This window comes from Mesorhizobium sp. P2_E6 (assembly GCF_056403835.1).
Genome location: NZ_JBFUEQ010000002.1, coordinates 511455 through 569125 on the forward strand (window position 1 = coordinate 511455; position 57671 = coordinate 569125).

A 57671-nucleotide genomic window follows, 5' to 3' on the forward strand; every position below is an offset into this window, starting at 1 on the left:
CCGGCTCGGTCGGCCAGCTGACATCGAGGTCGAAGCGGGTCGGATGACCGGAGAGGTTGAGGACGACCGCACGTGGCCCGAGTTCGGCCAGAGCCTCGCCAAGATTGGCGGCGACTTTCGCCTCGGCCTCGGTCTGCGCGATGGCGATCACCAGGCTTTTGTCCGTCGTGCCATAGACATGCCCATGCAACGCCTCCTCCGTGTCGAAGGCGGCTGTCGGCACGCCGCTGATCTCGGCAATCTTGAGCGATGCCTCCAACGCGGTGCCGAGATGCGTTGCCTGTCCAGCGACCAGTATGTAATCGGGGACGCCGAAGCGGGTGACCAGATCCTTCGCTGCGGCGAGACCGGTTTCCGCTGTCTGCTCCAGTTGTCCGAGAAGCTTCGACAGATCGACCGTCTTGTTGGCTAGCTTGGCGGCAACCGCCAGCACCGAGATGACGGTGGCGGTATAGCCCATGGTCTTCGGGCCGACCGTCTCCGGGCCGATCGGCATGACGATCACCTCGGCGCCGGCCTCCGTAATCAGGCTGCCCTCCTCACCGGTAATGACAAGGGTGGGAAACCCGCGCGCCACCGCCAGACGCACCGCTTCGATCGTGGTAATGCTCATGCCGGACTGCGAGGCCGCCAGAACCAGCGTGCGCTGGTCCGATGCCTTGGGCGGCAAGCGCAGGAAAGCCTCCGGCTCCTTGGCGATCACCGAGGCGCCCGTCCCCTCCTCCAGCGCTTCGGCGCCGGCCAGCAGTGCATTCATCGAGGAGCCGGTGCCAAGCAGCACGATGCGCTGCGGCTTCTGGCGCAGGCTGGCGAACCGATCCAAATCCGCGCCGATGGCGGCGGGCAGCCCGGTCAGGGTCGAAGGCTGCCGGCGGATGTATTTGCCTATCTGCATCTTGATGTTCCATCAGTTCGAAATTGTAGAAGTCTTGCGAAAATCTGTCGGCCATGACGTCCGGCTATTTGCTGTAGCCCTTGCTCAGGCCGCTGATGAATTGCCGCGAGAACAGGGTGAACAGCAGGACGAGTGGCACCGCGCCAAGCGTCAGCGCGGCGAGAAGTGCGGGATAGTCGTTCATGAACTGGCCGACGAATTGCTGCACGCCGAGCGTCACCGTCTGGTTCTGCCGGCTTGGAGCCAGGATCAGCGGGAACCAGAGGTCGTTCCAGACCGGCAGCATGGTCAGCGCAGCCACCGCGGCGAGGCCGGGCCTGACCAAAGGCAGCACGATCCAGAAGGTGCGCAACTCGCTTGCACCATCCATGCGCGCTGCTTCCTTGAGATCTGTCGGAACGGTGCGGAAATAGGTGACCATCAGCGTCACCGCGATCGGGATGCTCATGGCGGTGTAGACGAGGATCAAGGCGGCCAGCGTATCCATCAGCTTCCAGGCGAGCATCATCTGGATGAGCGGGATCGTGCCGAGCCGGATCGGCAACATGATGCCGAGCACGAACAGGCCAGCGAGCAGCGAGGCGACCCGCACGCGGTATTCGACCAGGGCGAAGGCGGCGAGCGTCGACAGGACCACCGTCAGCACGATCGTCGTCACCGTGACGATCAAGCTGTTGCGGTAGTTGACGATGAAATTGCCGCGGGTGAAGACCCGCTTGTAGCCTTCGAGGCTGAAGGTCTTGGCCGTCGGCAGGTCAAACGGGCCACCGAAGATCGCCGGCGTCGTCTTCAGGGAATTGATGATGACGATCAGCACCGGTCCTATGGCGAGCACGACAAAGAAGATCAGCAGTGCGTGGACGATGATGCGCTCCAGCGTCCAGGGCTCGCGGTCCTGGCGGCGGCGGGCAACTGGCATGGTGAGGTCAGGGGCGCTCATATCCGCTCCTAGACCGAATAGGATTTCAGGCGGCGCTGGATCAGCCAGAAATAGACCGATGTCACCAACAGAACCGTGAGGAAGATGATCGTCGCGACCGCGGCACCCAGGTCGAGATCGGCAAGCTGCCCGCTCGAACCGAAGAAGGTCCGGTAGAAATAGGTGCCGAGGATGTCGGTGCTGTAGTTGGGTCCGGGCGCCGATCCGTTGAGCGCGAACACCAGGTCGAAGCCGTTGAACGTCCAGATGTAGGTGAGGATCGCGATCAGGCCGAATTGCGGCGCGATCAGCGGAAACTTGATCTTCCAGAACGTCGTCCAGCCGCCGGCGCCATCGATGTTGGCGGCTTCGACGAGCTCGTTGGGCACCGCCAGCAAGGCGCTGTAAAGGAAGACCATCGGGATGCCGAAATACTGCCAGACCGACATCAGCGAAATCGTGGTGAGTGCGGTCGATTCCGTGCCCAGCAGCGGAAAACCGACCAGGCCCCAGAGCGGGTTGATGATCAGGCGCCAGACGAAGCCGACGATGACCACCGACAGCGTCGCCGGTATGAACAGCAAGGTGCGGTAGATACCTTCCGACCGTGCCAGTTTTCCCGACGTCAGCAACGCCGCTAGCAGCAGGCCCATCGGCACTTCGACAATGAGATGGATGGCGAAATACTGCATGTTGTTCAAAAGCGCGTTCCAGAAGCGGGCGCTGATCGTCGGATGCGTGAACAGGCGCTCGTAGTTGGCAAGGCCGACAAAAGTGTCGCCAGAGACGCCATTGGTCTGGAAGAAGCTCATCACGATCGAGGTCGCCAGCGGCAGCACGGCAAAGACCAGGTAGACGGCCAGGGCCGGCAGCACGAACAGCAACAGGTTTCTGTAGGCGGCAGCGGGAGATATCAATTGATGACCTCTTGTTCACGCCGGCATGGATGTGCCGGCGTGCCCGAAGGCTTCGCGCATGCCTCGCCGGCTGGCAAGACATGCGCAAGGCGTTCCCGGATTACTTCTTTTGCGGTCCGTACCAGGAGGCGAGCCCGGTCTGAAGCTCGGTGGCAACCTGCTGAGGCGTGACGTCCGACTTGGTGAACATCACCTGCAGCAGACGCCAGGTCTCGTCGTCGAGCGGAGGCGTGCCGGCGCTCAGGCGATCCAGCGCCAGCCGCGGTGTCAGCTCAGCGCCTTTCTTGAGGTCGGCGAAATCCTGCGCTAGCTTGTTCTTGTAGGTGACCGGCTTGCTGCTCATGGCAAAGAAGCCGGGCGCGGCGTTGACATAGAGCTCCTGGAATTCGGGTCCGGCGACCCAGTCGAGGAAGGTCTTGGCCGCTTCCTTGTGCGTGCTCTTGGCATTGATGCCGATGCCCATGTCCGGCATCTCCTGCAGGTAGCGCTGGTCGCCCGCCTTCGGCACCGGCGGACCGAACACGCCGATATTGAGGCCGGTCGAGGTCGCCTGGTTGATGTCCCATGAGCCGTCCGGGAGGATGGCCGCCTTGCCGAGCGTGAACAGCTGCGTCATGTCGGCATAGTTCAGGCTTTCCTGCCCGGCCGGCAGGAACGGCTTCCAGGCTTCGAAGGCGGCGATGGCATCGACGAATTCGGGGTCGGTCAGTTTCTTCTTGCCGTCGATCAGGCCGAGCCGGCCCTGCTCGCCCTTCCAGTAGGCCGGACCGATGCTGTAGAGGCCGTTATAGGCGAGTTGCCAGGATTCGGCCGAGCCGTAAGCCAGCGGCGTATAGCGGCCGTCCTTCTTGATCGCCTGCAGCACATCGATGAACTCGGCGCTGGTGGTCGGCACCTTCAAACCCAGTTCCTTGAAGATGTCGGCGTTGTAGTAGAAGCCGGCGAGCACGGCGGCGACCGGCAGACAGTAGGCCTTGTCGTCGGCGCCCGACCAAGCGGCGCGGGACGTCTTGTCGAAGTTTTCCAGGCCCGGCAGCCCTTCCAGGGATTCGAAATAGCCGCGCTTGATCCATTCGCGATTCACGTCGAAGGGGCGGCAGGTGATCAGGTCGCCGCCGGCGCCGCCTTCGATCTGCGACTGGATGGCGGCATTGTATTCATTGGTGTTGATCGGCGCGAACTCGACCTTGATGTCGGGATGCTTGGCTTCGAAGGCGGGCAGGATGGTGTCCTGCCAGACCGCGATGTCCTCGGTCCGCCAGCTGTTCAAGGTGATGGTGACCGGGTCGGCAAAAGCGGCGCCTACGCCGCCTGAAAACATCACGCCAAGCGTCGCCGCCAGCGGGATCGATACACGCATGGAACGCATTTTCCTGCTCTCCCTCAAGATGGTGCCCCGTGTGGATTCACGATTTTGCACTGTTGCCTGGGACCATACCTACTGATACATGTTGTGACAAGTGGTATTGTGTTGTCTTTTCCTGTTGTATGGTCGTTGTCCGGACTGGGCGCCACCAAACAGACGGCAAGAAATTTGGGAGGACTTGATGATTGGAGTTGGAATTCTGGGGTCGGGTTTCATCGCTGAGACCTATGCGGACTCGCTGCTCGACGTACGCAATGCCGAACTCGTGGCCTGCTCCTCGCGCAGCTTCGAGCGCGCCGAAGCCTTCGCGAAAAAGTGGGGTTCAAAGGTCACCGCCCACAGGGATATCGACGCCTTGTGCGCCGATCCGGCGGTCGAGCTCGTGGTGATCGCGCTGCCCAACGAGATCCATCTCGAAGCCGTCAGGATCGCTGCCAGGTACGGCAAGGCCGTCATCTGCACCAAGCCATTGGCACGCACGGGCAAGGAAGCGCAGGAAATCCTCGATATCGTCCAGCGTGCCGGCATCTGGCACGGCTATGCCGAATGCGCCGTGTTTTCCCCCAACATTGCCAAGGCCCACCAGATGATACAGGCGGGCGGCATCGGCAATCTCCTCACCATGCGCGCCCGGGAAGCACATTCGGGGCCGCACGCGCCGCATTTCTGGAACGCCGAGCTCGCCGGTGGCGGCGCCCTGCTCGACATGGGCTGCCACACCGTCGAAAGCGCCCGCCACTTCTTCGGCAAGGACAACGAGATTACCGAGGTGATGGCGTGGGGCGCGACGCTGGTCCACGGTGATAAGACAACCGGGGAAGACACGGCGATCGCGCTGCTGAAATTCGCCGGCGGCCAGCTCGCGACGATCGAATCGTCGTGGATCGAAAAAGGCGGCATGCAGCTTCGCCATGAACTGGTTGGCTCGGCCGGCCGTATCGTCACCGACACATCCGTCGGCCCGGTCTGGGGTTTTATCGAAAAGCCGGTGGGCTACCTCGTCGAGAAGGCGGATTCCGAGACCGGCTGGGTCTATCCGGTGCCCGAGGAGACCCGGGCCTACGGTTTTTCACAACAGATGCGGCATTTTGTGGAACACTTCGCGGCTGGGACGACGCCACTGGAAACCTTCGAGGATGGGGTCATCGTTAACCAGGTAATTGACGCCTGCTACCGTTCGATGCGAACGGGCGTCTGGGAAAAGATCAGGGCAGATGGTAACTGAAATGGAGGGCTCGCCACTGCAGTCGGACGGACCCGAACCGCTCTGGCGACAAGCGGCCGATGCGATCCTGCAGGAGATCGCCGCCGGCAAGCTTGCTTCGGGCGCGCGGCTGCCGCCCGAGCGCGATCTGTTCACGCGCATGTCGATCAGCAGGGTGACCTTGCGCCGGGCCCTGCAAAGCCTTGTCGAGGAAGGTGTGCTGACCCCTTCGCATGGGCGCGGCTGGTATGTTTCGGCCAAGGTGCCGAAGGAGTTTCCCAACACGCTGGAATCCTTCAGCGAGACCGCCAGGCGTCTCGGTCTGGCGCCCTCCTCCGACGTGTTGCGCGCCGAGGAAGCACCCGCCTCGCTGGACGAGGCCGAGGAGCTGTCGATCGCACCCGGCGCGACGCTGTTCCACCTGGAAAGGATCCGCCGCCTCGACCAGGTTCCGGTCGCCGTCGACACCTCGTTCTTCGCCCTCGCCCTCGTCCCCGATCTCAGCCGTGTCGACTTCCGCACCGCTTCGCTGTTCGGCCTGCTGATCGATGCCGGCGTTGATCTGGCACGCGCCGAAACCACGATCGAGGCGCGCGGCGCCGATCCTACCCTCGCGCGCCACCTCGACATCGACGTCGGCAAATCCACCCTGGTGATGCGTCAGCTCATCGTCGATGCGACCGGCCGGCCGCTGCTGTCGTCGACGATCCGATATGCCGGCGACCGCTATCGCCTTCGCACGTCGTTTTCGCGGACAGGCAGGTCGGCGGGGCGCGCCGCTGGCTAGCCGCCGGATCGCAACCGTCCAGGCATGCTTGTCAACAACGGCGGCGCGCGAACACCGCAACGCGTGAAATGCTTTTGCCGGGTGGAAATCCCGATAACACCCGGTACTATCTGCAAAAATATCGAAATCGGGAGGCTACGGGTGCAGACCAAGAAGATCATCAATGACGGCAACCGCGCCGTCGACGAGATGCTGGAAGGCATCCTGGCCGCGCATCCCCGCCATCTCAAGAGCGTCGACGGCAGTTCACGCTCGATCATCGCCCGCGACGGACCGCGCCAAGGCAAGGTGGGCCTCGTCATCGGCGGCGGCTCGGGGCACGAGCCGAGCTTTCTCGGCTTCGTCGGCAAGGGGCTGGCCGATGCGGCGGCCATCGGCAACGTCTTCGCCTCGCCGCCGCCAGACCCGATCCTCGAATGCGCCAGGGCGGTCAGTGGGGGCGCCGGCGTCCTGTTCATGTACGGCAACTATGCCGGCGACGTGATGAATTTCGACATGGCGGCCGAGATGGCTGATATGGACGACATCGAGGTGCGCACGGTGCTGAGCACCGACGACGTCGCCTCGGCACCGCGCGACCAGCGGCACAAGAGGCGTGGCGTCGCCGGCAATTTCTTCATCTTCAAAGCGGCCGGTGCCGCCTGCGACCGGATGCTGTCCTTCGACGAATGCGAGCGCATCGCCGGGAAGGCCAACGACCACACCTTCACCATGGGCGTCGCGCTGTCGCCCTGTTCGCTGCCGCAGACCCGCCGGCCGAATTTCGAGATCGGGCCTGACGAGATGGAGATCGGGATGGGCATCCACGGCGAGCCCGGCATCGCCCGCGGAAAACTGAAAACGGCCGACGAGATCACCGACGAGATGCTGGACAAGATCCTCGACGAGATGGCGCCGGCACGCGGCGACAAGGTCGCCGTGCTCGTCAATTCGCTCGGTTCGACGCCGCTGATGGAACTCTACATCATGAACCGGCGGTTGAAGCGCCGGCTTGATGACATCGGTGTATCTATTCACGCAACCTGGGTCGGCAATTACTGCACCTCACTCGAAATGGCCGGGGCCTCGATCACGCTACATCGGCTGGACGGCGAGTTGCAGACGATGCTGGACCACCCCTGCGACTGCGCCATGTTTCGCGCCGGCTAGACCATGATCCCGAAAAGTGGAGTTCCGGTTTTCGGAAAAGTTCATGGTCAAACAATAGACCTTCAGCGGCAAGGGCCAAAGACATGACGACAATCGACACCGCCCGCCTTGCCGGCATGTTCGCGGCCATCGCGGACGCGATGTCAGCCGACAGGGACCGGCTGTGCGCGCTTGACGGCATTATCGGCGACGCCGACCACGGCATTGCGATGGAGCTCGGATTTTCCGCGGCACGCGATGCGGTAGCGGCATTGGACACCGGAGCCACCGATCCGACCACCTTGCTGAACACCGCGGCAAAGTCGTTTCTGAATGCCGTCGGCGCCTCCTCGGGTCCGCTCTATGCCACTGCGTTCATGCGCGGCGCGGCAGCCGTGAAGGGCAAGACGTCGCTCGACGATGCCGACGCGGTCGCAATGTTCCAGGCCATGGCCAAGGGCATTCAGGATCGCGGCAAGGCCGAGCCGGGCGAAAAGACCATGGTGGATGCATGGGGTCCGGCAGCGCAGGCGGCGGGCGAGGCGCTGGCCTCCGGCAAGGGTCTGGCGGGCAGTCTCGAGGCTGCTGCCCAGGCGGCGAAGGCAGGCGCGGAAGCGACCAAGGCGATGATCGCCGCCAAGGGCCGGGCGTCACGCCTCGGCGAACGCTCGCTTGGCCATATGGATCCAGGCGCCGCGTCCGCCGTAACCGTGATCGAGGCGATGCGGGTCACCCTGACCGGCTGATCAGGAGCGAGTCCCGCCTTCAGCGCTTGCTGTCGAGCTTGTCGATGGCATGCACGTTTGCGGCGGAGGGGCCGTTCGGATCGAACTCCGAGGCCAGCCATGCGTCGGCGATCGATTTCGCCAGTTCGGGACCGATGACGCGGGCGCCCATGGTGATGATCTGTGCGTTGTTGGACTTGGCGGCGCGCTCGGCGGAATAGGTATCATGGGTCAATGCGGCGCGAATTCCCGGGACTTTGTTGGCGGATATGCTGACGCCAATGCCGGTACCGCAGAACAGGATGGCCCGGTCGTAGTTGCCGTCCAGAATTTCGTGACCGACCTTGGCGGCGATATCGGCGTAGAATCCGGCCTGGCTAAGATCGATCACCTGCAGCTCCGGCTTCGTGGCGAGATGCTTGGCGATGACGTCGAGCAGCGGTTTGCCGGCGCTGTCGGCTCCGAGTGCTATTTTCATGGCATGAACTCCTTTGCTTCTTACTGTAATGGTCAGCGCTCGATGGCGGCCGACGCCTTTTTCAGGATGTCGATGTAGCCTTCCGCTTGCCACGCCGAACGGCCAATGAACAGGCCATCGACATGCGGCTGGCCGATCAGTTCGGCCGCGTTGCCGGGATTGACGCTGCCGCCGTAAAGCACGGGCGGCGCGTTCGCCATCCGGCTTGCGGCGACCTCTTTGATCAGCGCCTGTTGCTTGTCGGCATAGTCGGCGCTGGCCGGGATACCCTTCTCGCCGATCGCCCAGACAGGCTCGTAGGCAAAGAGGATTTCCGCCGACAGTTCAGCGTCCTTCAGACCTTGCAGCGCACCGAGAACCTGCGCGGTCAAAACGTCATCGGCGCGCCCGCCTTCGCGTTCGGTCAACGTCTCGCCGACGCAGATCAGCGGCACCAAACCGTGCCTGACCGCCGCCGCCGTCTTCAATCCGACAGTCGCATCCGTTTCGCCGAAATGCTCGCGACGCTCGCTATGGCCGAGTTCGATCAGATCGAGCCCACAATCCTTCAGCATCACCGGCGAAACCTCTCCCGTCCAGGCGCCGGCGTCTGCCCAATGCATGTTCTGGGCGCCGACCTTCACGCGGGTCGCAGCCAACGCCGCCTTGACCTCGCGCACGGCTGTGAACGGCGGAATGACGAACGGTTGTATCGCCTGATCGAAACCGGGCACGAACGCCGCCAGTGCATCGGCGAACTCCAGTGCCTCCGCCAGCGTCTTGTTCATCTTCCAACTCGTGCCGACCCAATATGGGGCCATTCCTTTTCTCCTTCGATCCTTCTGCGGCCGCCATCGGCGCCGGCTTTCAGGCGACGTATTCGTTCAGGCCCGAGGCTTGAGACTATCGCGGCCGCTGTCGATGTAAGGCGCCCAGAAATCCACCGACTCGCGGATCATCTCGATAACCTGATGATCGACCGGTTCCCTCTCCCTGAAGGAAAGTTCAAGGCAAATTTCGTTGTCGGTTCCGCCGCCCTGCCGCACGGTGTCGAGCAGCTTCTGCGGAACTATGCGGCCGTCCTTGTTGTAGGCAGCCGTGAACGGCCAGTGTCCACCCTTGTTCATCGAAGACTGCTTGATGTGGATGATCGGCGACTGCAGCGGAAACGCCTTCGCCCAGGCATAAGGATCGGTGTCGTCAGGATTTGGCGAGGTGACGTCGCCATGGTCGATATCCACCATCATCTTCATCGGGATCGGCAGGTTGGCCGCATCGATGGCACTCTGCAGCGTGATGCAGCTTTCGATCGTGTGGCCAAATTCCCGGCCCACCGACATCGGCTCCCAGAACAGATATGTCAGGCCCGCCGCCTTGGCGTGTTCGGCCACCTCGCGCCAGCATTCAAGCGCGATGTCGAGAAGTGCAGCGCGCCGCTCCGGATCGTCATAATCCTTGTAGGTGAATATGGCGAACTGCGTGCCCATGCCCGGAGCACCGAGTTCGGCGGAAATGTCGGCAAAGGTCTTGAACCAGTCGATATAGTAGCGCCGGACATCCGGGTCCGGATGGCCGAAATGATTGAGCCGGCCATAGGGTCCGGTCATGCCGGAGGTGATCTTGACACCGGTCCGCGAAAGCGCCCGGTTGAACAAGCGCAGGAATTTGGCAATCGTCGCCGCCGGCCAGCCCGGATTGACGAATTCGTGCGTCAGTTGCACGTCGCGGATACCGATGCCGTAGGCAATGGCGTCGATCAGGTCGTCGGGATCGGCGAAGCGATTGACCAGCGGATTGGTGTTGAGGGAAAGCGTGAAGGCCATCAGTCTGCCGCCGCCATGATGTTGCCGAACCAGTCTTCGAACGTCTTCCGCTCGGCTGCATTGATATGCAGGCCATGTTTGGTGCGGCGCTCCAGTATGTCGGCTGATGTGCCGGCCCATTCGGTGTCGACCAGGAACTTTGCTTCCCGTTCATAAAAATCAGGTCCGAAACGGCGGCCGAGATCCGCCTCGCTTTGGGTGCCGGCGAGCAATTGCCTGGCACGGCTGCCATAGCTTCGAGCGTAGTGCTTCACCAGCGACGGGCCGAGCCACGGAAACTCGGTGTGCAACTCGCCCAGGAACTTTTCGAAGTCTGCGTTCGGCAGGTCGCCCCCCGGCAAGGGAATTTTGGCAGTCCAGGCTTTCTTCATCGCCGGAAAGAACGGCTGGATTTTTTCCAGCGCATGTTCGGACAGCTTGCGGAAGGTGGTGATTTTGCCGCCAAACACCGACAGAAGCGGTGCGCCGCCGCTCGGGGCGTCGAGTTCGAAGATATAGTCGCGTGTCACCGCGCTCGGATTGTCGGCATTGTCGTCATAGAGCGGGCGCACGCCGGAGAAGCTGTAGACCACGTCCCGTGGTGTCAGCTGTCGCTTGAAATAGCGATTGACCACCTTGATCAGATAATCGACTTCGCTTGGCTCGGCGGCCACTTCCTCCGGCCTGCCTTCGTAGGGAATGTCGGTCGTGCCGATCAGCGCCAGATCGTTCTCGTAGGGGTTGACGAAGATCACCCGCTTGTCGCTGTTCTGGATGAGATAGGCCTGCCGTCCCTCCCAGAATTTGGGCACGACGATATGGCTGCCCTTAACAAGCCGAACATTGCGGGTGGAATTCTGCCCGGCGACGCGGCTGACAATGTCGTTGACCCACGGCCCTGCCGCATTGACCAGCGCCCGCGCGCGGATTTTCGTCACCGCACCCGTGCGGCCATCCTGCATGTCGATCGACCACAGTCCGTCTTCGCGGCGGGCGGCGACACAAGCGGTCCGCGTCAGCACGCTGGCGCCGCGCTGGCTGGCGTCCAGGGCGTTGAGCAGCACAAGGCGCGCATCGTCGACCCAGCAGTCGGAATATTCGAAACCGCGCTTGAATTCGTCCTTGATCGGCGCCCCTTCCGGCGCTGTTCTGAGATCGAGCGTCCTGGTTCCCGGCAGCCGCTTGCGGCCGCCAAGGTGATCGTAAAGAAACAGTCCGAGCCGGACCAACCACGCCGGCCTGTCTTCGGGACTGTGCGGAAGAACGAAGCGCATGGGCCAGATGATGTGCGGCGCCGCCTCGAGCAGCACTTCGCGTTCGATGAGTGCCTCGCGAACCAGCCGGAATTCATAATATTCCAGATAGCGCAGGCCGCCATGCACCAGTTTGCCGGAGCGAGAGCTGGTACCTTGCGCCAGATCGTCCTTTTCGCACAGGATGACGGACAGCCCGCGACCTGCCGCATCACGCGCGATGCCGGCCCCGTTGACGCCGCCGCCAATCACAAAGAGATCAACTATATCACTCAAGACCTTACTCCTGTGCACCCGGGAGGCGGGTGAGCGGCCGGTGCGCCATGGTTTTCCACACCGGCCGAAGCGCCTGGCGCGCCGCAACGAAGGAAGGGAAGAGCGCATCGTAGCTTTGCGAAAGCGCCTCGTCATAGGCATCGCAGTCGCCGAGAAGCGGCGTCACCCACTCGGCGGCGCAGTCGTCCATCGATCGATAGACGCCAAGGCCGACCGCGGCCATCATCGCCGCACCTGCAGCACCTGCTTCCTGGCGGCTGCTCGTTCGCACTTGCGCCCGGGTCGCCGCCGCGATGATGCGACGCAGGGACGGGCTGCGCGCGGCGCCGCCCGATAGCCGGATCTCGCCCGGCATCGTGCCCATCGCCTGGTAGCAATCGCGGGCTGCGAAGGCCAACCCCTCGAGGACGGCGCGTGCCAGATCGCCAAAGCCGTGCTTGACTGAAAGGCCGATGAAGCCTGCGCGCGCATCAGGGTCGACGAACGGTCCGCGTTCCCCGGCGAGCGAAATATAGGGCTGGTAGACCAGCGATCCCGGCTCCGATCCCTCCACCCAGACGTCGAGCGCTTTCAGCAAATCGTCGCGCGAGAGCTCGGCGCCGCCGGCGGTGAGCACGTCGCGTGCAAGGCCAAGCAGCCAGTCTATGTTGAGCGTCGCCGCCATGTTGGACTGCAGCTGTGCAAAGGCACCCGGAATAGGCATGGCGATCGTGTAGCCAGATCCATCGCCGTTGAGCACGACATCGCCAGGTGTGCGGGCGAAGCGCGTATGTATGCCGGTCGAGCCGATGACCGTGCAGCCGACATTGCCGCTCCGATCATAGAGGCCGGCTCCCAGCGCTGTCATGACCATATCCACATAACCCAGCACAACCGGCGTACCTTCGAGCAGGCCGGTCTCTCCTGCCGCCGATCGCGACAGCGGGTGATGGTCGGTGGTGCCCTCAAGCATGGGAGGCAACAGGCGGCGATGCGTCGCCAGATCCAGAATGTCGAAGACTTCGTCGGAATAGCTGCGCGAGCGAAAATCGCCGAAGGTGAAGGTTCCTTCGGACGGATCGGTGGCGCGTTCACCCGTCATCTTGAAGTAGAGCCAATCCTTGCAATGCAGTGCGGTCGCCGCCTGCTGCAGCATGTCCGGATCGTTCTTTTTCATAAAGGCAAGCTGAGCGCCCTGCTGGCAGGAGTTGAGCCCCGTGCCGGTCAGTTCAAACCGCGTGCGATCGCGGGGATCGGCGCGCATCTCGTCCACCAGGTGTCCGGCGCGGGCGTCGAGCCACAGCCACGCGCGCCCGACCGGCAAGCCGTCGCCATCGATCAGCCAGGTTCCGTCGCCCTGCCCGGTGATGGCAACCGCCGCGGTTCGTTGCGCGAGGTCGGAAATTTTGGTCGCCAGGTCACGAACGGTCCGCGCCATGTCGCGCCAGGTCTGATCGAGGTCCTGCTCGGCGCCGCCACCTTCCAGCGTGACGAAACTGTTGTTCACCGACGTCATGGCGAGCTGCCGACCGGACAGATCGAACGCGACCGATTTGATCACCGACGTTCCCGCGTCGATCCCGATCAGCAGATCTTTCATGCCGCAAATTCCGGTTGGTTGCGAAGGCGGTTCACAGGGACGTTGTCTGAAGCCGTAGAAGAGGCAGGGAGTGTCCGCAAGGACACCCCCTGTGCAGGTTTTACTCCGACAGCACGAAGGGTGCGGTGTACTTGTCGACATTGTCCTTGGTGATGAGAAGGCAATCGAACAGCTGCTTCTCGGTCGCCGCACCGGTGGCGCCAGACTTGATGAACGAGTCCGCCTGCTGCACGGCCTTGGCCGAGAAGATGGCGACTGGCTGCAGCACAGTGTACTGCAGTTCGCCGGACTTGATTGCCGCAACCGCGTCCGGAGAGCCGTCGAAGCCGCCGACCTTGATGCCGGAGAGCTTGCCGGCTTCCTTCAGCGCGGCAACCGCGCCGAGCGCCATTTCGTCATTGCCGCTGATCACGGCGATGATGTCGGGATTGGCCTGCAGCATGCTCTGCATCTTGTCGTGGCCCTTGGTACGATCCCAGTCGGCGACCTGCGAGGCAGCCTTTTCGAGGTCCGGATATTGGCTCAGCACGGTCGCGTAACCGTTCGAGCGCGTGGCGGCGTTGTTGTCCGACGGGGCGCCGAGGAGTTCGACATATTTGCCCTTTTCGCCGACTGCCTGCACCCATTGCTGAGCGCCCAGAGCAGCACCCTGGGCATTGTTGGAAACGAGCTGCCCCTTCGCCAGACCTTCCTGATTGATCTCGGCGTTGACGAGGAAAACCGGGATGTTGGCGGCAATCGCCTTCTTCACCGCGCCGACGGAGCCGTCGGCATTGGCCGGATCAAGGATGATCGCCACGGACTTGTTGGTAATGGCGGTGTCGATCAGGTTGCTTTCGGTGTTGGTGTCACCCTTGTGGGCGGCGACGTTGGCCGTATAGCCGAGCTTCTCGGCTTCGGCCTTGGCGACATTGCCCTCCGTCAGCCAGTAGGGGTTGGCCGGATCATTGACGATGATCGAGATCAGGCCCGCGGCCGACGCGGCGGCCGTGAACCCGACAACCATCGCAGCGGCAAGCAGACTTTTCAGCATGGTTTTCATATACATTCCTCCAAATGATTTACGCGGTGTTGCTGCCAGTCACCTGGCAGTCTTCCCTTGGGCAGGATTGGCCGGCTCGGCCTTCCCCCGTTGCTGAGAAGTCGGTTGGCCGCCCGTCGAAGCCGGGAGCTTGCTACGGCGGCGATACTGAACGGCATTGAGAAGCACGGCGAGCACGATGACGGCGCCGGTGAACACTGTCTGCCAGTAGGACGAGATACCGATGATCACCAGACCGTCGGAAAGGAAGCCGATGACGAAGGCGCCGAGCAGGGTTCCGCGGATGTTACCGCGCCCTCCGGTCAGCGCCGCGCCGCCGATGACGACGGCCGCAATGGCCGTCAATTCGTAGGTGGTGCCGGCGGTCGGACCCGCCGACGTCAGCTGCGAGGACAGGATCAGGCCGGCAATGGCGGCACAGATGCCTGACAGCACATAGACGGAAACCTGCACCGTCTTGACCGGAACACCGGACAGTTCAGCCGCTCGCTCGTTGCCGCCTGATGCGTAAAGCCAACGCCCGAAGGCGGTGCGGTTCAAGACGATGCTGCCGATCAGCGCGATGACCACCAGAACCACCACGCCGGTCGGCACGCCGAACAGGCGGTTGAAGCCGAGCGCGTCGAAGCCGGTGTTTCCCAGCTCCGGCTTGCCGCCGAGGTTGTTGTAGGTCAGGCCGCTGGTCATCAGCAGCGCCAGGCCGCGGGCCATGTACATGACGCCCAGCGTGGCGACGAAGGCCGGAACCTTGAAGCGCGCGATGAGCACGCCGTTGATCAGCCCGACACCAGCGCCCAGCATGCAGGCAATCACCGCGACCACCCAGACCGGCGGGTAGAGAACGACACCCAGCCAGGTCAGCGTCACGCCTTGCATCAGGAATCCGGCAACGACGCCGGCCAAGCCCAGCGTCGACCCCACCGACAGATCGATGCCGCCGTTGAGGATGACGAGCAGCATGCCGACCGCGAGAATTCCGAAGATGGCGACATGCGAGGCCATGGTCAGGAAATTCGCCACCGAGAGGTAGTAGGGCGACAGGATCGAGAAGACGACGATGATGACGATCAGGGCAAAGAAGGCCCGGCCCTCGAGCAACAGCTTGGCGAGATCGAAGCCTTCGCCGCGCGCGCTTGCACTGGACTGTTTTCTGGCCTGGCTGACGTCGGTCATGATCGGGGCTCCGATATTCATGGTGATCAGGCGACCACGGCTTCGCCGGAGGCGGCCATGATCTGCTCTTTGGTGGCGCTGGCGCCGAATTCCGCTGAAATCCTGCCCCGGCGCATCACCACGATCCGGTGCGCGATGCTGAGGCACTCGTTGACCTCGGAGGTCGAGAAGACGACCGCCAGGCCCTGCGCGGCGCGTTCGCTCAGCAAGCGGAAGACCTCCGCCTTGGCGCCGACATCGATGCCACGGCTCGGCTCGTCGAGGAGGATGACCTTGGGGTTGGTCGTCAGCATCTTGCCGATGACGACCTTCTGCTGATTGCCGCCCGACAGCGATCCGATCATGGCATTGCCGCCCGCGGTCTTGACGGTGACCTTGCGGATCGAGTCTTCGACCAGCTCTCGCTCTCTGGAGCGAGACAGAAACAGCCCTTTTGCGAACGCCTCGATGCTGGCAAGCGAGAGATTGCGGCCGACGGTCATCGTCTGCACCAGCCCGTCACGCTGGCGGTCCTCGGGGACGAGCACAAGACCTTTGGCGATGCGCTGGGCTATGCTCATTCTCGAGACATCCTCGCCTTCCAGCAGCGCCCGGCCGCCCGCCATCGGCATCCGCCCGGCGACGGCTTCCAGCAACTCCGTGCGTCCGGCGCCCATCAGCCCATAGATGCAGACGATCTCGCCCGCCCTGACATCGAGCGACAGGTGATCGACGACGGAATAGCCCGAGCCCGAAGCGTCTATGACGCTGACATCCTCGATCGACAGGGCGACCTCGCCGAACGCATGGCCGGTCGGCGGCGAGCCGAGATCGAAGTTCTCGCCCACCATGTTGCGGACGATCCACTCGAGATCGATGTCCCTGGCTTCGGCCGTTGCCGTTATCGCGCCGTCGCGCAGGACAACGGCGTAGTCGGTGATCTGCAGCGCCTCTTCGAGGTGATGTGAAATGTAGACGATGGAAACGCCGCGGCTGGTCAGGTCGCGGATCACCTTGAACAGCACCTCCACCTCTGTCGCGCTGAGCGCCGAGGTCGGTTCGTCCATGATGAGGATGCGCGAGTCGACCGACAGTGCCCGCGCGATCTCGACGATCTGCTGCTGGCCGAGACGCAAATCCTCGACCAGGGTCATCGGATCTATGTCTTCTTCGAGATCGGCCATCAGCGCGCGCGCCTGGCGCGATTCCTCGGCGAAGTCGAGGCCGGTCCTGGTGCGCAGTTCGCGGCCCATGAAGATGTTGTCGCGAACGCTGAGGTTCGGCGCCAGGCTGAGTTCCTGGTGGATGATCGAGATGCCGCGATCGCGCGCGTCCGAGGACGAGGAAAAACTGACGAGATTGCCGTCAAGCACGATGTCGCCCGATGTCGGCGTGACGACGCCGGACAGGATCTTCATCAGCGTCGACTTGCCGGCGCCATTCTCGCCGAACAGTGTGGTGACCTTGCCGCGATGGATGTCGAAATTGACGCCCTTGAGCGCGTGAACGCCACCATACGACATGACGATGTTGCGCGCCGAAAGCACGGCGTCGCCATTCGCGGGCGCGGTGTCGGCAGCCGGTTTCATTGCACCTCCAGCCTCACCGGAGTGACCAGCCAGCTCTTCGGATTGACTAGCTTGAACGCGCCGACCACCGATATGGTCTTGCCGGTCAGGGCGCTCGTATCGACCTTTGCCAGGACTTCCTTCTTCATCTCGTTGTTCAGCGCCGAGCCGGCGTCCTGGTATTCGATCTGGTTGGTGAACTGACCGAATGTGATCTTGCCGGTGGCGTCACGCAGCTCGGTGCCGTTGATCGCCGGCCCCGTCTGTACGCGAACCTGCAGCGTGTCCGGCACGCCCTCGACGGCGACCTTGTAGATGCCCGATTTTCCCTCGCCGACGACGCCGGTGAACTTGACCGAGATGACCGGTCCGACGCCCGCCGGCACGCCGTATTCCTTCTCGGCCGTCGCCCTGTCCTTGGCGATCGCGGTTGCCACCGTCACCGCGTCGGCCGCTCGCGCTTCGACATCTGCCTGCACCTTGGGAAATTCCGACTTGCCATAGTCGGCCGCCGAAAAGACGGCGCTGCGAACGTCGCCCGCGGACCCGATCCTGACCACCTTGGTGTCGAGCGCCATGGCGCCGAGCAGGACGACAGCCGCGGCGCCGGCAAGGATGCGGCGCAGGCCGGGCGAGACCTGCCGGGTCGGTGCGGTGGTGGCCTTCGCGCTCATGATGCAAACACCGGCGATGCGGGTTTTCCGTTGTCACGCATTCGACGATCCTCCGTTCACATGGCGCTTCGCCGCGCTGGCCGCTCCATTGGACTGGTTCAGTTCGACAAGGGCACGGGCGGTGCATTCATCGGTGATCAGGCCGCTCAGGTAACGGCTTTCGAGCACTGCTTTGATCGCCCGGACTTTCACCTTGCCGCCGGCGACGGCGACAATCCTGCGGCCTTTCAATTGGTCCCGCGGCAGCGCCAGGATTCTTTCCGACAGCGCCGTTTCCACAGGACGCCCCTTGTCGTCGAAGAAGTGGGCGAGCAGCTCGCCGACGCCGCCATCGCGCTTGACCTCATCGATTTCGGAATGCTCGATCATGCCGGTTGCGACCAGCGAAGCTTCCCGCTCGGCGGTCCCTATGCCGACGAACATCAGGTCGGACCGGCCTGCCAGAGCGAAGACATCGCTGATGCCGCGTTGGCCGAGCAGCACCTCGCGGTCCTCGGCGGTGTTGGCGACGAAGGGCACCGGCATCACATAGGCCTGCGCGCCGGTCCGTTCGGCCAGCCGATGCATGACGTCGTGCGGATTGGCGGCAAATTTGCGCGTCACGCCGCCAAGCAGCGAGACGAAACGGATATGGGCGGCAGGAGTGCGCGTCAGATATTCGACGCTGGCCGCGAGGGTGCGGCCATGGCCGACGCCGATCAGCATGTCTTCGCCACGATCGATCTCGCGCTTCAGGAACTGCGCACCGGCGATGCCCAGTCCCCTGAGCGGCAGGTCTTCCTGATCCAGATCCGGAACAACCTCGCAATAATCGAGCCCGTATGCGGCGGTGAGGCGCTGCTCCAACTCCACACACTCGGCGACGTCGCCGTCGATAAAGACCCTGACCAGACCTTCCTGGTTGGCCTTGGTGATGAGCCGATGCGCCTTGAGGCTGGTCAGGCCAAGCCGCTTGGCGACCTGGGCCTGCGTGAGACCCCCGGCAAAGTGAAGCCACGCCGCGCGTGTGGCGAGGCTGGACTCGTGGTCGCGGTTAGCGGTTCCGCCAGATTTCAAGCCATCTCCTCCCGAGATGATATTATTATCTTTATGTGCAAAAATTTTCATACCTTTGCGTCGCTGTCAACCCCTCCGCCTGACTCCCAGGCCATTGCGGGGATCCACAGGCCTCGCCCCTCGCCGATACGTCGCCCTCTCGGTCGGCGTCGGTCCATTAGGAGGTCGGCATGTTGGGTTGATCATATGACGATGTTAAATTAACGTCAATTGATGTTATCAAATGTCTTCGTTGGCGGCATCATGGAGGCGAATTCCGCCAACATGCCAATTAAGTGACTGTTTTCAATGAGATATCTTCGTCGGTATAAAAATCCCAATCCATCTGTGAGTTGGGACATTTCGGGTGCGCGGCGCAACCAGGAGCAAACCGATCGGATTGCCCAGAAAAAGCGGGATCGGCATTGTCGATGACGCGCTCAGTCCAGCCGCATCAGGTTCCTGCCTTCGAGCTCCACGACAGCGGCCTCGACCTCCCGCGCAACGCGCTTGGCGTTCCAGCCCAGCGCCCGCCCGGCGATCATGGCAATCTCCTGCAGATCGCGGCTTGTCAGTGAACCGCCTATGGCGAGCGTGCTGCGACGCATGACAATGTCGGCCAGATGTTCGACGAACTCGTGGCGGACGATGTAGTCGATCTCCGATCTGCCGTAGCTGTCGGAGTCCGGCAAATCGCCCTGACCATTTGGCCCATGAGTCGCAATCTCCAGGGCTTTGGTCCCGTAGCGCGACAGCAATTGGTCGAGACGTCGTTCCTCGACGTCCGTCTCCGCCCGGGCCTGGGCTAGCCAGCTTGCGCGTGCCTCAGCATTGGCGGGGAAATCCTTTCCGCCGCCGATCGGCATGGATTGCGTCGTTACCTTACGGCTGCGCCGCAGACGGTCGAGTATCGCGTCGGCGACTTCCTCGGCAAAGCCCCGGAATGTCGTCCATTTGCCGCCGACCAGCGAAATGACCGCGAAGGGCCTGTCCCGGTCCGGCTCGGCGACCGGAGCGGAATGATCGCGACTGATCAGGCCCGGTAGCGATGCATCAGAGGCCGGGAGCGGCCTGATGCCGCTATAGGCGTATACGATCTGGGCGTGTTCGAAAATCATGCCCGGCAACAGCGTCCGCACGCTCTCGAGCAGATAGTCGACTTCGTCGGGTTCGCAGCGGACCTCGTCGGGGTTGTCGGCTTTGATGTCGGTCGAGCCGACCAGCGCCAGGCCGAGATAATCGTAGACAAGGCAGATGCGGCCGTCATCGGCCTCGAAATAAAGCATCCGCCCGGCCAGGCTTTTTACCAGTTCGTCATGCTTCAGCAGGATGTGCGAGCCCTTGGTGCCGCCGATCATCTTCGACGGTGCACCGAGCAAGGCGTTGACATCGTCGATCCAGGGACCGGCGGCATTGACCACCAGCTTTGGCTGCACCGAAAATGCACCACCGTTTTCCGGCTGGAAGGTCAGTACGCCATTGGCTGAGCTCACCAGTGCTGTGTAGTTCGTGCTGGCGGAGGCTGCATTGGACCGCAAGCCGTCGAGGATCAACTCGAGCACCAGCCTTTCGGGATGGCTTATCTTGGCATCGTAATAGGTGCCGGTGGCGACGATCGAAGGGTTGAGCGCCGGCATCTCGCCCAGCGCTTGCCGCCGTCCGACCATGCGGTGGCGCGGCATGACCTGGTTTCGCGAGCCGTAGAAATCGTAGATCATCAGGCCGATCTTGATCAGGAGGGCGCCGCGGCTGCGCGGCGCGCTGGTCGAGCCGAACAGCGTTCGCAGCGCCGCCAGCATGCCCTTGCTCCAGGAAAAGATCGGAATGACGGTCGGCAGCGGGCTGACATAGTGCGGTGCATTCTGCAAAAGCAGGTTGCGTTCGAGCGTCGACTGCGCCACCAGTCCGAACTCGCCGGTTTCGAGATATTTCAACCCGCCATGGATGAGCCGCGATGGCGCGGCACTGGTGCCGGAGCCGAAATCCGCCTTGTCGACGATCAGACAGCTGACGCCTTGCGCGCAAAGGTCGCGAAACAGCCCCGCCCCGTTGATGCCGGCGCCAAGAATGACGACGTCGACCTCGCCGGCCGCGGCCATGGCGGCGAGACGCCCGGCGGCACCTTCCGCACCTGCTGCGTCGGCTGAGCTCATTGTGCCGTCGTCTTGACGATGCGCAGCTTCACGCCAGCCCGTTCGAGGTGCTGCGCCTGTGCATCGCCCAGCCCCTCGGTCGTCAGCACGGCATCGAAACTGGTCAGATCGTCAAAGACATGCAGTGCGATCCGGTCGAACTTCGCATGGTCGACCAGCAGGATGCGCTTCACCGATGCGGCCATCATCGCCTGCTTGACCCTCACGACATTGGGATCCTGGATGAAGGCCGTGGTTCCGGTGATGGCCGAAGCCGAACAGATCAGGACATTGGCGCGAAGCTGCGCCACGGCGTTCTCGCAGACGATGCCGATATAGGCATTGTAGGTGCCGTGGTACTTGCCACCGAGACAGATGAAGTCGATGTCGTCGACGTTGGTCAGCAGCGAAGCCGTCGCCACGCTGTTGGTGATGACGGTCAGCGGCTTTACGTCGAGCAGCAGCGTGGCGACGGCGTTTGCCGTCGATGAATCGTCCAGCATGACCACCTGTCCGGCTTCGACATAATCCAGTGCCGCGCGCGCCAGCGTATCTTTCTCTACTCTGTTGACAGTCACCCGGTAACGAAAGGCACTTTCGTAGAGGCCGGAAGGCTGAACCGTCACCGCGCCGTGCAGTTTGCGAAGCACGCCCTGCTGCGCCAGCCGGTCGATGTGCCGGTGGATGGTCATGCGCGATACGCCAAAATGCTCGACCAGATCGTCGATGCGCACCTGGCCGAGCTTGATCACATACTCGGCGATCTCTTCGCGTCGTTCGTCGGCCTTGATCATGCAGTCCCCCAGGTGTCTGGCCGCGCCAGCCTTTCGATCTCAGGCCATAGCGACTTCAGTTGCTCGGCGATGCGGCAATAGAGGGAAAACCGCTCGCTGAACACAGCACTGGAGGCAGGCACGGGCTGATACTGGCGCGCCGTCATGCCGACCTGCCTGGCACCCTGTTGCGGCGTCGCGAAGATACCGACTGCGGCGCCGGCGCAAAGGGCGGCACCCAAGGCGGCGGCCTCGTCGGTCGAGGTGATGGTGACCGGGGCGTTCAGCACGTCGGCAAACATCTGCACGAAAGCCGGATTGCGCGAACCGCCGCCGGTCAGGCGTATCTCGCGGACCGCGAAGCCCTCGCGCAAGGCTTCGACATGGGTGCGGTGATTGAAGACAATGCCTTCCAGAACCGCCTTCAGCATGTCGCCGCGATCGTGCCAGCCATGCAGGCCGACAAAACTTCCGCTGGCAACGTCGCCATAGGGGGAGCCGAACAGATAGGGATGAAACAGGATGGTCGAAGGCTTCTTCAGCGCCGCGTCGATCTCTGCTGCCAGCAGTTCGTGGATGGAGCCGCCATCGGCGTTTGTCCTGTCCTGCTCCGAGCGGCAGAAGGTGTCGAGAAACCAGTCGTAGTTTGCAGTCGAGGCCGGCGAGATCGCCATGTTGTTCCAACGGCCTGCATCGATGGCGTTGCGACAGAACCAGCGCCGGTCGACGCGCGGTTTCGAAGAGACGACTTCGTTGATGGAATAGGTGCCGGCGACGATGCTGAGCACGTCCTCCTCATGGCCGCCCATGCCAAGCGCCGAAGCGGTCACGTCGTGCAGGCCGCATGCGACCGGCGTTCCCTTGCGAAGGCCAGTCATTTCGGCGGCATCGGCGGTGACCTGGCCGACGATGTCGGCGGAATGCGCCACTGGCGGCAGCGCGTCGAAAAGCTCGCCCAATCCAAAGACCTGCATCGCTTCCGGCGCGTAGGCCTGCGTACGGAAATCCGTGAACGACGTGCTGGCCTCCGTTCGGTCGGTACCGATCGTGCCGGTCAGGCAAAAGCGAAGCCAGTCCTTGCAGGCCAGTATGTGACCGATGCGAGCATAGCGATCCGGATCGTTCTGCTTGAGCCATGCAAGCAGCGCCGAAGGCGCCGAAACATGCGGCGCCTGGCCGGTGCGCGCAAGCGCTTCGTCGAAGACCAGGTCCGCCGACCATCTTTCGATAATCTCGCCGGCGCGGCTGTCGAGCGACAGGATCCCGGCCCCTAGCGGCCGACGATCCTTGTCGAGCAGATAGAGACCGTCGCCATGCGCGGTCGCTGCCACCGCCCTGATATCGTCCGCCGGCCGGCCACAGAGCGCGATCGCTTCCTTGATGGCGTCGGCGGTCGCTTGCCAGAGGCCTACCATGTCGCGCTCCACCCAGCGCGCATGGGGCATCGACTGCGGCACCCGCCGGCGCGCCACCGACAACTGCGTGCCATCGGCGTCGAAGATCACCGCCTTGGTGACCGTGAGACCGTTATCGATTCCGAGCAAACTGGGCATGATCACCGCCTCTTTCGGCAACTGGCGATGTGCACTGCGCGACAGTCCTGCAGGCTGGAGCAAGGGCTACAGATATGGCGACAATCAATGGACAACGGCTATACAATGCACTGACACCTTGCGGATTGAATGGACCATATAGCGATGTGAATTTAACGTCAATATGTGAGACAATGCCACTGGCATCGCCGAAAATGAGCGTTGTCGAAAATCATAAACTTACTAACTTTATGATTTTGTTAAAATTTTTCTCTACAAAAACATCCCACCGAGATCGTTCATTCGGTCGGAACGGCCATGCCCTTCGAACTCGAAATCTCCGCGGCCGCCGTGGAATCAGGCCGACGGATTCAGGACCTCATGGATTGCTTCGACAATGAAGTCCTGCGTGGCTTCGTCCAGGTAGGGATGCAGGCTGAAGACTTCATGTGCCAGCCTTTCGGTGACGGGAAGCCCAGCCTCCGCTACTCGAAGGAATAGGTGAAGCCCTCCTTGGAGGCGCCGACTGTCACCTTCGTCATCTTTTCGCCCCCGAGCGACCGGTTCAGCACGCCGCGGCTCAATTCCGGTAGAAGCGTGTTGGTCAGGATGGCATCGATCATCCGCCCGCCGGATTCGATCTCGGTGCAGCGGGCCTTGACCAGGTCCATGACACCTTCGCCGATCACCAATTCCGCGTCGTTGGTTGCGCGTAGCCGGCGGGCGATCTTGGCGAACTGGTGGCGGGTGATCGCTTCGATCATGGAATCCGAGAGCGGATAGTAAGGAATGGTCACCACCCGGCCGAGAAAGGCCGCTGGGAAGACCTTCAGCAACGGGCTGCGCAAGGCGGTGTCAAGATCGTCGAGCCCGGCCCGTAGCGTGCCGTTCCTGGTCCGATCCATGATGACCTCCGAGCCGACATTCGAGGTGAGCAGGATCAGCGTGTTCTTGAAATCGATGCGCCGGCCCTCGCTGTCGTCCATCATGCCCTTGTCGAAAACCTGGAAGAAGATTTCGTGCACGTCCGGATGCGCCTTCTCGACCTCGTCGAGCAGGATCACCGAATAGGGTTTGCGGCGGACGGCCTCGGTCAGGATTCCACCCTTGCCATAGCCGACATATCCGGGCGGAGCGCCCTTCAAGGTAGAGACCGTATGTGCCTCCTGGAACTCGGACATGTTGATCGAGATCAGGTTCTGTTCGCCCCCGTAGAGCGTTTCGGCCAGCGCCAATGCAGTTTCGGTCTTGCCGACGCCTGAGGGACCGCAGAGCAGGAACACGCCCACCGGTTTTTCCGGCGCGCCGAGCCCGGCGCGGCTGGTCTGCACACGCTTGGCGATCATCTCCATGGCGTGATCCTGGCCGACCACGCGTTCGGACAGGGTCGCGGCGAGCCGCAGCGCCTTTTCGGTCTGGCTCGACAGCATCCGCCCGGTCGGGATTCCCGTCCAGTCCTGAACGACCGCCGCTATGGCGTTGCGGTCGACCGACGGCAGGATCAGCGGCGTTTCGCCTTGCGCCTCGGCGAGTTCGGCCATCAGTTCGCGCAGCCGGGCGAGATCGGCGCCCGGTTCGGGTGGAGGAGCGTTTGCCGCCGGTGTCTCCACGTCGGCCTTGGCCGTTTTGGTCTTTGCCGTTTTGGTTTTGGGCGTCTCGGTCTTTTGCGTTTCGGTTTGGGGTGTTGCGGTATTGGGCGGCGCAGTCTCCGCGGCGTCCGCGCCTGCCGTCCCGGCATTCGCCTCAGGCGTCTCCACAGCATCGAGCGGCACACCCTCGCCGCGCAGCCGGGCGCGCAATTCGAGTATCTCGGCAACCAGGGCCTTTTCCCGATCCCAACGTTGTTGCGCTGCGGCCAGCGTGACCTCGGTTTCGGCAAGGCCGGTGTCGACCCGTGCCTGGCGCTCGGCCACTTCGATGCCGATCGCGGCCTCGCGGCCGATGATGCCGTGCTCGACCTCCAGCGCCTGGCGGCGACGCATGATGTCTTCGACCTCGGCCGGCGTGGCATGCTGCGATATGGCGACACGGGCGCATGCGGTGTCGAGAAGGCTCACCGCCTTGTCGGGCAGTTGCCGCGCCGGGATGTAGCGATGCGACAGGCCGACCGCCGCCTCGATCGCCTCATCCAGTATCTGCACTTTGTGGTGCTGCTCCAAGACGCCGGCCACACCGCGCAACATCAGAACCGCCACCGCCTCCGACGGCTCGTCGATTTTCACCACCTGGAAACGGCGGGTCAGCGCCGGGTCTTTCTCGATGTGCTGCTTGTATTCTGCCCAGGTCGTTGCCGCGATGGTGCGAAGTTCGCCACGCGCCAGCGCCGGTTTCAGGAGATTGGCGGCATCGCCCGTTCCTGCCGCGCCGCCGGCGCCGATCAAGGTGTGGGCTTCGTCGATGAACAGGATGACCGGCGTTTCGGACGATTGAACCTCGTCGATGACAGCCTTCAGCCGTTTTTCGAATTCACCCTTCACGCTTGCACCCGCCTGCATCAATCCGACATCGAGCATGCGGACACTGACATCCTGCAGCGTGGGCGGCACGTCGCCCTGGGCGATGCGCAAGGCAAAGCCCTCGACGACCGCCGTCTTGCCGACGCCGGCCTCACCGGTCAGGATCGGGTTGTTTTGCCGGCGTCGCATCAGGATATCGACAATCTGCCTGATCTCCGGATCGCGACCGACGACCGGATCGATCTTGCCGTCGCGGGCGCGCTGGGTCAGGTCGGTGGCGTATTTCGCCAGTGCAGAATCCCCGCCCGGAGCCCGCTTCGGCGTTTCGGCCGTGGGAACCGCGATGGCCGCGCCGGCTTCGAGCGAACCTTCCATGACATCGGCGAACCGCGCGATGACCGCGTCGGCGTCGATCTTGTCGAACTCGGAACTGATTTTCGACAGCAGGCCTTCCAGCACCGGCGTCTTCAGGCAGGCAAGGAGAATATGTGCGCTGCGGACTTCCTCGACGCCGAATTCCAGCGTCGCCAGGTTCCAGGCTTCCTGGATAGCGTGGAAGATATGGTCGGAAAATTCCTCTATCGACGTAGCGCCGTAAGGCAGCTTGTCGACGGCGCGGGTCATATCGCCGGTGAGCCGGCTCGCATCCAGTCCCGCATCGGCGACTATCATTTGCACATCCGAGCGGTCGGAAAGCACCAGTTGCTCGATGAAGTGGACGAGTTCGACGTAAGGATTGCCGCGCAGCTTGGCCGTATCGGCCGCGGCCTTGAAGGCGCGCACCCCCACAGGATTGAGCTTGCCGACCAGTTCCTTGCGCTTGAAGCTCTGCGACGACCGGCGCTGTTCCATCGAACGTGCTCCTGCAATCTGCCAGTCGATAACCTGCCACAGAAGCCGCCGATTGACAAAGTGCGTGATGGACGAGGCTAGATGCGCAGTCAGCCGGTACTCAAGAAGGTCGCATTTAGCTTCTGTTAATTTTTGAGCAGTCGTTGAATTGTGGTAAAGTACAACCGTGTGATAACGTCGCGTCACGTACGGTTTGACGGCCGGTCGCTGGGGGTTGGTGTGATTGATCTCGCACTCTGGCTTGCTCCGCTCGACGGTGAAAATCCGTCCGGGGAGGATTTGCGCAACGACCCGGCTTTTCATGAGCTGGAGCGCCTGACGGAAGCCCAGACCAAGGTCGTCCACGACGGCAACAACAAGGCCACCTCGCAAAGCACAATTCCAGTTGACTGGTCGGCGGTACTCGCCAAGGCGGAGGAATTGCGCGCGCATGGCCGGGACCTGCGACTGCTCGTCATCGTCACGCGCGCGCTGGCCAATGAAGAGGGGCTGGCCGGCCTCGCGCAGGGCCTGACCCTCATTGCGCAGACTTTCGATCAGTATTGGGAAACCATGCATCCGGCACTGCGGCCAGGCACTTCGCCACGCGATGCCGCCTTGCGCCGGATCAACGCGCTGCTCGACCTGCAGAATGGTCAGGACGGGCTGTTGGCGAACCTGCGGCAAATGACGTTCTTTGCGCCGCGCGCTATCGGCCCGATTCAGGGCATAGACCTGGAAAAGGGTGCGCTCGACGACCGCGTCATGCTCCAGGAAGCCGCCTCGGGGTTGAATGCCGCAGAAAAGGCGGCACTGGTCGGCGCGCACGGGCAACTCTTGAACCGGGTGCGTGCCGGATGCGCGGCACAGATGGATCAAGCCAACGCAGAGATGGTCTTGCTCATCGCCGACACCCGGGCAGCGATGGCGGCCCTCGACGCGGTCGAGACCGCCCTCAACGCTCGTCTCGATGGCGGCGGCGCTCCGGTTCCGGAATTAAAGCGGTTTCTGCAGCGTTTGCTGACGACCCTCGAACGGAACTCGGCTGCCGGCGCCGTTGCCAATGGCGCGGCCAAGCCACCCCCGCCGGCAGAACCGGCAACGCCTGCCCGAAACGGTCATGGAGCCGATGCGATGGCAAGTATGGCAAGCTACGCGGACTCGAGCACGGGGCTTCCCGACCGGATTTCCTCGCGTGACGACGTGGTGAAATGCCTCGACCTCGTCGTCGCCTTCTACGACCGCACCGAGCCGTCGAGCCCGATCCCGCACCTGGCTCGGCGTGTGCGCCGGATGGTGCACATGGATTTCGTTGAACTTATGGAAGATCTCGCCCCGTCGGGGCTGAAGGAATTCCGGCTCCTTGCCGGCGTTCCCGATGCCAAGAAGGCGGCTCAGAAGGATGAAAGGTAACAACACATGCCAGCCGAAAGCAAAGCGAAGGTCATCGAACGAAATCGCGCGCCGCGGGTGCAGATCGCCTACGATGTAGAAACCTATGGCAGCCCGACGACGATCGAACTGCCGTTCGTCATGGGCGTGATGGCCGATCTTTCCGGAGCTTCGCAAACCAAGGAAGCGTCAAAGTCGGTGCTGGACCGCTCCTTTGTCGAGACCGACGCGAACCGCTTCCCCAAGTTCATGGAGGCGCTCGGTCCCCGCGTCAAAGCCCGGGTGAAGAACACGCTGCCGCAGGCCGAAGGCCAGGAGCGTGACGAGGAACTGGCGCTCGACCTCACCTTCACCAAAATGGGCGATTTCGCCCCGGACAAGATCGCCGCGCAAGTTCCGCAACTGGCCGAGATCCTCAAGATGCGTCGTCAGCTCGAGGAATTGCTGGGCTTCATGGATGGCCGCGTCGACGCCGAAAAGCGCATCGCGCAGCTTCTGAACAACGAGCCGCTTCTTGGCAAGATCGCCAGTCAGGCGCTGACCGACGACGACAAGGCAGGGGAGTAGATCATGGCCGAACAGCAAAAGACCGCCGCCGTCGCCGCCGAGGCCGAAGCCATAGACCTTGGAGAATTCAGCGGGCTCCTCGAGAAGGATTTCAAGGTCAAGAAGGACGACAGCGAGAAGCTGCAGCAGCTCGTGCGCAATCTGGCGCTGGCGGCGCAGTCCCGTTCCGACACCACGACCATCTCGTCCAATGCGATCAAGTCGATCAAGTCGCTGATCGCGGGCATCGACAAGATGCTGACCACGCAGGTCAACGAGATCCTGCATGCGCCGGAAGTGCGCGAAATGGAAGGCACATGGCGCGGCCTCTGGTATCTCGTCAACAACACCGAGACGGATCAGAAGCTGAAGATCCGGGTGATGAACATTTCCAAGGAGCAGCTGGCCGACACGCTCGAAGACTTTGAAGGCCAGATGTGGGACCAGAGCCCGATCTTCAAGAAAGTCTATACAGACGAGTATTCGATGCTCGGCGGCGAGCCGATCGGCTGCGTGGTCGGCGCCTACGAATTCTCCAACCACCCGCGCGACGTCGGTCTGCTGCGCAACATCTCCGGCATCTGCGCATCGGCGCATACGCCGTTCATCGCAGCCGCCTCGCCGCGCCTGTTCCGCATGGACAGCTGGCAGGAATTGCCGAACCCGCAAGACCTGCAGCAGATCGTCTCCAACCCGGCCTATGCGTCGTGGCAGTCGCTGCGCGAGAGCGAGGACGCTCGCTACATCGGCCTGACCATGCCCCGGGTCCTGGCCCGGCTGCCCTACGGCACCGATACCGTTCCGGTGAAGGGCTTCACCTTCGAGGAAGAGGTGCAGGGCGACCACAACAAATATGTCTGGATGAATGCCGCCTTCCCGATGGGCGTCAACATCAACCGCAGCCACAAGCTGTTTGGCTGGGGCACGCAGATCCGTGGCGTCGAGAACGGCGGCACGGTGCTGAACCTGCCGGTGCATAGCTTCCCGACCGATGACGGGTCGATCGCGATGAAATGCCCGACCGAAGTCGCCATCGACGACCGACGCGAGGCCGAACTGGCCAAGCTCGGCCTGATGCCGATCCTGCACCGGAAGAACACCGATCTCGCGGCCTTCATCGGCGCGCACTCGCTGCAGGACGACGAGACGCGAGCGGGACGACTGGTCGACCCGGACGCACAGTCGAACGAGCGGCTGAGCGCCAACCTGCCCTATCTCTTCCCGGTCTCGCGCTTTGCGCACTACCTCAAGGCCATTGCGCGCGACAAGGTCGGCTCGTTCAAGGAGCGCTCCGACATGCAGATCTGGTTGACCGAGTGGATCAACCGGTACGTGCTGGCCAACCCGGCCTTTGCCGACGACAAGGCGCGCGCCAAGCGCCCGCTTGCCGCCGCCGAGGTTCAGGTGGACAGTGTGGAGGGGCGTCCTGGCTATTACGCTGCCCGCTTCTATCTGCGCCCACATTACCAGCTGGAGGGCATCAATGCCTCGCTCCGACTGGTGTCGGAACTACCGTCCGTGAAGACTTGATTTGCAGCAACCAGACCTTGTTTTTGTTTGAAAGCGGTGGAGAAAGACAATGCCAGTGAAGATTGATGGTTTTCTGAAGGTTCCGGATATCAAAGGCCCGAGCACCCGCGACGGCCACGATGACGAGATCGAAATCCATGGCGTCGACTACAAGATGGTCGCACCTTATGATCCGAATTCGCTCTCACGCCGTGGCCGCGTGTCCATGGGCATGATCAAATTCATCAAGCATTACGACAAATCCTCGCCCTACCTGAAGAAGGCTTTGTTCGAGAACAAGGCCCTGGACGAGGTGGTGTTCTCGGCACGGCGGACCATCGATGGCGAGACCAAGGATTACCTGGTGGTCACCCTCACCGACGCCTCGATCATGGAATACGACATGTCGCAGGCGCCGGACGAGGAAGACCTGATCCAGGAAGAGGTCAGCTTCGCCTACAAGAAGATCAAGTTCGTCTATGACGGCAATGATGAAGCCGAAATGGATGTCTATGTCGGCAAGTGAGGTTCGGCGACCCGGCGCGGGCAAGCAGCAGACTACCGGCAGCTTGCGGGCAAAAAGCGAGGCCGTCCAGCCTTCACTTTGGGATCGCCTCGTCAATGACCTGCCGGGCCTGACTTCGGAGATAGACGGGCTGCGCCATGTCTTGCTCGACGAGCTTGGCGCGGACCGTCTCGACACACTCGTCACCGGCAGTGCGCGGACCATAGACGCCGATGCAGAGCTGACACCCGATCAAAAACGGCGTCTGCATCGACTGGCCTTTCAGACCCAGCACCGCGTCGAGATCGAAAGCCGCGGCGTGGTGGTTTCGGCTCGCGTGCTCAGGGAAGCGGTACGGCGTGACATCGAGGCGCTCTTCAACACCGAGCGCTTCGAGGCCACACCGCTGCTTTCCGATCTGGAAAACGAACAGGTGTCGGACAATCCACCTTCGCTCGCCGATTTTCCGGAGGTGCGTCGAAGCGTGGTCAATTACGGCGTGCCTTCCTTCTCGGGCCGGTCGTCCCGCGACTTTGATCGCGACGTGCTGGCGCGTGAGATCCGCGCGGTGCTCGCTACCTTCGAGCCTCGCCTCAAGGAGAGCGCGACAACGGTTACGGTCACCCTTGGCGACAAGACCGTTGGCCTCAAGATCGAGATAGACGCCGTGCTGATCATGACGCCGACGCCGGAACGCATGCGCCTGCGCACCACGATCAATCTCGACAACGGCTTGGCGCGGACCGAAATTAGGGACGCCTGAGATGGATCGGGTCTTCGTCGAATATTACGAGGAGGAACTGACCCATATCCGTGGCCTCGCGGCAGAATTTGCCGACATGCATCCGGCAGTGGCGCGCAACCTGTCGCTCGACACGGTCCCGTGTCCGGACCCGTATGTCGAGCGGCTGCTGGACGGCGTCGCCTTCCTCGCCGCGCGCACCCGGCTGAAGGTCGATGCCGAGCGCTCGCGATTTTCACGCAGTGTGCTCGAGGTTCTCTATCCCGATCTGGTCACGCCGGCGCCGGCAACGGCGATGGCGGTGCTGAAGCCCGGCCAGCAGGTCCAGACCATGCTCGCCGGCCACGTCGTCAAGCGCAACACGCGGCTGGTTTCCAGCCTGCAGCCAGGCCTGTCGACGCGCTGCACGTTCTCCACCGCGCAAGAAATGACTCTATGGCCGATAGCGGTCACATCGGTGAGCTATTTCCAGGATCGCAGTGCGCTGGCGATAGCCGGCATAGGGCCGATCGGCGGCGTTGGCGGCGCGGCGGCGCTCCGCATCGTGCTGGCCCGAACCGGAAAAGGCAGGCTCGACGAACTGGCGCTCGACCGGCTCGACCTCTATTTTGCTGGACGCACCAAGGCGCCGCTCCTGTTCGATGCGATTTTCGGCGCCTGCTCGGCCGTTGGCGCACGCCCGGAAGGCAAGACCAACCCGTTGTCGCCCCTGCCGGCACCCGAAATGGTCGGCATCAGCGACGACGAGGCCCTGATGCCTCGTACCCGTCCGACATTCGAGGGGTACCGTCTGCTGCGCGAATATTTCATGATGCCCGAGCGCTTTCACTATGCGCGGGTTTCCGGGCTTCAGCCAGTCGTGCGCCGGTGCGCCGCCGGGCTCGAGATCATCTTCTTGTTCAGACGTGCGGTGCCCGAACTTGCCGACCTGACACCGGCGGACTTCGAACTTTTCGCAACGCCGATCATCAATCTGTTCGAGCGTGAGTGCAACGTCATCGAGGTCGATGCGCGCAAGACGCGTCAGGTGCTGCATGCAGACCGAACGCGGGCGCGCGACTTCGAAATCTACCGGGTCATCCGCGTCGAGGATGCCGACACAGAAGGCAACGACGCCGAAATCCCCGAACTCTTCAGCCTGGGGCAGAACCGCGGCAGTGGCTGGGTCTATTCGACCGAGCGGCGCCCACGTCGGGCGACGGAGGAGGAGCGGCGCGACGGCCTGACCCGAACGTCATACACCGGGGACGACGTTTTCCTGGCCATATCCCGGCCGCTCGCAAGCCCGGCGAACCGGCCGCTCAAGCGTCTCGACGTCATGGCGCTTTGCACCAATCGTGATCTGCCGATCCTCGATGACAATCCGACATTGACGCTGGAGGCCGGCGACCCGGTCGAAACCGTCAGGCTGCTTGGCGCGCTGCGTCCGCCACAGCCGGCCATCCCCGCGGCACTGCCGGCTGGGGCCGACGGTGAATCGCGGGCCGACGATCTTGCCTGGCGGCTGGTGGCGCAGCTCGCGCTCAACTTCCTCAGCCTTGCCAAGGAAGGCCGCGGCATCGACCCTCTGCATGCTCTGCTCGACCTCTATGCCGATCGCGGCGATCCGAGCCTTGCGCGCAATGTGCATTCGATCGTGCGTATCGACTCGCAGCCGGTCATCGAACGGCTGCAGATCGATGGGCCGATGTGCTTCGGACGCGGCACCGAAGTGACGTTGCACGTTGATCAATCGGTCCTGGCCGGCCAAAGCACCTTGCTGCTTTCGGCCTTGCTGGCGCGGCTGTTTGCCCGCCACGCCGGAATAAACGGCTTCGTGCGAACCCGCACGCGGCTGCTGCAGAAGCAGGAGGATGTGCCATGGCCGATGACGCCCGGCAATCGCTACCTGATCTAGACCAGCCCAGCCCGAACCGGGCCGAAGGTCTGTCCGAGACGTTCGACTTCTTCGAACTGCTGCGCCGTCTCGAACAGCGGAGCGGTCTGTTCGGCCATTCCGGCCGCCCCGACCGTGAGCCGGCTCGACTCGGCCAGCATGTGCGCCTCGCCTTTTCGGCGCGGGACCTGGTTCAGTTCCGCGAAGCCGATGGCGAGACGCCGGCCCGGGTCACGGTTGCAAATCTCGGCCTGCTGGGGCCCGAGGGACCCATGCCGCTGCATCTGACGCGCTGGGTGCTCGACCGCCTGTCGCAGCGCTGGTTCGCCGGCACCGACGCACAGCTGACCAGCGACACCACGTTCGTGGACTTCGTCAACATTCTGCAGCACCGCATGATTGCCCTCTACTACCGGGCGTGGGCGGACGCGCATCCGGCCGTACAGGTCGAACGCGCGGTCGGCGGACGTGTTCGCGCTATGCTGGAAGCGATGGCTGGGATTGGACTTCCCGGCACCCAGGACGCCGATCTCGATACGGTAAAGCTTCGCCAGGCGGCTTCGCTCGCCAGCCAGGTCGACGGCCCGGAACGGCTGACGCTGTTCCTGGCGGAAGCATTCAAGGTGCCGGTGCAGATCAGGGAGTTCATCGCTGCCTGGATAACCGTGCCGACCGGCCTCCAGACCCGCCTTGCAAAGGCCTATGCGGGGCTCGGCCGGGGGGCGACGATCGGCCCGCGGGTTTTCAACCGCCAGAGCAGGATCGAACTGCGCGTCGGCCCGCTGGGGTACGAGGACTTCAAGGCCTTCCTGCCTGGCGGCCAGCGGCTCAAACTGTTCAAACAGGCCGTTCGCGACATGATCGGGGAATCGCTCGACGTCGACCTGCGCATCGTGCTTGCGCGCGAAGCCGTGCCGCCGCCGCGTATCGGATCGGCACAGCTCGGCCGAACCACCTGGCTTGCGCGGCCCGCCGAAAGGGGCGATGCTGACGACATGCGGCTGCGGACAATCGTCGGATGGCGGCCGGAAATCGCGGGGGTCGCGGCATGAGTCTGCTGCTGACGCTGGAGCAAGGGCCACGCACCCAGGCGGTACGGCAGACCCGGCTGGACGAGGGTGAGCTGGTGATCGGCCGCAGCGCCGACGCGGGCTGGCAGATCGACGATCCAGACATGTTCGTTTCGAGGGCTCACTGCAAGATTTCCGGCGGGCGAGACGGGTATTTCGTCACCGACACGTCGAGCAGTGGATTGTTCATAAACGGCTCTGACAGCCCGCTCGGCGCCGGCAAGTCGACGCGCCTGCAAAGCGGCATGCGGCTGAGGCTGGGCGACTACATCGTCTATGTCGACCTGCAAACGCCAGTCGCTCAAGCACCGGCGACCAGTCAGCCGGTTCCCGAACGCCTACCGCAGCCATCTCGGGCGCCGGTGAGCATCGGCCGCGATGACTTCTTTTCAGCCAAGGTCGAAGAAGAGCCGCGACGGCCACGTCCGGCCGATCTTCCGAACCCGTTCGAGCAGCCGGTTCCGGGCGCGTTCGAGCGTGCCGCATCCCAGCGCAACTCGCCTGCTTTCGATGACCCGTTCAGCCTTGATCCGGTTGCAACGCCTGTGTCGAGAAACGCCGCCCCTTTTCTCGAGCCGAGCGGTGCCGCGAACCGGGCGGACCCATTCAGCCTCGACCCGGTGCCGTCCCCCAGCCGCGGAGCCGAACCGGCTGCCGGAAAGCCATCCGATTTCAACGATGATTTTGGTTTCGGACCGGCGGCAGTGCCCAATTCGGCAAACGGCGCCGGCTCGACCGGACAGCGCGAGCGCGCCGCCCAACAACCCCAATCCACCAATCCCTGGGATTTGCCCGTGCAAGCGGCGGATACCCCTCCCCCGCCACGTGCGGTCGCTCCTGCCAAACCCGCCCGCCCGCCCGCCGCGCCACAGCCGGGGGAGTCGGCGCTTCGCTCGGCATTCCTGCACGGCATGGGCGTTGAGGAAGCCGATTTCCCCGGACGCGACAGCATCGCGGAAATGGAGAAGTTTGGCCGCGAGTATCGGCTGATGATGGAAGGCCTGATGCAGCTTCTGCGCAAGCGGGCCGAGGAAAAGGGAAACGCCCGCGTCGCCCAGACCATGGTCGGAGCCTCCGAGGTCAATCCGCTCAAGTTTCTGCCAACTGTCGATGATGCCATCGTCACGCTTATCGCCGAGCGCAGCCCCGGATTTCTTGCCGGCGAAGCGGCAATCGCCGACGCGGTTCGCGATCTTGCGCAACATCACGTGCGCGCCTGGCGCGGCATACAGGCCGCCTTGCGGCGGATGATCGACCGTTTTGACCCGGCCGAGATCGAGGAAGAGCTGAAATCGAATTCGGCGATCGGCACCCTGCTTTCAGGCGGGCGCGGCGCCAAGCTGTGGGAGCTTTACCAGAAACGCCATCGTGAAATCGCCGAGAGCGCGGAAAAAAGCTTCCTTGGCGAAATCGGCGCTGATTTTCGGGATGCTTACGAGGAGGAGTGAGAGATGATCGATCGACGTGAACTTGTCGTTGCCCTGGGTGCGACGGGGCTGCTTGCGGCCTGCCAGAGTGGTCCGCCGAAGCCATCGGTGATCACCGTCAACGTGACCGGCGGGGCCGGCATGAACCCAGGACCAGGTGGCGGCGATCGGCCGGTGACGGTTCTCGTGATGCGGCTGAAAAGCGCCGGCAAATTCAATTCCGCCGACTATTTTGCGTTGCAGGGGGATGCCGGCACGGCGCTGGCAGGCGATCTTATCGGGTCCGACCAGATCGCTGTCGGGCCGGGGAAATCCGCATCCAAAACCATCACCGTCGAGCCGGACGCGACGGCGCTGGGCTTCGTTGCATTGATCCGCGAGCCTGGCGGCAGGAACTGGCGGACAACCAAGTCAGTATCGCCGGGATCGAAATTCACGATCAACGTCACGCTTGGCAGCGGCGGCATTTCCGCCTAGCGGCCAGGGCAAGGGGAGCTCAATGCAGAGAGCAGCGGCATGAGCGATGCAAACAGGGTGCTATGGTCCGAAGGGCTTTTCCTGCGGACCCAGCATTTCCAGCAGCAGGATCGCTTCTTCGAAGCGACGGTGCGCGGCGCGTTGCAGGCCGGGCAACTGCATACGTTCGGCTTTCAACAGCTGACGCTGGACCAGGCATTGCTGGATGCCGGCCAGATTTCGATCCTGTCCGCACGGGGCATCTTCCCGGACGGAACGCCTTTTTCCATTCCAGACATGATGGACGCGCCGCGACCGCTGCCGGTGACCCCGGACACTGGCGCCGGACCGGTGCTGGTCGCCTTGCCGCTGGAGCCTGCCGGCGGCGTCGGCTTCGATCCGGCACACGCCGCCGCCTCGGGGGCACGATATCACGGGCGGATCGTATCGGTGCGTGACGCCGTCCAGGGCGGTTCAGACCCTGAAGAAATCGAAATCGCCCGCCCGCAGGCGCTGCTGCTTGCACCCGGCAAGTCGGTCGGTGGCTACACGGCCTTGCCGATAGCCGACCTCAAGGGCGTTCGAGCCGATGGCGGCGTCTCCCTGGACGAGACCTTCCTGCCACCGACACTGATTACCGGCGCGGTGGCCTGGTATCGGCAATTGTTGCTGGAAGTTGTCACCGGTCTCGACCAGATCGCCGAGGCGCATGGCAAGATGGTCATGGGTGGGCCTGGGCGCAGCGTTGAAGATCTGTTGATGCTCAATCTCGCCAATGCGGCGCGCCCGCGGCTGGCCCATATACTGGCCCAGGATGTCTTCCATCCGGCCGAGCTTTACCTGGAGCTAGCCGGGCTTGCCGGTTCGATGGCTACCTACGGATCGAGCGCACGGCGGCTGGGCGAGTTGCCGGCCTACGATCACATGGCCCCCGGCCCCGCCTATTCGGCGCTGGCGGATGCGCTGCGCTCGCTCATCCTCAGCCTGCGTTACATCGAGCCGAAATCGCGAGCGCTGCCTGTCATGCGGCATTCGACCAATGTCTGGAAAATCCGCATCGACAACCCGAAGCTGCTGGTGGCCAGTCGGATCGTCATCCGTGTCGGTTCGGAGCTGTCGGAGGACGCGCTGCGCAAGATCTTCGTCAACCAGGCGACCGTCGGCTCGGCCGACCAGTTCGAGGGCCTGTGGAAATCGCGCTTGCCCGGCATTCCGCTGAAACCGCTTCATTCGCAGCCGCGCGAAATCCCTTACGATGGCGATCGGCTATGCCTCGAGCTGGACCAGAAAAGCGAGTACTGGGCGTCGTTGCTCGACGCTCCCGGCTTCGTCATCGGCGTTTCGGGCGTGTTGCCAAGCGAGCCGCAGGTGGACTGCTATTCGGTGAACAGGTGAGATGATGAGCCGCGATGATCCTTTCGGACTGTCGGAGGATCGCGAACGCACTCGCATTCGATTGACCGGCGCGCCGATGCCGCGGCCCATGGCGCCACTCTTGCCGGGCGCGGTTGTCAAGCGAGCCCGCACCCACCCGAACGCGCTCGTCAACGCATTCGCGCCCTTGCTCGAGTTCGCTCCCGAGCTTGAAAGCGCGCTGGCGCCGGACAATCCGGAAGCACTGCGGACCCGGTTGCTCGAAGAACTGGTGCGGGCCCGCGACACGGCAATGACGGCGGGATCCTCAATGGAGCGGGCCGACCAGGCAGCATGGGTCGTGGCGGCGCTGCTCGACGATCTGGCCTTGAACACGCCATGGGGCGGGGCCAGCGCCTGGCCGCGGCAGCCGCTCGTTGTCATGCTGCGCGGCGATGTCGATGCCGGAACGCAGTTCTTCACACGTCTCGACGAACTCGAGCGCCATCCGAACCGGGATCGCGAATTGCTGGAGCTGCAGTATCACTGCCTGGCGCTTGGCTTCCGTGGCAAATATCGTGTGGCAAACCGGTCAGGCGACCGCTCGATCAATGCCGTTCGCGTGGCGGCGGCACGCTTCTTGCGCGACGTCGACGCCGAAGGCGCGCCCTTGTCGCCAAACTGGAAGGGCGTGATCGCATCCGACGAGCCGCAGCGCTTCATCGTTCCGATCTGGGTCATGGCGCTCGGTGCGGCGGTGATCGCCACGGCAGTCCATGTCGGGCTCTCGACGGGACTGAGCAGCCAGGCGGTCGAGCTTTCCGCGCTTGTTCGCGCGTTGCCGCCGCCCGCACGCGGCGACATCACCCGGGCATCGCCCAAGGTCGATGCACCGCCGCCGGAGAAACTGGATTTTGCGCTGTTGCCGGAATTTCAGGCCGGCGCGCCAGCCGAGCTAAAATCCGCCCTCAGCGGCACCGAAAGCGTTTCGGTGGCCAAGCTGATCATCCAGGCCTCCAATCCTGAACTGTTCCAGTCGTCGCGGCCACAACTGACCGAGGGGTTCGAGCCCCTGATCGGGTCAATCGCCAAGGTGATCCTCGCCAATCAGGAGCTCATCGGAAAGATCACGGTGATCGGTCATACGGACAGCGTTCCCCTACAGAAGACCAATCCGCTGTCGACCAACCAGCGACTGTCCGAGGCTCGCGCCCAGACGATTGCCGACATGCTGGTCCAGAACGGAGTGCCGCAGGATCGCGTCCGTTCCGAGGGCCGCGCAGCCACCGATCCAGTGGCCACCGACAGCACGCGCGAGGGGCGGGCCTTGAACCGCCGTGTCGAGGTGCTCGTCGAAAAGAGGCTGTGAGATGTTCATCCTGCGCTTCCTGTGGGCAGTTCTGACATCGCGCTGGCTGTGGACGCTGATCGGCATCACGCTGCTTTCCCTGGTCATCTGGGTGTTCGGTCCGATCGTCAGGGTCGGTCCCTACGAACCGTTCGCCTCTGAAAATGTGCGCATCGTCATCATCGCGCTGCTGGTCATCTTCTGGCTGATCTGGCTGATCGTCGCCCAGCGCCGGACGATCCGCGCCAACCGCATGTTCGTCGCCGAGATTGCCGCACCAGCAGTGGAAAAGCCGCTCAGCCCCGGCGAAGAGAATGTCGCAGCCGTGGGCGCCAAGTTCGCCGAGGTGATGGCCGAACTGAAGCGCCGCAAGCTGGGCGGACGCAAGTTTCTGCGCGAGATGCCGTGGTATGTGATCGTCGGGCCGCCGGCCACCGGCAAGACCACCGCCTTGCGGCAGTCCGGACTTAATTTTCCGATCGACCTCACAGACGACCTGCAGGGGGTCGGCGGCACGCGCAACTGCGACTGGTTCTTTTCCGAAAACGCGGTCCTGATCGACACCGCCGGCCGCTATGTCCAGCAGGAGAGCCAGCCCGATGTGGACGCGGCGGAATGGCTGGGCTTCCTCGACCTGTTGAAGAAGCACCGGGGCCGCCGCGCGCTCAACGGCGTGATCGTCGCGCTTTCGATCGACGTGCTTTCGGAAGGCGACGACGCCATCAAGGCGCACGGCCGCAAGATCCGCCGCCGGCTGGCCGAGCTCAACGACCGGCTCGAAATCCGCCTTCCGGTCTACCTGATGCTGACCAAGGCCGATCTGGTCAAGGGTTTCGAGGCCTTCTTCGGCGGCTTGTCCACCGCCTCGCGCGAGCAGGTATGGGGAACGACCTTCGCGCTGGATGCGCGTGTCGATGCCAAGACCATCGAACGAGAGATTTCGACGCTGGCGACGGAACTCGAGCGGCGGCTGGTGCCGCGCCTGGAGGATGAGGACAAACTCGCCGCCCGTGCCGAGATCTTCCGGTTTCCCGCCCAACTCGCAAGCCTGTCCGAACCCATCCAGGTGCTGGTCGAGGCGATGTTCGGCGAAAGCCGGTATGAAGAGGTCGCCTGGCTGCGCGGGCTCTATCTGACATCGGCGACGCAGGAAGGGGCGCCCATCGACCGGCTGACCGCGGCGCTGTCTTCTTCCTTCGGCCTGCCGCCACGCCGGGCCCTGCCCGCACCACGGGTCGAGAAACGTAGCTTCTTCCTGAAGAACCTGCTCACCGAAGTCATCTTCAAGGAAGCCGGCCTCGGTACGTTCGACCCGCTGGCGCAACGCCGCCGCGCCTGGATCTGGCGCGGTGCCGCGGCTGCATGTGCCGTGGCGGGCTTGTTGGCCAGTGCTGTGTTCACCTGGTCCTACTACGACAACCGCAATGCGATCTCGGCCCAGGCAGGCCAGTTCGAGGCCCTGCAATCGCCCCTGACCTCTGTTGCCGCAACTCCGGCATCGGTGGAGCAGCCTGCCATGGACGGCGCGCTTGGTGCGATGGACGCGGTCGCAACTGCCCGGACAGCACCGCCGGGCGCCGCCCATGACCTGCTGGGGCCATCGGCCTCGGCGGAACTGGTGCGGGCACAGACCGACACCTACGACCACGCCCTGCGCAACGTCCTCGAGCCACGCATGGTCGCACTGCTCGAGGCGACCATGTGGCGGCAGATCCGCGATCCGGATTTCATGCTCGGGGCACTGAAGACCTATCGCATGATGACGGGGCTGTCGCAGATGGATCCCGATTTCGCCCAGAACTGGTGGGTGAACAGCCTGCCCGAATTCGCCGCTGCGGCACCATTTCCGACCGCCGATGCCGAAGAGCACCAGCTTGCCGCCATCCGCCGCATGACGGTCGACGAAAGCTATATCGCGCCCGACCAGGCGCTGGTTGCCGAAGCGCTGAAGACGGTGTGTACGATTTCACTGCCGGCGCGTGCCTACAAGCAGTTGCTGGCCGATCCGGCAGTGGCCGGGCTGAAGGAGTGGATCCCGGCCAATTTCGCTGGCCCCAACGGTGGCAAGGTGTTTGCGCGGCGTTCCGCCAAGACACTTCGCGTCGGCATTTCCGGAGCCTTCACCTATTCCGGCTTCCACGACGTCATTCTCGACCGTATCGACGATGTCGCCGCCCAGGCGGCGCTCGATCGCGCCGTTTTCGCCGGCGGATGCTCGGAAAACTCAGAAACCTCGGTCTCGGCGCTGTCCGAAGATATTCTGAAGCTCTACTACGACGACTATATCGCGCAATGGGACAGCTTCCTGCGCGACATGAGGCTGGCGCCACTGACCGATCTCAATGTCGCCAGTGAAAATCTGAAGGACCTGTCGAGCGCCGATTCGGCGCTGAAGCGGCTGCTTACGGCGGTCGTTCAGGAGACCGAGTTGACGCGCTCCGACGACGACGCGCCCGCCGACAACAAAGCGGCGGCCAAGGGCGCTTCGAAACTGCTCGGCAAGCTTGGCAAGCTCGGCAAGCTGGCGACAAGCGGTGCGAAACTGCTTCCCCGCGCCGGATCGGCCAGCGAGGTAGACCTGACCGGCAATCTGGTGGCCGAACATTTCAAACCGCTCAAGAGCACCATCGCCGAGGTCGACGGCCAGCCGCCGGCACTGGATGCCGCGGTTGTCGCGCTGACCGCGCTTTCGAACGTGCTGCAGACGGTCAGCGCGAACCCCAATCCGCAGGATGCCATCAAGAAGCAGGGCGGCCTTGCCGAACTGACGGGCGCGGTCGCCAGGCAGGCACAGATCCTGCCCGACCCCATCAACACCTGGCTGGGCGGGATTGCCGGCGATACCAGCAATTTGACTCAGAAGGCGGTCACTTCGGAGCTCAACGCGATCTGGCGGGCCGACATACTGCCTTTCTGCCAGGCCGCGCTCAACGACCGCTATCCCTTCAGCGCCGAGAGCGCTGTGGACGTCAATGTACGTGATTTCGCCCGCCTGTTCGGACCGGCCGGGCTGATCGACGGTTTCATCAACGACCACCTGATCAACTATGTCGACACGACCAGCCAGCCATGGAAGTGGCGCGCCGATTTCGGCCTCGATCCTGCGGCGCTGCCGGCGTTCGAGCAGGCCAGGCATATCCGCGACGATCTCTTTCCCGGTGGTACCGGACCGGTGATGAGCTTCACGCTCGAGCCGAAGGACCTGTCTCCCAACGTCACGCGCGTCACGCTCAACCTCGATGGCCAGAGCCTGGTCTACTACAACAACGCGACGCGGCCGCAGCCGATGACATGGCCCGGCAAGGACGGCACCGGGGTCATTACGCTCGCCTTCCAGCCGATCGACGGATCGCCCGAAGTCCTGCTCAACGAGACCGGCAGCTGGGCATGGCTGAGGATGCTGCGCAGCGGCCGCTTCGCCGGCACTTCGCTGTCCGATGTCTACAGCCTGCGCCTGGGCACGAAAGGCATGTATGCCGATTTCGAGCTCAAGGCCGCCAGCGTCGAAAACCCGTACAATCTGGAAATGTTCAAGAAATTCTCATGTCCGCCACAGATATGATCCTGCCAGGCTTTTACGGCAAAATGCCCGCCACCGGCGATTTCGTCACACGGCGGCTGCCAGGGGATTTTGTGCGCGTCTGGGACCGCTGGCTGGCGCAGCATCTCGTCCCGCTGATCGGTTCGGATTTTTGGCCCAGCACGACTGCGTTGCGCTTCCTGGCTGGCCCGGCTTCCTTCGGTGCGTCGGCAGGTATCATTTTGCAGAGTGCCGACAGAGTTGGCAGACAATTCCCTTTGACCATTGTTGCGCAGCTTGCCGAAGTGCCCGTTCAGCTAGCCGACGCCGAGGCGTGGTTTGCCAGCATCGAACAGGCGGCCATCGCTGCCCAAGGCGGCGAGCTGACCCCCGACGAACTGGATGCCGCGCTGGGCGCCCTGCCCGTGCCGATTGTCGAGCCAAGCGAAGAGCTCATCAGCGACATGGTGATGTGGACTGCCCGTTCGGATCTTTTCGACATCGACCCGCAATCGCCGCAAGCGAGGCTGGAACAGATCTTTGCGGCGAGCTGGGAGACCAATTGATGGAGGCAAATTCGACGATATGCAGTAGCCGGTACCCACGTCGCGCCGGCAAATTGTTTCCAAGCTATACCCAAGACAGTTGAAGGTCCGTTGTTTCACCGTCGCGCAAGGATGCCTTGTTTCAAATGTGGATACTGTCCAACCATACGCCATTCGCCGCTCAGGAAAGCTGGACGCGTGACGAGCGAGGACATGAGGTCTGGCTGATCGCGATCAAGGCGTCGTTCGAGATCGATGCCGACGGCAAGCAGCGGCTCTTGAAAAACCAGACGCCGGTGACCCTGGCACCTCTACACGGGGCCGATCCGAACGAACTTCTCGACGAAACTGATCTCAATCTTGAGAAAAAGCATACGGATGTTCTGGTCGAAGGACACGTCTATGCGCCCGGCAGGCGTCCAGCCATCGAGAGCGCGGCGCGCATAAAGGTCGGCGACGTGGACAAGACCCTCAACGTGGTGGGGGACCGCGTGTTTATGCCTGGCCCGGTGTCGGTGCGGATGAGCCGGGCGGAGCCATTCACGAGAATGCCGATCAGCTGGCGCCGGACTTACGGCGGCACGGATATGGAGGCATCAAAGCCGGATTGGGACCAGCGCAATCCAGTTGGTACGGGGTTTGCAATCGACCCCCAGCGGCTAGTTGGCAAAGCCGGACCTAACTTTGAGTATTCCAACGCGCCCTATCGCGACCACAAGAGCGGCACACCGGCTAGCTTCGGTCCGGTGGCGCGTCACTGGCAGCCGCGGATAAGATACGCTGGCACCTATGGCGAAGAATGGGAGAAGACGCGCGATCCGCTTTTGCCGCGCGATTTCAGCCGTATGTACTATCAATGCGCCCCGGAAGATCAACAAACCAAAACTCCGCTGATTGGCTATGAGGACGTTCGGCTGGGGAATTTCACCGAGGATGGCTTCTGGCAATTCCTTCTGCCGCGCATAAAATTCGACCTGACCACGGAGTTCTACAATCGTCCGGATCGCGAGAACGGCGAAGCCACCATCCATACCCTGCGCATCAAGCCCGATTTACGGCAGTTCTCGATTACGTGGATGTCCGCCCTGCCGGTGCCTTTCGACGAGGAACGGCTGAAGAATACAAATCTGCGTATCAGGCCACGGACAGGCATTTCGCCGACAGTAGCGGCAACAGGCATTTGGCAACCGGAAGAAAACGAATGACGACAAAAGGGGCCACGATTGTCGTCGTCGGCGTTGGAGTACGCACGCCGTTGGGTTTTGACGCGTCCTCAAGTGCAGCGGCTGTCCGCGCCGGTATCTCGGCCATCCAGGATCATCCCCATATGGTGGACCGTTTCGGTGAGCGGATGAAAATCACTCGCGACATCGGCGTAGATGCGAGCCTTGCCGGCCCGGAGCGCGCTGTGGAAATCGCGATCTCACCGGCACTCGACGCCTTGCGGCCATTGCGAGCATCACTGCAGTCGCCCGAAGTGTGCCTTATTATCTCCACCGGAGAGCCAAGGCCAGGTCAACCGGATGGGTTTGCCGCTCAGGTGGACGCCAAGTTGCGCAAGCTGCTGGCCCAGCATGTTGTCCTCGAAGGTGGTGGTTCAATAGCTGGTGGCCACGCCGGTGGGCTACTGGCGATCTACCATGCCTGCAAGACACTGCGAGATGGAAAAGCCACGTTCTGCCTCGCGGGCGGCGTCGATACCTATCTTGAACCGGAAACCCTCGAGTGGCTGGATGAAAACGAGCAACTCCACTCAGAGGGCAACATCTACGGCTTCTGTCCGGGCGAGGCGGCAGGATTCTGTCTGCTGACGACGTTGACTACTGCACGAGCGTTTGGGCTGCAACCTCTTCTCGAGATCGTCAGTGCCTCGACGGCGAGCGAAGAAAACAAGATCAAGACAGAGACGGTCGTGCTCGGCGAAGGGTTGGGCGCAGCCTTCCGCTTCCTTTTCGAGGACGCGCCGATCGATCCGGTCGGTCGCATCATCTGCGACATGAACGGCGAACGCTATCGCGGGAACGAATATGGCTTCGCTGTCATCCGCAACCCAGGCCGCTTCAAGGATGCGGCGGACTTCGAGACCCCGGCCGACTGTTGGGGCGATGTCGGCGCGGCGTCCGGTCCGCTGTTCGTTGGTTTGATAAGCGAGGCCGAAGCGCGGAACTACCAGAACGGGCCGCTGTCCCTGATCTGGGCGAGTTCCGAGAACGGCTCCCGTGCCGCCGTGCTGCTGGGCGGACCGAGGAGGACCGCCTGATGCCCAGTCATATCACGGTCAACGGCCTCGGGCTGACCTACAAAGGCACTATCGGCCTCTCGATAGCGACGATCCCCGATGTCTGCAAGACACCCAGCCCTGGTGGTCCGATCCCCCTGCCCTATCCCAACATCGCCACGCAAAGCTCATTGAAGGACGGCACGACGACCGTCCTCGCCAAGGGCGGCAAGATGATTGCGATTAAGGGCTCGCAGTATGGCATGAGTTCCGGCGACGAGCCCGGCACGGTCGGTGGCGTAAAGTCCAACGTCTTCAAGAAGGCAACGGATTGGATACTTTACTCGTTTGATGTGAAGATGGACGGCAAGAATGCCTGCCGACACACAGACAAGAAATTCCACAACGACAAGAATACCGTGAATTTGGCTGGCGATGTTGATCCATTGGGGCCAGCCAACACCAATCCATTGAAGATCGATTGTGCCAACGGCCCGGCGAAAAAGAAGGGCAAGAAGCACGTCAAATTCGACGATTGCGAGAAGCAAGAGATTTGCGCCAAGTGCGCGGCAATCAACGATGCCGCGAAGGCCGGTGAAATGAAACGTGTGACCTGGGATGGGAATCGCTCTGCGGGCTATGCCAAAAGGCGCACGCAAGGCAACACCGAATGCAAACGCCTCAAAGATGCGGCAGTGGCAAAAAAACCTGCCGAGATTGAGTTCTACAAAGACTGCGCGAAGGAAAAGGCGGAAGAGCAAGAATACTCCGGATTTAGCCCCGACCACAGCAACGAGCTCCAGTTGAATGGTCACCCAACGGATGCCAAGAATCTCAAATGGATGTCGAGCCGCGCGAATTCGTGGATGGGGTCGAGCATGAAGAAGTATCGCGCCAAGACGGATTTCTGGCGAAAGGGTGGAAACAAACCCCACACTGGGGTTTTCCCCAATTGTTGCGGATGGGAGGAGCCAGCAAGTGCCTAAGAAACCTGAACTGAAGGAGCTGATCGAAAAGATCGTTGAGGCCCAACAGAAGTATGACTCGCTCAAATACGACGAGGAATTGCCACACGAACTTGGCAGGCCGGCGACCGATGAAGAGATCGCCAAGCTTGAGAAACGGCTGGGCATACCGCTGCCGGAATCATATCGCGAATTTCTGAAGCTCCACAATGGCTGGAGTGATTTCGATGCTGGCGGCAAGCTGCTGTCCACGCAGGATCACGACAGCAAATGGGTAAAAGACAAAATCGAGTTCTGGGGCGACCTGTGGCCGGATGACGAGGACAACCCTTTCGACAACGGTGCGATCCCGGTCATGTTTGGCGAAGATCTGAGCCATTTCCTGGTACTTGATCCGTCCCGCGTTAAGAAGAATGGGAAAGTCGACTTCATCGAGTTCGAGGACATGTACCAGAGTGACGCCTACAAGGACTTTACCGATTACTTAGTATTCAAGCTTGAGACTCTCGAATACATGATCGATGAGGAAGTGAACGGAACATCAAGCGACGAAGACAACGAATAGGTGTCAAATTGGGTGCAGGTTCATGAAGCTGCCTCCGCAACTGCTTCGACCCTTTTCCGTCGAAGGCAAAATCGCGTGCAAGGTAATGCTCGACCTGACGGTCTACCTGAAAGGCCCCACCCAGGCCGAGCTCGATTTCCTCATCGAGCTTTACCGGCAGGCCTCTCCGCCAGGCTCGATTCAGAAGATCGGGCTTGCAGAGTTTCCGTATTGGCTGCTGGCTTCCGCGCCTGAGTTGACAAGGAGTGGCCGCGTTGCGGCAAGGAACGGTCTTCCGGAGCCGTATCTTCAACCGGTTTACAGACGCATTCGTGAAGGCAGAGCGTTCGAGCTTCGCTATTGGGATCACGTTTCGATTGACGATCCGAGAGGCAGCTGGAGTTTTTCGTGTAACCGTATTCATAGACGTGACAGCGGCCTGCATTCGGCTGTCCGTGTCCTCGCTCCACTTGACACAGAAGTTGGCGTACTCGTCGGCCTGGCCCGCAATATTGTCGACAATGTTGAATTTATTTCTGGTCACGGCGGGCTGACTTTTGCCTACGATCCATGGGAACGACTTCCGGCGTTTGACTACATATACGCTCAAGCGAAGCGATACTGGGGAATAGACATAGAGAATCTGAACCTGACGCTTCCTGTCAGCAACCTCGGGATCAAAACGGTGAGCTGGCTGACACTTCTCGGCGAGGGCCTGTCAGCGATCGACGCTTCTTGGGCGGAACTGGTGAAAAGCTGCGCGTCCCTCAGTTCCGTCGACATCGAGCGCGGACGACGAGGCTACCTGATGCGACTTGGCTCAGAGCCGAATGTCGAAGACATGAACCGACCGAAAACGGTCAATGATGCCTATTTCGACGCAAGCCGCCTTCTGGAACCTCTTTTCCTTCGGGAACACCCAAGATTTTCAGGCAGACTTTTTTTCGAGAACGACAACACGGTCGAGTGGATCCACAGGTTCATCAATCCCTTGGGCTGGCGATAGGATCGGCAAGCAAGCGCCGCTCGATTGCCCATACTTTGACCCTGTCGGCAACCGGCAGATATGGAGGATCCTGGTCGAAATGTTCGGCAATCTTGTCTCCCAGCAAGTCGGGTTCGACTGAGAAAAGTTCGTCATGCTCTTTGGCTTCGGGGAAAAGCTCCAGGAAGGAAATGCCGGCGGCGGCGACCAGAGCAGGTGTGCGCATCTGGTGGATCAGCCAATGCAGAATGTTGCGGTCGCCCAGCATGCCGGCGCCACGTACGGCCAAAGGCGCGGTTTCAGGCGATTTGAACAGTCCGCCCATCCAGGCGCGGACATCCCTGTCGGGTGAGGCCTTGACGGCGGCGCGCAACGCCGTCATTGCGTCAGCGCTTCTGCTGACGGCAACCTTGCGAAGTTCGGAGCTGGCCAGGTCGCCTGAACCGAGTTCCGCCAGTGACCAGGCGGCCCAGAAGCGTGGCAACTCTTCGGTATCATCCAACGCAGTGCTCAGTTGCGGAAGGAGATCGGCTCGTCCGATTTTTCCGGCAAGCCGCAGTGACGCGGCGCGAACTCGTGCATCCGGATCGCGCACAAGTCGAACCAGCATCTGCTTCGGGTCGACGCCATGCCCAAGGCAAGCCGATACGCCGAGATATCGCTTGAACGCATCCTGCGCTCCGATCCAGTCCCGCACCAGCGGCGCGATCGTTGCGGGCTGGTGCCACGCCAGCGCGCCGACCAATCCGCAAGCATCGTCCTCGCTTCGATTCCCATGCTCGACAACCTCGGCAATGCGGCGGCTGTCGTTCAATTCTATCGCCATCCATCCATACAGAAACAACTCGCCTTTCTCGGGGAAATCCTCATACACCGCAACGATGAACGGCCAAGCGGCCGACCCTGCGATACGCAAGCCATCCAGGTTGGCTTCCAGGCGCCGGTCGACACCGGCGACCACATCCAGGTTCGGCGGATCCGACGCCATCAAAGTGTCGCGTTGCGCCCAGAAGAATGCGACCTGCTCGGCGTGCTGCCTTACGACATCCGGCACTATCCGCCGACCGGGCGTGCCTTCTGATTTCGACTTGTCGCTTGCCGCCAACATCAATTGAGGTCGATCGAACCGCCACGGATACGATTGGTGGCGCTCGCCTGGCTGGTGACGAAAGTACCGCGAATGGTGATGCGGCCATCCTTTTCCATCAGGATCGTCGCCTTGCCGCATCGCAGCTCGATGCGCTCTTCCCCGGTAATGCGAACGCGCTCGCCGTCCCGCACGACCTGTGGCGCCGCAGTCTTGCGCGCCGGATCGACGATGCGGCCAACGATGAGCGGCCTGGCGGGATCGCCCTCTTGAAAGAGCAAAGCCACCTCGGAGCCGATCATATCGGACGTCAGCCCGGTCAAGCTGCGCGCGGGCAAGGCTGTCTGTTCCGGATTGCCGGGGAATACCACCAGCGGTGACGCCGCATCATCGAAACCGAGAAAGATGCCGATCACCACACCGTCAATGTGTTCGCGAACGTCACTCATCGCTGCATCCTCAATTCTCGCTGATCTTCGAGCCCTTGATCGTTATGTCACTCGATGCCTTGATGCCAATCTTGCCGCTTGCTTTGACCGAAATGTCCTTCCCCTCCAGGGCAATGGTACCGTCCTTCTTCATCATGAATTTGGCCGAACCACACTTGATCAGAATTTCGTCACCAACGGTAATAACCAGCTTTTTGCCGACATTGATTGAACTGTCTTCCCCGATCTGGATTGAACTCGCACCGGTCACTGACAGCGAACTCCCTCCACCAACCGTCGTTGTGTCATCGGCCGCGATGCTGGCGCTGCGCGCGGCACCAACGTTGAAAGACTGGGCGCTGCCTATAGTGACGCTCTGATCCGCTCCAACATTGACGCTCTGCGCCGCCGCTATGTTCCAACTGTCCGACGCGCCGATATCGTGGCTCTGCGCTGCACCGACAGTGACCGACCGTATGGCACCGATGGTGTTCATCTGTGCTGCGCCGACTGTTCGCGTCTCGGCGGCGCCAACCGTATCGATGCGAGCCGCCCCCACTGTAATCGTCTGGACAATCCCCACCGTCTGCGTGTGATTGGCGTCGATGTTCTCCGTCGAGTTCGACACGACATGGATGGTCTCGTTGGCCATGACCGTCAGCGAACGGTTGGCGCCCACCGTCTCGGTGTCGTTCGAGCCGATATTCGTGGTCTGGTCGACGCCGACCTTGACCGTCTTGTTGTTGCCGACGTCCTCGTCGAGGTTGTGGCCGACGGAGTGCTTGGCATCGTGGTCGATGCGGTCGGACTGGTCGTGCTGGACGAGCTTGGTGCGGTCGTGCTTGATCAGAAGGTTGTGGTCCTTCTGCGCCTGGAAATTGACCAGTTCGGAGCCGGCTTTGTCCTCGAACATCAGCTCATTGTAGCCGCCGCCTCCTTTGGAGGAGTCCGACTTCCAGCCGGATTGCGTGGCGCTGCCCGGCAGACCGTAAGGCGGCATCTGGGAGGCGTTGTAGACCCTGCCGGTGATGATCGGCAGATCCGGGTCACCCTCGATGAAATCGACGATCACCTCCTGGCCGATGCGCGGTATCTGGATGAACCCCCAGCCGCTGCCGGCCCAGGTCTGCGAGACGCGCACGAAGCAGGAACTGTTCTCATCCTTCTTGCCCAGACGATCCCAATGGAACTGGACCTTCACGCGGGCATATTTGTCGGTGAATATTTCCTCGCCGGATGGTCCGACCACCGTCGCGGTCTGCGGCCCGCGCATGATTGGCCGTGGCGTGATGCGTGACGGGCGATAGGCCACGGCGGTCGGCGCCACGCCGAGGATCACCTGGAAGTTCTCGCTGTCGACGTCGGCAAGGGCTCTGTAGCCCGGGTCGAACAGCCTGTATTCGGCGCTGACCACCAGATATTCCTGGTTCTGGTCCTCTCGTGGAAAACCGTCCAGCGTGAACGTGCAGCCCGAATAGAGGCCGCGCACGGTGCCGACAGCGGCGATGCGCTGGTGCACGGCCTGGATTTCCTCGCGGCGGATCGCGGCCAGGCTGTCGCCCCGGCCCACTTCGAGATGCGCACCGGGCTGGCGGTAGTTCTCGCCCGCGGCCAGCTTGTGGCTGAACGGCTGGGCCGACTTGGCCATCAGGTCGGCGCCCGGCTTCTTGAAATCATAATCGGTGTGGGCATAGGCGCCCGGGCGCACCGAACTGCCCGGTATCCATTCGGTGATGTATTCTACATCGCGCCGGGAACCCTGACCTTCAAAATGATAGGGCACTTTCTCGTAGCCCGGCGCAGGCTTCAGCTTGCTCATCGCATCGACTAGGACAAGCGTGTGCTTACCCTCGTCATGCTCGAAGAAATACAGGATGCCTTCATGCTCGAGCAGTCGCTGTACGAAATCCAGATCGGTCTCGTCATACTGCACGCAGTATTCGCGCGGCGGGTAGGATCCCTGCAGGCGCAGATCGAATTCCGCCACGCTGTATTTCTTGAAGATGTCCTTGACGATGTCGACGACGCTCTTGTTCTGGAAAATACGGCAATCGGTGGTGTTGCCGAGAAACCAGAGCCACGGCCTCACGACCGCTTCGTAATAGGCCAGCCGGTCCTCGATGCGGGTGAGCCGGAACTCGGACACGATGCCGCTGAACCAGCGTTTCGGATCGGATTCACCTTCGACCGAGACCGGACCACCCAGCATCTTCAGCGGATCGATATTGGGGTCCGTGCTTACGAACCCGGCCGTATAGGCGAAACAACGGCTGATCTCATCGCGCCCGATGAGATGCGTGAAGGTCAACAGGTCGGCGCCAACAGGTGTCTGCACAACCGTGGCACGTTCGTTCGGCATGGGTCGTGCCCCTCCTGGACGCGGCCGCCGGCGCGAAGGATTGAAGTTCCCGCATTCTGTTCAGGAACTTTTTCGACCCGCCGCACCAGGCCATCCGGAGCCTACCACATCTTGCCCTGCGGACCAAAGAGGGCCGGTGGCGCTTGAAACTTGCCCTGTCGAAGCACCGGCTTGGAACGCGGCTGTGCTGTTCTACTCGCAAACTGCTAGAATGGTGCAGTATCGATCAACGATCCGCGGCGATCCTGGATGTACATCAGTCTGCAAATCAGCAATGTCGACGCGCTGCCCGCCGGCATCCCGACCGGCTACGCAGCGCGCGATCGCGGCTTCGAAATCGGACGCGATGCTTGTGACTGGACCTTGCCAGATCCCGACAAGTTCATCTCGGGCCGTCACTGCGAGGTTCTGTACGAGGCGGGCGCGTTCTGGCTGCACGATGTCTCGCGCAATGGGACCTTCATCAACGGATCGAGCCAGCGCATGACCGGCCCGCATCGGCTGGGCCATGGCGACAGGATGCTGATCGGCCGTTATGTCGTCGTCGTGTCGATCGACGAGGAGCGAGCCACGGCAGGCTATCCCCAAGCCAACCAAAATTCGACACCGCGGGAAATGCCGGTCGCGACGGGCCGGCCGCTGGAATTCGGAGGCGGGGCTTTCTTCGAGCCTGCACAGCAACGGTCCGGGCAGCGCATTCCAGTGTCGGCGTCCTCGTCGACCCCGACACCGCTGCCCTCGACCAGGGACGAGGTGCTGAGGGAGATCGCTATCGGAGCCGGCATTTCGCCGGAACTGCTTCAATTGCGCGACCCGCATGAAGTTGCCGCCGAAATCGGCGCGGTCCTGCGGGCGGTGGTCGAAGAACTGACCTTGCTGCTGAAAGCCCGCGCGGCCGCGAAAACGTTGGCCAAGAGCACACAACGAACGATGATCAGCGCCGCGGACAACAATCCGCTGAAGTTCGTTCCGGGGACCGACGACATCCTCGAAATCATGTTCGCCCGTCGCAGGGCCGGCTATCTTGATGCCAGGCGCAGCATCGAGGATGCATTCCACGATCTCAAGACGCACGAATTTGCCACCTATGCAGCCATGCAAACCGCGCTCTCCCGGCTGCTTGACGACCTGTCGCCCGAGGCGATCAGCAAGAAACTCCCGCCTACGTCGTTTACGTCGAAGAAGAGCCAGGCCTGGGACGCCTATGTCGCGACATGGCGGACCATGGAGGAAGCACACGAAAACGGCATGCTGGACATATTCCTGGCCTATTTCAGCGAGGCGTACGCCAAAGCCGACAAGCAAAAATAGGCGATCCCAAGAAACGCGTGGCCAGGAGACGCGTGGCCAGGAAACGGATGGCCAAGTAACGCATGGTACAGCAGTCGGCGAAGAAAAGTCCCTTCGACGCCCGGCATCCGGTTCCAATCGACGATTTCTGAGATTACGATCACGTACGACAGTTCGCCAAGCGGGTAAGACTCATTGAGCTGGGGGTCTGCGGCAAATGTCATGTGACGGCGGGATAGCGTTTTCCAGTCAATCGTCCTCCGGACACTGCCACAGCCGGCGGGGGTTGTATTTCCATTCCCCGACCAGCAACCGTTTTGCGCCCATCTCGCCCGATCGCGGCCACACCGCCTGCACGGACGGTCGGCGATGAGCTCGAAGGACGATCCCTTCGGCCTGGCGGGCAAGACCGTCATTCGCGCAAGTCCACGGCGCGAGAAAAAATCGCCACCAGTTCCCGAGCTACCTGCCGCTGACGGAGGCCAACCCTCTCCGGTCAAGGATTCAACGGTGTTCGATCCTGGGGTCGGGCGGCATACACCGCCGGGCTGGGCATCCGGAACCGTGATCTATCAAGGTGCGCCTTTGGGCGCCGCGGCCGGTGCTGCCTCTTCCGCCGCCGCGCCGGCCCGGGCGGTCGAGCAGGCGATCCTGTTCGGCGCCGCGGACACGGTCAAATACGCCGCGGCAAACCCTATTCTCGCGGCGGCGGCACCTTTGCTGATCCTGTTCGGGCAGCTCAGGATGATGCCCGTCGAAAGACAAGCGGAGCCACTGGCGCAACATGTCGCCGACGCGATCGAAAAATTCGACCGAACGATGGAGAAGACCGGCGTTCCCGAAGAGGATGCTCGGATCGCGAAATTTGCTCTGTGCGAAACCGCCGACGATCTCATAGGCAACCTGCCTTGGCCCAAGAGCGACGACTGGGCGCAAAACGGCATGCTGCGGCAGTTCTTTCACACCGAGATCACCGGCACAGGCTTCTACGAAGCCCTGAACACGATACTGGCCAATCCCGAGACGCACTGCGATCTGCTCGAACTGATGCATGCCTGCCTGTCGCTGGGTTTCGAAGGCCAGTACAGAGGCGTGAGGCGCGAAGACAACAATCTCGAACGCGTTCGACGCGACGTCTACGAGACGCTTCGCTATTTCAGGGCGCGTGCAGGCGAGGACATCTCGCCGCGCTGGCAGGGCCTGGCGGCGACCATGGCGCAGCCGTCGGCCCGCCTGCCGCTCTGGGTCGTTGCGGCAGCGGCGACGGCGCTGCTGACAGCGGCGTTTTTTGCATTGCGGGTCTTCATCACCAATGAGGGCGACGCCACCGCCGGTGAATTGCTGGCACTCAACCCGTCGACACCAGTCGCCATCGAGCGCGCCAGCGTGGCGCCGTTGGCCGAGCCGGTGAAAGCCACCCCACCTGCAGCCACCGCGCAGATTGATCGCATTCGTTCGGCACTGGCCAAGGAAGTCGAAGGCGGCGGGCTGACCATCGGCACGAAGGGCAACTTCATCGTGGTGGAAATCAACAATGTCCTGCTGTTCCAGTCCGGCAGGGCCGAGGCAAAGCCGGAATTCCAGCCCATTGCCGCCGACATCGCCGCGGCGCTGCAGCCCGAGCCCGGGCAAATCCGGATCGTCGGCCATACGGACAATGTGAAACCGCGAAAGTCGAGCCCGTTCAAATCCAACTTCGACCTTTCGGTCGCCCGGGCCAAGGCTGTCGAAACGATGATGGCACCGAAATTCAGCGATCCCTCGCGACTGACGGTCGATGGCAAAGGCGAGGACGAACCGATCGCCGACAATGCCACGCCGGAAGGCCGCGCCAAGAACCGCCGTGTCGATGTGATGATCCCCAGGGAGGAAACGTTGTGAGCACGGCCTGTTGGAAGCGCCCATGACGCGTTGGCTGCTGCGGATGTTCAGCGTTATCGCGCTGGCCGGCTTCGCGGCGGCAGTGTGGTTTGGCGGGCCCTTGATCCGCTTCGCCGATACCCGGCCGCTGGGCCCCGCCTGGCTGCGCGCAACCATCATCGGCGTGATCGTGGCGGCGCTGGCGCTGTTCTACGGGCTACGCTTCTGGCAAGCGAGAAAGGCGCAAAAAGCGCTCGAGTCCGTCGTCGCACACAATGACGACCGCGATGACGATTCGCGGGTGCTCGAAGCTCGCATGAATGAGGCCGTGGCGGCGCTCAAACGGTCAAGCGGCAAGCGCAACTTCCTCTATGAGATCCCCTGGTACGTCGTCATCGGCCCGCCGGGTGCCGGCAAGACAACGGCCCTGGTCAATTCGGGTCTGAACTTTCCGCTTGCCGGTTCGGGGGACGCCCAGCCGGTGGCTGGCGTTGGCGGAACACGCTCCTGCGACTGGTGGTTTACCGACCAGGCCGTGCTGATCGACACCGCCGGACGCTACACGACGCAGGACTCCCATGCCGAGAGCGACAGGAAGAGCTGGCTCGCCTTCTTGTCGCTGCTCAAGCGATACCGCACCAGACAACCGATAAACGGCGTCATCCTTGCCATCAGCCTTGCCGACCTGATGAGCTTCGACGATCAGCAGCTCGACGCCCACATCGTCGAGATACGCAGCCGCCTGAGGGAAATCCACGAGACGCTGAAAATCCAGTTTCCAGTCTACCTGCTTTTCACCAAGGCCGATCTTGTTTCCGGGTTCATGGATTACTTCGGCGATTTCGACGAACCGCGCAGGCGAAAAGTGTGGGGCGCGACGTTCCAGACGGCGGAGCGCGACAGGAACATGGCCGCCGAGGCTCCCGCTGAATTCGACATGCTGTCCAACCGACTGGCAGACGAGATGGCCGACCGCCTCCAGGAAGAGGCCGATCCGCTCACGCGCATCTCCATCTTTGGCTTTCCGGCGCAGTTCGGCGCGCTGCGGGGGCGAATTACCAGTTTTGTCGCCGGCCTGTTCGATCCGGCGCGCAGCCAGGTGAATGTCAGCCTGCGTGGACTCTATTTTTCGTCAGGCACGCAAGAGGGAACGCCGATCGATCAGGTGCTGGGCGCAATCGGCCGCGATTTCGGCAGCAACTCCCGCCCTCACCTTTCCGGAACCGGCAAAAGCTTCTTTCTGCATGATCTGCTGACGAACGTCATTTTTGCCGAATCCGGATGGGTTTCGTACGACAAAGCGGCTGCAAGGCGCGCAGCGATCGCCAGATTTGGCGGCCTCGGCGCAATAGCTTTGGTCGCTGCTGCTGCACTGGGTACGCTCGGGCTGAGCGTCGCGGCCAACCGGTCGCTTATCGCCTCCACAAGTCTGGCCATGGGCCAGTACCGCCAGACGGCCGCCCCCCTGCTCGAAAGCACGACGGTCACCGATGTCGACCTCGAAAACGTCATCGGGCCGCTCGACCAGTTGCGCGATCTGCCGGCCGGGTTCGAAACCGGTGACCTACCGACTCCGATCGAGGAGACGTTCGGCCTCAGTCAGCGGGAGAGACTTCTTTCGGCATCCAAAACGGCTTATCGGCAAGGGCTGGAACGAATGTTCCGATCGCGCCTGCTGATCCAGGCCGAGCGGACGATCCAGGCCAAGATGGCTGATCCCGTCGCGCTCTACGAACCGTTGAAAATCTATCTGATGCTTGGCGGCAAGGCGCCGAAGGTCGATGACGCGTTGATCGTTTCCTGGATGAAGCAGGATTGGGAGCAGAACCGATATCCAGGCGAAAACAACCGAGCAGGACGGGAGCAACTCGAAAAGCACCTGCGCGCCATGCTGGCATTGGACGACGCCTATGATCCGGTTTTCGAACTCAACCAGCCGCTTGTCGAAGCCGCCCAACGTTCTCTCGGGCGCATGAGCCTTGCCGATCGAGCGTCCGCATTGATCCGGTCGGCAATATACGCGGCAGCACTGGACGACTTTTCTGTTTCCCTGAAAGGCGGCCCGGAAGCGCAAGTGCTGTTCGAGCGCATCAACGGCAGCGATCTGTCAGGCCTTCGTGTTCCCGGTATCTACACCTATGCCGGCTTCCACACCTTCTATCTCCCGCAACTTTCGCGCATTGCGCAGATGCTTGTCGACGAGCAATGGGTTCTCGGCGGAGGCGGTGAGCAAGGCGACATCGATCAGCAATTGCTCAAGCTCGGCCCCGAACTTCTCGATCGCTACGGGAAGGAGTTCGCAGCAGCCTGGAACAGCGTTCTCGACCAGTTGAAGTTCAAAGCGATGTTGACGGACAAGCCGCACTACATCGCGCTTTCTGCCGCTGCCTCCCCGACCTCGCCGATAAACCAGCTCTTTGCGGCGATCGCCAACGAAACAGCGCTGACGCGAGACCCTGGTGACGGCAACGGTCCTGGCGCCGAAGAGGCAGGTACGGCCCAAAACCAGCCGGGGCACGCCGCAGATCTGGGCAAGGGTCTGGCCCGCATCGGCCTACAAATCGCGACCGGCAAATCGCAAAGTCGCGCCGGCACAAGGGCGGCCGACACACAGAACCCGAATCCAGGTGCGAACATTGAAGCGCAGTTCAGACCCTTCCAGGCCCTGGTGAATGGCCCTGCAGGACACCGCCCAATCGATGCCCTGACCCAGAACTTCAGCAATATCTATCAGAGCCTGCAACTGGCGGCCGAAGTTCCTTCGCAGACGGAGCGCGTCAATACGAACCTGCAGCTGCAGATAGCCACCCTTCGCGCCAATGTCTCGCGTCTGCCCAAGCAACTTGGCCGGATGGTCAACGCAACGGCGGATGAGTTTGAAGGCAACGTCGCCGAAACCTCGGTGGCAAACTTGAACCAGATGCTCGACCAGACGGTGACGGCTCCCTGTGAGGCGGCGATCAACGGCCGGTATCCCTTCGCCGGCGACGGCACCGAGGATGTTGCCATGGCGGATTTCGCGAAACTGTTCGCGCCGGGCGGGCTGATGGACCGGTTCTTCGCACAAAACCTCGCATCGCTCATCGACATGACCGGCCAGGACTGGAGCTGGAAACAGGATGCGCGCTTTGGACGCGACCTGT

47 protein-coding genes (2 of these 47 cut by a window edge) are annotated in these 57671 nt (G+C 62.4%); 26 read left to right on the forward strand and 21 right to left on the reverse strand.

Going from position 1 to position 57671, the window contains the following annotated elements; all coding sequences use genetic code 11:
- The 4 genes from AC1D08_RS07110 to AC1D08_RS07125 all read right to left on the reverse strand — a co-directional run.
- Positions 1 to 895, reverse strand: partial view of an SIS domain-containing protein gene (locus AC1D08_RS07110; protein WP_457153808.1) — the 5' portion only. The gene continues 149 nt to the left of window position 1, outside the view; the window shows 895 of its 1044 coding nt (coding positions 1–895); its start codon is at positions 893 to 895; its stop codon lies beyond the left edge, outside the window.
- 64 nt (positions 896 to 959) lie between these two features.
- Positions 960 to 1814 (reverse strand): carbohydrate ABC transporter permease, encoded by an 855-nt coding sequence (locus AC1D08_RS07115; protein ID WP_457153809.1) that lies wholly within the window; start codon positions 1812 to 1814, stop codon positions 960 to 962.
- Between the two features lie 29 nt (positions 1815 to 1843).
- Entirely contained in the window at positions 1844 to 2731 is an 888-nt protein-coding gene (locus AC1D08_RS07120) for a carbohydrate ABC transporter permease (protein WP_477225843.1), read from the reverse strand.
- Between the two features lie 100 nt (positions 2732 to 2831).
- The gene (locus AC1D08_RS07125; protein ID WP_477225842.1) at positions 2832 to 4091 is read right to left on the reverse strand and encodes an ABC transporter substrate-binding protein; all 1260 of its coding nucleotides are present in this window, start codon (positions 4089 to 4091) and stop codon (positions 2832 to 2834) included.
- 187 nt (positions 4092 to 4278) lie between these two features.
- On the opposite strand from AC1D08_RS07125, the gene AC1D08_RS07130 reads away from it, so the two are divergent.
- The 4 genes from AC1D08_RS07130 to dhaL all read left to right on the forward strand — a co-directional run bounded on the left by AC1D08_RS07130 (position 4279) and on the right by dhaL (position 7962).
- Positions 4279 to 5322 (forward strand): Gfo/Idh/MocA family protein, encoded by a 1044-nt coding sequence (locus AC1D08_RS07130; protein WP_457151257.1) that lies wholly within the window; start codon positions 4279 to 4281, stop codon positions 5320 to 5322.
- A complete protein-coding gene (locus tag AC1D08_RS07135; RefSeq protein ID WP_457151256.1) occupies positions 5312 to 6088 on the forward strand; it encodes a GntR family transcriptional regulator in 777 nt (258 codons plus the stop codon). The genes AC1D08_RS07130 and AC1D08_RS07135 overlap by 11 nt, the downstream gene beginning before the upstream one ends.
- 141 nt (positions 6089 to 6229) lie before the next feature.
- The gene (locus AC1D08_RS07140) at positions 6230 to 7237 is read left to right on the forward strand and encodes a dihydroxyacetone kinase subunit DhaK (protein WP_457151255.1); all 1008 of its coding nucleotides are present in this window, start codon (positions 6230 to 6232) and stop codon (positions 7235 to 7237) included.
- 83 nt (positions 7238 to 7320) lie between these two features.
- On the forward strand, positions 7321 to 7962 hold the full coding sequence (gene dhaL, locus AC1D08_RS07145) for a dihydroxyacetone kinase subunit DhaL (protein ID WP_457151254.1): 642 nt from the start codon (positions 7321 to 7323) through the stop codon (positions 7960 to 7962).
- Positions 7963 to 7981: 19 nt separating this feature from the next.
- Here the strand turns inward: dhaL and derI are convergent, their stop codons facing one another.
- The 13 genes from derI to AC1D08_RS07210 all read right to left on the reverse strand — a co-directional run bounded on the left by derI (position 7982) and on the right by AC1D08_RS07210 (position 23237).
- A complete protein-coding gene (gene derI / locus AC1D08_RS07150) occupies positions 7982 to 8419 on the reverse strand; it encodes a D-erythrulose-4-phosphate isomerase (RefSeq protein WP_457151253.1) in 438 nt (145 codons plus the stop codon).
- Between the two features lie 32 nt (positions 8420 to 8451).
- Positions 8452 to 9219: a triose-phosphate isomerase gene (locus tag AC1D08_RS07155; RefSeq protein WP_477422826.1), complete on the reverse strand. Its 768-nt coding sequence runs from the start codon at positions 9217 to 9219 to the stop codon at positions 8452 to 8454.
- A gap of 63 nt (positions 9220 to 9282) precedes the next feature.
- On the reverse strand, positions 9283 to 10221 hold the full coding sequence (locus AC1D08_RS07160) for a sugar phosphate isomerase/epimerase family protein (protein WP_457151251.1): 939 nt from the start codon (positions 10219 to 10221) through the stop codon (positions 9283 to 9285).
- The gene (locus AC1D08_RS07165; RefSeq protein WP_477422828.1) at positions 10221 to 11729 is read right to left on the reverse strand and encodes a glycerol-3-phosphate dehydrogenase; all 1509 of its coding nucleotides are present in this window, start codon (positions 11727 to 11729) and stop codon (positions 10221 to 10223) included. Before AC1D08_RS07165 ends, AC1D08_RS07160 begins: the two co-directional genes overlap by 1 nt.
- Positions 11730 to 11733: 4 nt before the next feature.
- Complete coding sequence (locus AC1D08_RS07170; protein WP_457151249.1) at positions 11734 to 13308, reverse strand: FGGY-family carbohydrate kinase; 1575 nt, start codon at positions 13306 to 13308, stop codon at positions 11734 to 11736.
- 100 nt (positions 13309 to 13408) lie between these two features.
- Entirely contained in the window at positions 13409 to 14350 is a 942-nt protein-coding gene (locus AC1D08_RS07175; protein ID WP_095081092.1) for a D-ribose ABC transporter substrate-binding protein, read from the reverse strand.
- 39 nt (positions 14351 to 14389) lie between these two features.
- On the reverse strand, positions 14390 to 15523 hold the full coding sequence (locus AC1D08_RS07180; protein ID WP_095081090.1) for an ABC transporter permease: 1134 nt from the start codon (positions 15521 to 15523) through the stop codon (positions 14390 to 14392).
- Positions 15524 to 15549: 26 nt separating this feature from the next.
- Positions 15550 to 17091, reverse strand: coding sequence for a sugar ABC transporter ATP-binding protein (locus AC1D08_RS07185; protein ID WP_457151248.1), 1542 nt, complete (start codon positions 17089 to 17091; stop codon positions 15550 to 15552).
- Positions 17088 to 17744, reverse strand: a complete 657-nt coding sequence (locus AC1D08_RS07190; RefSeq protein ID WP_457151247.1) for a DUF2291 family protein — start codon at positions 17742 to 17744, stop codon at positions 17088 to 17090. The genes AC1D08_RS07185 and AC1D08_RS07190 overlap by 4 nt, the downstream gene beginning before the upstream one ends.
- 33 nt (positions 17745 to 17777) lie before the next feature.
- Positions 17778 to 18851: a sugar-binding transcriptional regulator gene (locus tag AC1D08_RS07195; RefSeq protein ID WP_457151246.1), complete on the reverse strand. Its 1074-nt coding sequence runs from the start codon at positions 18849 to 18851 to the stop codon at positions 17778 to 17780.
- A 368-nt stretch (positions 18852 to 19219) separates the two neighbouring features.
- Positions 19220 to 20932 (reverse strand): glycerol-3-phosphate dehydrogenase/oxidase, encoded by a 1713-nt coding sequence (locus AC1D08_RS07200; RefSeq protein ID WP_457151245.1) that lies wholly within the window; start codon positions 20930 to 20932, stop codon positions 19220 to 19222.
- On the reverse strand, positions 20929 to 21705 hold the full coding sequence (locus tag AC1D08_RS07205; RefSeq protein WP_457151244.1) for a DeoR/GlpR family DNA-binding transcription regulator: 777 nt from the start codon (positions 21703 to 21705) through the stop codon (positions 20929 to 20931). The genes AC1D08_RS07200 and AC1D08_RS07205 overlap by 4 nt, the downstream gene beginning before the upstream one ends.
- Entirely contained in the window at positions 21702 to 23237 is a 1536-nt protein-coding gene (locus AC1D08_RS07210) for an FGGY-family carbohydrate kinase (protein WP_457151259.1), read from the reverse strand. The genes AC1D08_RS07205 and AC1D08_RS07210 overlap by 4 nt, the downstream gene beginning before the upstream one ends.
- Before the next feature lie 297 nt (positions 23238 to 23534).
- On the opposite strand from AC1D08_RS07210, the gene AC1D08_RS07215 reads away from it, so the two are divergent.
- Positions 23535 to 23717 carry a hypothetical protein gene (locus tag AC1D08_RS07215; protein WP_477225832.1) on the forward strand — a complete coding sequence of 61 codons (183 nt, stop codon included), beginning with the start codon at positions 23535 to 23537 and terminating at the stop codon, positions 23715 to 23717.
- On the opposite strand, the gene tssH is transcribed toward AC1D08_RS07215, so the two are convergent.
- Positions 23702 to 26524 (reverse strand): type VI secretion system ATPase TssH, encoded by a 2823-nt coding sequence (gene tssH / locus AC1D08_RS07220; protein ID WP_477422830.1) that lies wholly within the window; start codon positions 26522 to 26524, stop codon positions 23702 to 23704. The genes AC1D08_RS07215 and tssH overlap by 16 nt on opposite strands.
- A gap of 219 nt (positions 26525 to 26743) precedes the next feature.
- On the opposite strand from tssH, the gene tssA reads away from it, so the two are divergent.
- The 18 genes from tssA to AC1D08_RS07310 all read left to right on the forward strand — a co-directional run bounded on the left by tssA (position 26744) and on the right by AC1D08_RS07310 (position 47525).
- Entirely contained in the window at positions 26744 to 27916 is a 1173-nt protein-coding gene (tssA, locus tag AC1D08_RS07225; protein ID WP_477394043.1) for a type VI secretion system protein TssA, read from the forward strand.
- A 6-nt stretch (positions 27917 to 27922) separates the two neighbouring features.
- Positions 27923 to 28462, forward strand: coding sequence for a type VI secretion system contractile sheath small subunit (gene tssB / locus AC1D08_RS07230; RefSeq protein WP_095080775.1), 540 nt, complete (start codon positions 27923 to 27925; stop codon positions 28460 to 28462).
- Between the two features lie 3 nt (positions 28463 to 28465).
- Positions 28466 to 29971: a type VI secretion system contractile sheath large subunit gene (gene tssC, locus AC1D08_RS07235; protein ID WP_095080774.1), complete on the forward strand. Its 1506-nt coding sequence runs from the start codon at positions 28466 to 28468 to the stop codon at positions 29969 to 29971.
- 49 nt (positions 29972 to 30020) lie between these two features.
- Positions 30021 to 30476, forward strand: a complete 456-nt coding sequence (locus AC1D08_RS07240) for an Hcp family type VI secretion system effector (RefSeq protein ID WP_095080773.1) — start codon at positions 30021 to 30023, stop codon at positions 30474 to 30476.
- Positions 30463 to 31218: a type VI secretion system baseplate subunit TssE gene (gene tssE / locus AC1D08_RS07245; RefSeq protein WP_457151562.1), complete on the forward strand. Its 756-nt coding sequence runs from the start codon at positions 30463 to 30465 to the stop codon at positions 31216 to 31218. The genes AC1D08_RS07240 and tssE overlap by 14 nt, the downstream gene beginning before the upstream one ends.
- A 1-nt stretch (position 31219) precedes the next feature.
- Positions 31220 to 33094: a type VI secretion system baseplate subunit TssF gene (gene tssF / locus AC1D08_RS07250; protein ID WP_477422832.1), complete on the forward strand. Its 1875-nt coding sequence runs from the start codon at positions 31220 to 31222 to the stop codon at positions 33092 to 33094.
- Positions 33058 to 34125, forward strand: coding sequence for a type VI secretion system baseplate subunit TssG (gene tssG, locus AC1D08_RS07255; protein ID WP_457151554.1), 1068 nt, complete (start codon positions 33058 to 33060; stop codon positions 34123 to 34125). The genes tssF and tssG overlap by 37 nt, the downstream gene beginning before the upstream one ends.
- Entirely contained in the window at positions 34122 to 35591 is a 1470-nt protein-coding gene (gene tagH, locus AC1D08_RS07260; RefSeq protein WP_457151555.1) for a type VI secretion system-associated FHA domain protein TagH, read from the forward strand. Before tssG ends, tagH (AC1D08_RS07260) begins: the two co-directional genes overlap by 4 nt.
- A 3-nt stretch (positions 35592 to 35594) precedes the next feature.
- Entirely contained in the window at positions 35595 to 36047 is a 453-nt protein-coding gene (gene tssJ / locus AC1D08_RS07265) for a type VI secretion system lipoprotein TssJ (RefSeq protein ID WP_477422834.1), read from the forward strand.
- Positions 36048 to 36086: 39 nt separating this feature from the next.
- Complete coding sequence (gene tssK / locus AC1D08_RS07270; RefSeq protein ID WP_095080766.1) at positions 36087 to 37421, forward strand: type VI secretion system baseplate subunit TssK; 1335 nt, start codon at positions 36087 to 36089, stop codon at positions 37419 to 37421.
- A 4-nt stretch (positions 37422 to 37425) separates the two neighbouring features.
- A complete protein-coding gene (gene icmH / locus AC1D08_RS07275; protein WP_457151557.1) occupies positions 37426 to 38748 on the forward strand; it encodes a type IVB secretion system protein IcmH/DotU in 1323 nt (440 codons plus the stop codon).
- A 1-nt stretch (position 38749) separates the two neighbouring features.
- Positions 38750 to 42289 carry a type VI secretion system membrane subunit TssM gene (gene tssM, locus AC1D08_RS07280; protein ID WP_457151558.1) on the forward strand — a complete coding sequence of 1180 codons (3540 nt, stop codon included), beginning with the start codon at positions 38750 to 38752 and terminating at the stop codon, positions 42287 to 42289.
- Positions 42286 to 42813 (forward strand): type VI secretion system-associated protein TagF, encoded by a 528-nt coding sequence (tagF, locus tag AC1D08_RS07285; RefSeq protein WP_457151559.1) that lies wholly within the window; start codon positions 42286 to 42288, stop codon positions 42811 to 42813. Before tssM (AC1D08_RS07280) ends, tagF begins: the two co-directional genes overlap by 4 nt.
- A gap of 125 nt (positions 42814 to 42938) precedes the next feature.
- Positions 42939 to 43997 carry a DUF2169 family type VI secretion system accessory protein gene (locus AC1D08_RS07290; RefSeq protein WP_457151560.1) on the forward strand — a complete coding sequence of 353 codons (1059 nt, stop codon included), beginning with the start codon at positions 42939 to 42941 and terminating at the stop codon, positions 43995 to 43997.
- The gene (locus AC1D08_RS07295) at positions 43994 to 45052 is read left to right on the forward strand and encodes a beta-ketoacyl synthase N-terminal-like domain-containing protein (protein ID WP_477422836.1); all 1059 of its coding nucleotides are present in this window, start codon (positions 43994 to 43996) and stop codon (positions 45050 to 45052) included. The genes AC1D08_RS07290 and AC1D08_RS07295 overlap by 4 nt, the downstream gene beginning before the upstream one ends.
- Entirely contained in the window at positions 45052 to 45996 is a 945-nt protein-coding gene (locus tag AC1D08_RS07300) for a DUF4150 domain-containing protein (RefSeq protein WP_457155189.1), read from the forward strand. Before AC1D08_RS07295 ends, AC1D08_RS07300 begins: the two co-directional genes overlap by 1 nt.
- Positions 45989 to 46540 (forward strand): SMI1/KNR4 family protein, encoded by a 552-nt coding sequence (locus AC1D08_RS07305; protein ID WP_477225824.1) that lies wholly within the window; start codon positions 45989 to 45991, stop codon positions 46538 to 46540. Before AC1D08_RS07300 ends, AC1D08_RS07305 begins: the two co-directional genes overlap by 8 nt.
- Positions 46541 to 46562: 22 nt before the next feature.
- Positions 46563 to 47525, forward strand: a complete 963-nt coding sequence (locus AC1D08_RS07310) for a type VI immunity family protein (RefSeq protein WP_477225823.1) — start codon at positions 46563 to 46565, stop codon at positions 47523 to 47525.
- Here the strand turns inward: AC1D08_RS07310 and AC1D08_RS07315 are convergent.
- The 3 genes from AC1D08_RS07315 to AC1D08_RS07325 are packed head-to-tail and all read right to left on the reverse strand — an operon-like array spanning position 47503 to position 51378.
- Positions 47503 to 48612 (reverse strand): HEAT repeat domain-containing protein, encoded by a 1110-nt coding sequence (locus AC1D08_RS07315; RefSeq protein WP_457155070.1) that lies wholly within the window; start codon positions 48610 to 48612, stop codon positions 47503 to 47505. The two genes, AC1D08_RS07310 and AC1D08_RS07315, sit on opposite strands and share 23 nt — an antisense overlap.
- The gene (locus AC1D08_RS07320; protein WP_457155069.1) at positions 48612 to 49040 is read right to left on the reverse strand and encodes a DUF6484 domain-containing protein; all 429 of its coding nucleotides are present in this window, start codon (positions 49038 to 49040) and stop codon (positions 48612 to 48614) included. Before AC1D08_RS07320 ends, AC1D08_RS07315 begins: the two co-directional genes overlap by 1 nt.
- 10 nt (positions 49041 to 49050) lie before the next feature.
- Positions 49051 to 51378, reverse strand: a complete 2328-nt coding sequence (locus tag AC1D08_RS07325; RefSeq protein ID WP_477422838.1) for a type VI secretion system Vgr family protein — start codon at positions 51376 to 51378, stop codon at positions 49051 to 49053.
- A gap of 249 nt (positions 51379 to 51627) precedes the next feature.
- On the opposite strand from AC1D08_RS07325, the gene tagH (AC1D08_RS07330) reads away from it, so the two are divergent.
- The 3 genes from tagH (AC1D08_RS07330) to tssM (AC1D08_RS07340) all read left to right on the forward strand — a co-directional run.
- Positions 51628 to 52689: a type VI secretion system-associated FHA domain protein TagH gene (gene tagH / locus AC1D08_RS07330; RefSeq protein WP_457154710.1), complete on the forward strand. Its 1062-nt coding sequence runs from the start codon at positions 51628 to 51630 to the stop codon at positions 52687 to 52689.
- A gap of 348 nt (positions 52690 to 53037) precedes the next feature.
- The gene (tssL, locus tag AC1D08_RS07335; protein WP_477422840.1) at positions 53038 to 54549 is read left to right on the forward strand and encodes a type VI secretion system protein TssL, long form; all 1512 of its coding nucleotides are present in this window, start codon (positions 53038 to 53040) and stop codon (positions 54547 to 54549) included.
- Positions 54550 to 54571: 22 nt separating this feature from the next.
- Positions 54572 to 57671: the 5' portion of a type VI secretion system membrane subunit TssM gene (gene tssM / locus AC1D08_RS07340; protein ID WP_477422842.1), read on the forward strand. Its footprint extends 461 nt past the window's final position; only the first 3100 of its 3561 coding nucleotides appear in the window; it begins with the start codon at positions 54572 to 54574; its stop codon lies off the right edge, out of view.

What these genes read in the sequence shown, in the direction of transcription:
- AC1D08_RS07115 (WP_457153809.1), bottom strand. Translation starts at nt 1,814, where the DNA reads ATGCCAGTTGCCCGCCGCCGCCAGGACCGCGAGCCCTGGACGCTGGAG.
- AC1D08_RS07125 (WP_477225842.1), bottom strand. Translation starts at nt 4,091, where the DNA reads ATGCGTGTATCGATCCCGCTGGCGGCGACGCTTGGCGTGATGTTTTCA.
- AC1D08_RS07130 (WP_457151257.1), top strand. Translation starts at nt 4,279, where the DNA reads ATGATTGGAGTTGGAATTCTGGGGTCGGGTTTCATCGCTGAGACCTAT.
- AC1D08_RS07135 (WP_457151256.1), top strand. Translation starts at nt 5,312, where the DNA reads ATGGTAACTGAAATGGAGGGCTCGCCACTGCAGTCGGACGGACCCGAA.
- dhaL (WP_457151254.1), top strand. Translation starts at nt 7,321, where the DNA reads ATGACGACAATCGACACCGCCCGCCTTGCCGGCATGTTCGCGGCCATC.
- derI (WP_457151253.1), bottom strand. Translation starts at nt 8,419, where the DNA reads ATGAAAATAGCACTCGGAGCCGACAGCGCCGGCAAACCGCTGCTCGAC.
- AC1D08_RS07155 (WP_477422826.1), bottom strand. Translation starts at nt 9,219, where the DNA reads ATGGCCCCATATTGGGTCGGCACGAGTTGGAAGATGAACAAGACGCTG.
- AC1D08_RS07160 (WP_457151251.1), bottom strand. Translation starts at nt 10,221, where the DNA reads ATGGCCTTCACGCTTTCCCTCAACACCAATCCGCTGGTCAATCGCTTC.
- AC1D08_RS07170 (WP_457151249.1), bottom strand. Translation starts at nt 13,308, where the DNA reads ATGAAAGATCTGCTGATCGGGATCGACGCGGGAACGTCGGTGATCAAA.
- AC1D08_RS07175 (WP_095081092.1), bottom strand. Translation starts at nt 14,350, where the DNA reads ATGAAAACCATGCTGAAAAGTCTGCTTGCCGCTGCGATGGTTGTCGGG.
- AC1D08_RS07180 (WP_095081090.1), bottom strand. Translation starts at nt 15,523, where the DNA reads ATGACCGACGTCAGCCAGGCCAGAAAACAGTCCAGTGCAAGCGCGCGC.
- AC1D08_RS07185 (WP_457151248.1), bottom strand. Translation starts at nt 17,091, where the DNA reads ATGAAACCGGCTGCCGACACCGCGCCCGCGAATGGCGACGCCGTGCTT.
- AC1D08_RS07190 (WP_457151247.1), bottom strand. Translation starts at nt 17,744, where the DNA reads ATGAGCGCGAAGGCCACCACCGCACCGACCCGGCAGGTCTCGCCCGGC.
- AC1D08_RS07195 (WP_457151246.1), bottom strand. Translation starts at nt 18,851, where the DNA reads ATGAAAATTTTTGCACATAAAGATAATAATATCATCTCGGGAGGAGAT.
- AC1D08_RS07200 (WP_457151245.1), bottom strand. Translation starts at nt 20,932, where the DNA reads ATGAGCTCAGCCGACGCAGCAGGTGCGGAAGGTGCCGCCGGGCGTCTC.
- AC1D08_RS07205 (WP_457151244.1), bottom strand. Translation starts at nt 21,705, where the DNA reads ATGATCAAGGCCGACGAACGACGCGAAGAGATCGCCGAGTATGTGATC.
- AC1D08_RS07210 (WP_457151259.1), bottom strand. Translation starts at nt 23,237, where the DNA reads ATGCCCAGTTTGCTCGGAATCGATAACGGTCTCACGGTCACCAAGGCG.
- AC1D08_RS07215 (WP_477225832.1), top strand. Translation starts at nt 23,535, where the DNA reads ATGCCCTTCGAACTCGAAATCTCCGCGGCCGCCGTGGAATCAGGCCGA.
- tssH (WP_477422830.1), bottom strand. Translation starts at nt 26,524, where the DNA reads ATGGAACAGCGCCGGTCGTCGCAGAGCTTCAAGCGCAAGGAACTGGTC.
- tssB (WP_095080775.1), top strand. Translation starts at nt 27,923, where the DNA reads ATGCCAGCCGAAAGCAAAGCGAAGGTCATCGAACGAAATCGCGCGCCG.
- tssC (WP_095080774.1), top strand. Translation starts at nt 28,466, where the DNA reads ATGGCCGAACAGCAAAAGACCGCCGCCGTCGCCGCCGAGGCCGAAGCC.
- AC1D08_RS07240 (WP_095080773.1), top strand. Translation starts at nt 30,021, where the DNA reads ATGCCAGTGAAGATTGATGGTTTTCTGAAGGTTCCGGATATCAAAGGC.
- tssE (WP_457151562.1), top strand. Translation starts at nt 30,463, where the DNA reads ATGTCGGCAAGTGAGGTTCGGCGACCCGGCGCGGGCAAGCAGCAGACT.
- tssF (WP_477422832.1), top strand. Translation starts at nt 31,220, where the DNA reads ATGGATCGGGTCTTCGTCGAATATTACGAGGAGGAACTGACCCATATC.
- tssG (WP_457151554.1), top strand. Translation starts at nt 33,058, where the DNA reads ATGGCCGATGACGCCCGGCAATCGCTACCTGATCTAGACCAGCCCAGC.
- tagH (WP_457151555.1), top strand. Translation starts at nt 34,122, where the DNA reads ATGAGTCTGCTGCTGACGCTGGAGCAAGGGCCACGCACCCAGGCGGTA.
- tssJ (WP_477422834.1), top strand. Translation starts at nt 35,595, where the DNA reads ATGATCGATCGACGTGAACTTGTCGTTGCCCTGGGTGCGACGGGGCTG.
- tssK (WP_095080766.1), top strand. Translation starts at nt 36,087, where the DNA reads ATGAGCGATGCAAACAGGGTGCTATGGTCCGAAGGGCTTTTCCTGCGG.
- icmH (WP_457151557.1), top strand. Translation starts at nt 37,426, where the DNA reads ATGAGCCGCGATGATCCTTTCGGACTGTCGGAGGATCGCGAACGCACT.
- tssM (WP_457151558.1), top strand. Translation starts at nt 38,750, where the DNA reads ATGTTCATCCTGCGCTTCCTGTGGGCAGTTCTGACATCGCGCTGGCTG.
- tagF (WP_457151559.1), top strand. Translation starts at nt 42,286, where the DNA reads ATGATCCTGCCAGGCTTTTACGGCAAAATGCCCGCCACCGGCGATTTC.
- AC1D08_RS07290 (WP_457151560.1), top strand. Translation starts at nt 42,939, where the DNA reads ATGTGGATACTGTCCAACCATACGCCATTCGCCGCTCAGGAAAGCTGG.
- AC1D08_RS07295 (WP_477422836.1), top strand. Translation starts at nt 43,994, where the DNA reads ATGACGACAAAAGGGGCCACGATTGTCGTCGTCGGCGTTGGAGTACGC.
- AC1D08_RS07300 (WP_457155189.1), top strand. Translation starts at nt 45,052, where the DNA reads ATGCCCAGTCATATCACGGTCAACGGCCTCGGGCTGACCTACAAAGGC.
- AC1D08_RS07310 (WP_477225823.1), top strand. Translation starts at nt 46,563, where the DNA reads ATGAAGCTGCCTCCGCAACTGCTTCGACCCTTTTCCGTCGAAGGCAAA.
- AC1D08_RS07315 (WP_457155070.1), bottom strand. Translation starts at nt 48,612, where the DNA reads ATGTTGGCGGCAAGCGACAAGTCGAAATCAGAAGGCACGCCCGGTCGG.
- AC1D08_RS07320 (WP_457155069.1), bottom strand. Translation starts at nt 49,040, where the DNA reads ATGAGTGACGTTCGCGAACACATTGACGGTGTGGTGATCGGCATCTTT.
- AC1D08_RS07325 (WP_477422838.1), bottom strand. Translation starts at nt 51,378, where the DNA reads ATGCCGAACGAACGTGCCACGGTTGTGCAGACACCTGTTGGCGCCGAC.
- tagH (WP_457154710.1), top strand. Translation starts at nt 51,628, where the DNA reads ATGTACATCAGTCTGCAAATCAGCAATGTCGACGCGCTGCCCGCCGGC.
- tssL (WP_477422840.1), top strand. Translation starts at nt 53,038, where the DNA reads ATGAGCTCGAAGGACGATCCCTTCGGCCTGGCGGGCAAGACCGTCATT.